At 67.2% G+C, this 54,714-nt stretch carries 54 protein-coding genes, 1 tRNA gene and 6 pseudogenes (2 of these 61 only partly in view); 29 read left to right on the top strand and 32 right to left on the bottom strand.

Annotated features, from left to right (window positions below; genetic code table 11):
• Positions 1-675 carry the 3' portion of an SGNH/GDSL hydrolase family protein gene (locus FZ025_RS20960; protein WP_046978746.1) on the top strand. The gene continues 126 nt to the left of window position 1, outside the view, so the window shows 675 of its 801 coding nt (coding positions 127-801); the start codon falls outside the window, past its left edge; its stop codon occupies positions 673-675.
• Between the two features lie 32 nt (positions 676-707).
• Here FZ025_RS20960 and FZ025_RS20955 read toward each other — a convergent pair whose 3' ends face one another.
• Entirely contained in the window at positions 708-1,418 is a 711-nt protein-coding gene (locus tag FZ025_RS20955; RefSeq protein WP_046978747.1) for an rRNA pseudouridine synthase, read from the bottom strand.
• Positions 1,419-1,497: 79 nt separating this feature from the next.
• On the bottom strand, positions 1,498-2,004 hold the full coding sequence (locus tag FZ025_RS20950) for a YgjP-like metallopeptidase domain-containing protein (protein WP_046978763.1): 507 nt from the start codon (positions 2,002-2,004) through the stop codon (positions 1,498-1,500).
• A 124-nt stretch (positions 2,005-2,128) separates the two neighbouring features.
• On the opposite strand from FZ025_RS20950, the gene FZ025_RS20945 reads away from it, so the two are divergent.
• The 11 genes from FZ025_RS20945 (at position 2,129) to FZ025_RS20895 (ending at position 9,587) form a co-directional block, all read left to right on the top strand.
• Complete coding sequence (locus tag FZ025_RS20945) at positions 2,129-2,665, top strand: DUF2058 domain-containing protein (protein ID WP_046978748.1); 537 nt, start codon at positions 2,129-2,131, stop codon at positions 2,663-2,665.
• Positions 2,666-2,961: 296 nt separating this feature from the next.
• Positions 2,962-3,642, top strand: coding sequence for a class I SAM-dependent methyltransferase (locus tag FZ025_RS20940; RefSeq protein ID WP_046978749.1), 681 nt, complete (start codon positions 2,962-2,964; stop codon positions 3,640-3,642).
• Positions 3,639-3,971, top strand: a complete 333-nt coding sequence (locus FZ025_RS20935; protein ID WP_046978750.1) for a YkgJ family cysteine cluster protein — start codon at positions 3,639-3,641, stop codon at positions 3,969-3,971. Before FZ025_RS20940 ends, FZ025_RS20935 begins: the two co-directional genes overlap by 4 nt.
• Before the next feature lie 16 nt (positions 3,972-3,987).
• Positions 3,988-4,185 carry a hypothetical protein gene (locus FZ025_RS20930; RefSeq protein ID WP_046978751.1) on the top strand — a complete coding sequence of 66 codons (198 nt, stop codon included), beginning with the start codon at positions 3,988-3,990 and terminating at the stop codon, positions 4,183-4,185.
• 94 nt (positions 4,186-4,279) lie between these two features.
• Positions 4,280-4,519, top strand: a complete 240-nt coding sequence (locus FZ025_RS20925) for a hypothetical protein (RefSeq protein ID WP_046978752.1) — start codon at positions 4,280-4,282, stop codon at positions 4,517-4,519.
• An 85-nt stretch (positions 4,520-4,604) separates the two neighbouring features.
• The gene (locus FZ025_RS20920; RefSeq protein ID WP_046978753.1) at positions 4,605-4,877 is read left to right on the top strand and encodes a DUF2789 domain-containing protein; all 273 of its coding nucleotides are present in this window, start codon (positions 4,605-4,607) and stop codon (positions 4,875-4,877) included.
• Between the two features lie 190 nt (positions 4,878-5,067).
• Positions 5,068-5,556 (top strand): low molecular weight protein-tyrosine-phosphatase, encoded by a 489-nt coding sequence (locus FZ025_RS20915; RefSeq protein WP_046978754.1) that lies wholly within the window; start codon positions 5,068-5,070, stop codon positions 5,554-5,556.
• Entirely contained in the window at positions 5,553-6,974 is a 1,422-nt protein-coding gene (locus FZ025_RS20910; RefSeq protein ID WP_046978755.1) for a nhl repeat protein, read from the top strand. Before FZ025_RS20915 ends, FZ025_RS20910 begins: the two co-directional genes overlap by 4 nt.
• Entirely contained in the window at positions 6,971-8,830 is a 1,860-nt protein-coding gene (uvrC, locus tag FZ025_RS20905) for an excinuclease ABC subunit UvrC (RefSeq protein WP_046978756.1), read from the top strand. The genes FZ025_RS20910 and uvrC overlap by 4 nt, the downstream gene beginning before the upstream one ends.
• 9 nt (positions 8,831-8,839) lie before the next feature.
• Positions 8,840-9,475 (top strand): CDP-diacylglycerol--glycerol-3-phosphate 3-phosphatidyltransferase, encoded by a 636-nt coding sequence (pgsA, locus tag FZ025_RS20900; protein ID WP_046978757.1) that lies wholly within the window; start codon positions 8,840-8,842, stop codon positions 9,473-9,475.
• Positions 9,476-9,511: 36 nt separating this feature from the next.
• A tRNA-Gly gene (locus FZ025_RS20895) sits at positions 9,512-9,587 on the top strand.
• Positions 9,588-9,749: 162 nt separating this feature from the next.
• On the opposite strand, the gene FZ025_RS20890 is transcribed toward FZ025_RS20895, so the two are convergent.
• From FZ025_RS20890 to FZ025_RS20855, 8 genes and pseudogenes are all read right to left on the bottom strand, one after another.
• Positions 9,750-10,805: a hypothetical protein gene (locus FZ025_RS20890; RefSeq protein ID WP_158185615.1), complete on the bottom strand. Its 1,056-nt coding sequence runs from the start codon at positions 10,803-10,805 to the stop codon at positions 9,750-9,752.
• 152 nt (positions 10,806-10,957) lie between these two features.
• Positions 10,958-11,966 (bottom strand): annotated as a pseudogene (locus tag FZ025_RS20885) (hypothetical protein).
• 62 nt (positions 11,967-12,028) lie between these two features.
• The gene (locus tag FZ025_RS20880) at positions 12,029-12,595 is read right to left on the bottom strand and encodes a hypothetical protein (RefSeq protein ID WP_341873197.1); all 567 of its coding nucleotides are present in this window, start codon (positions 12,593-12,595) and stop codon (positions 12,029-12,031) included.
• A gap of 8 nt (positions 12,596-12,603) precedes the next feature.
• Positions 12,604-13,134 carry a hypothetical protein gene (locus FZ025_RS20875; protein ID WP_046978758.1) on the bottom strand — a complete coding sequence of 177 codons (531 nt, stop codon included), beginning with the start codon at positions 13,132-13,134 and terminating at the stop codon, positions 12,604-12,606.
• Positions 13,135-13,162: 28 nt separating this feature from the next.
• Entirely contained in the window at positions 13,163-13,492 is a 330-nt protein-coding gene (locus tag FZ025_RS20870) for a hypothetical protein (RefSeq protein WP_146093514.1), read from the bottom strand.
• A 116-nt stretch (positions 13,493-13,608) separates the two neighbouring features.
• Positions 13,609-14,211: a DUF4189 domain-containing protein gene (locus FZ025_RS20865; protein WP_104558282.1), complete on the bottom strand. Its 603-nt coding sequence runs from the start codon at positions 14,209-14,211 to the stop codon at positions 13,609-13,611.
• Positions 14,180-15,313 (bottom strand): TrbL/VirB6 family protein, encoded by a 1,134-nt coding sequence (locus FZ025_RS20860; protein WP_046978759.1) that lies wholly within the window; start codon positions 15,311-15,313, stop codon positions 14,180-14,182. The genes FZ025_RS20865 and FZ025_RS20860 overlap by 32 nt, the downstream gene beginning before the upstream one ends.
• 48 nt (positions 15,314-15,361) lie before the next feature.
• Complete coding sequence (locus FZ025_RS20855) at positions 15,362-16,009, bottom strand: hypothetical protein (RefSeq protein ID WP_104558329.1); 648 nt, start codon at positions 16,007-16,009, stop codon at positions 15,362-15,364.
• A gap of 686 nt (positions 16,010-16,695) precedes the next feature.
• Between FZ025_RS20855 and FZ025_RS20850 the strand changes: the two are divergent.
• A pseudogene (locus FZ025_RS20850) lies at positions 16,696-17,653 on the top strand (IS1595 family transposase).
• A gap of 9 nt (positions 17,654-17,662) precedes the next feature.
• On the opposite strand, the gene FZ025_RS20845 reads toward FZ025_RS20850, so the two are convergent.
• A complete protein-coding gene (locus tag FZ025_RS20845) occupies positions 17,663-18,097 on the bottom strand; it encodes a conjugal transfer nickase/helicase domain-containing protein (protein WP_425509673.1) in 435 nt (144 codons plus the stop codon).
• Positions 18,098-18,129: 32 nt separating this feature from the next.
• Between FZ025_RS20845 and FZ025_RS20840 the strand changes: the two genes are divergently transcribed.
• Positions 18,130-19,146, top strand: a complete 1,017-nt coding sequence (locus tag FZ025_RS20840; RefSeq protein WP_158185520.1) for an IS30 family transposase — start codon at positions 18,130-18,132, stop codon at positions 19,144-19,146.
• 79 nt (positions 19,147-19,225) lie between these two features.
• Here FZ025_RS20840 and FZ025_RS20835 read toward each other — a convergent pair.
• Positions 19,226-20,243: pseudogene (locus FZ025_RS20835) on the bottom strand (TraI domain-containing protein); the annotation flags it as partial.
• A 317-nt stretch (positions 20,244-20,560) separates the two neighbouring features.
• Between FZ025_RS20835 and FZ025_RS20830 the strand changes: the two are divergent.
• Both FZ025_RS20830 and FZ025_RS20825 read left to right on the top strand, forming a co-directional pair.
• A complete protein-coding gene (locus tag FZ025_RS20830; protein ID WP_046980051.1) occupies positions 20,561-21,190 on the top strand; it encodes a hypothetical protein in 630 nt (209 codons plus the stop codon).
• 238 nt (positions 21,191-21,428) lie between these two features.
• Complete coding sequence (locus tag FZ025_RS20825; RefSeq protein WP_046980052.1) at positions 21,429-21,791, top strand: DUF3742 family protein; 363 nt, start codon at positions 21,429-21,431, stop codon at positions 21,789-21,791.
• A gap of 6 nt (positions 21,792-21,797) precedes the next feature.
• Here the strand turns inward: FZ025_RS20825 and FZ025_RS20820 are convergent.
• Positions 21,798-22,340, bottom strand: a pseudogene (locus FZ025_RS20820) (conjugal transfer protein TraG N-terminal domain-containing protein); the annotation flags it as partial.
• A 321-nt stretch (positions 22,341-22,661) separates the two neighbouring features.
• On the opposite strand from FZ025_RS20820, the gene FZ025_RS20815 reads away from it, so the two are divergent.
• The gene (locus FZ025_RS20815) at positions 22,662-23,660 is read left to right on the top strand and encodes a LysR family transcriptional regulator (RefSeq protein WP_053057292.1); all 999 of its coding nucleotides are present in this window, start codon (positions 22,662-22,664) and stop codon (positions 23,658-23,660) included.
• On the opposite strand, the gene FZ025_RS20810 is transcribed toward FZ025_RS20815, so the two are convergent.
• From FZ025_RS20810 to FZ025_RS20795, 4 genes and pseudogenes are all read right to left on the bottom strand, one after another.
• On the bottom strand, positions 23,618-24,364 hold the full coding sequence (locus tag FZ025_RS20810) for an SDR family oxidoreductase (RefSeq protein ID WP_046980053.1): 747 nt from the start codon (positions 24,362-24,364) through the stop codon (positions 23,618-23,620). The genes FZ025_RS20815 and FZ025_RS20810 overlap by 43 nt on opposite strands.
• Positions 24,365-24,589: 225 nt before the next feature.
• A pseudogene (locus FZ025_RS20805) lies at positions 24,590-24,748 on the bottom strand (TraI domain-containing protein); the annotation flags it as partial.
• 52 nt (positions 24,749-24,800) lie between these two features.
• On the bottom strand, positions 24,801-25,307 hold the full coding sequence (locus FZ025_RS20800) for a methylated-DNA--[protein]-cysteine S-methyltransferase (protein WP_046980055.1): 507 nt from the start codon (positions 25,305-25,307) through the stop codon (positions 24,801-24,803).
• Entirely contained in the window at positions 25,300-26,775 is a 1,476-nt protein-coding gene (locus tag FZ025_RS20795; RefSeq protein ID WP_046980056.1) for an AlkA N-terminal domain-containing protein, read from the bottom strand. The genes FZ025_RS20800 and FZ025_RS20795 overlap by 8 nt, the downstream gene beginning before the upstream one ends.
• A 167-nt stretch (positions 26,776-26,942) precedes the next feature.
• Between FZ025_RS20795 and FZ025_RS20790 the strand changes: the two genes are divergently transcribed.
• Positions 26,943-28,049 (top strand): COG3904 family protein, encoded by a 1,107-nt coding sequence (locus FZ025_RS20790; protein WP_046980057.1) that lies wholly within the window; start codon positions 26,943-26,945, stop codon positions 28,047-28,049.
• A gap of 324 nt (positions 28,050-28,373) precedes the next feature.
• Here FZ025_RS20790 and FZ025_RS20785 read toward each other — a convergent pair whose 3' ends face one another.
• From FZ025_RS20785 to FZ025_RS20775, 3 genes are all read right to left on the bottom strand, one after another.
• The gene (locus tag FZ025_RS20785; RefSeq protein WP_046980058.1) at positions 28,374-28,640 is read right to left on the bottom strand and encodes a DksA/TraR family C4-type zinc finger protein; all 267 of its coding nucleotides are present in this window, start codon (positions 28,638-28,640) and stop codon (positions 28,374-28,376) included.
• Positions 28,641-29,003: 363 nt separating this feature from the next.
• A complete protein-coding gene (locus tag FZ025_RS20780) occupies positions 29,004-29,474 on the bottom strand; it encodes an FKBP-type peptidyl-prolyl cis-trans isomerase (RefSeq protein WP_046980059.1) in 471 nt (156 codons plus the stop codon).
• A 78-nt stretch (positions 29,475-29,552) separates the two neighbouring features.
• Positions 29,553-29,708 (bottom strand): hypothetical protein, encoded by a 156-nt coding sequence (locus FZ025_RS20775; RefSeq protein WP_158185614.1) that lies wholly within the window; start codon positions 29,706-29,708, stop codon positions 29,553-29,555.
• 30 nt (positions 29,709-29,738) lie between these two features.
• Between FZ025_RS20775 and FZ025_RS20770 the strand changes: the two genes are divergently transcribed.
• Positions 29,739-30,080 (top strand): zinc ribbon domain-containing protein YjdM, encoded by a 342-nt coding sequence (locus tag FZ025_RS20770; RefSeq protein ID WP_046980060.1) that lies wholly within the window; start codon positions 29,739-29,741, stop codon positions 30,078-30,080.
• Between the two features lie 98 nt (positions 30,081-30,178).
• On the opposite strand, the gene FZ025_RS20765 is transcribed toward FZ025_RS20770, so the two are convergent.
• Both FZ025_RS20765 and FZ025_RS20760 read right to left on the bottom strand, forming a co-directional pair.
• On the bottom strand, positions 30,179-31,336 hold the full coding sequence (locus FZ025_RS20765; protein ID WP_046980079.1) for an MFS transporter: 1,158 nt from the start codon (positions 31,334-31,336) through the stop codon (positions 30,179-30,181).
• Between the two features lie 77 nt (positions 31,337-31,413).
• On the bottom strand, positions 31,414-32,601 hold the full coding sequence (locus FZ025_RS20760) for a serine hydrolase domain-containing protein (protein WP_046980061.1): 1,188 nt from the start codon (positions 32,599-32,601) through the stop codon (positions 31,414-31,416).
• Between the two features lie 112 nt (positions 32,602-32,713).
• Between FZ025_RS20760 and FZ025_RS20755 the strand changes: the two genes are divergently transcribed.
• The 7 genes from FZ025_RS20755 to FZ025_RS20725 all read left to right on the top strand — a co-directional run bounded on the left by FZ025_RS20755 (position 32,714) and on the right by FZ025_RS20725 (position 39,285).
• On the top strand, positions 32,714-33,592 hold the full coding sequence (locus tag FZ025_RS20755; protein ID WP_046980062.1) for a LysR family transcriptional regulator: 879 nt from the start codon (positions 32,714-32,716) through the stop codon (positions 33,590-33,592).
• Between the two features lie 431 nt (positions 33,593-34,023).
• Positions 34,024-35,232, top strand: coding sequence for an MFS transporter (locus tag FZ025_RS20750; RefSeq protein WP_046980064.1), 1,209 nt, complete (start codon positions 34,024-34,026; stop codon positions 35,230-35,232).
• Positions 35,233-35,552: 320 nt separating this feature from the next.
• Positions 35,553-36,008, top strand: a complete 456-nt coding sequence (locus FZ025_RS20745; protein WP_046980065.1) for a PA2169 family four-helix-bundle protein — start codon at positions 35,553-35,555, stop codon at positions 36,006-36,008.
• A gap of 226 nt (positions 36,009-36,234) precedes the next feature.
• A complete protein-coding gene (locus FZ025_RS20740) occupies positions 36,235-36,876 on the top strand; it encodes a 2'-5' RNA ligase family protein (protein ID WP_046980066.1) in 642 nt (213 codons plus the stop codon).
• Positions 36,873-37,478 carry an HD domain-containing protein gene (locus FZ025_RS20735; RefSeq protein ID WP_046980067.1) on the top strand — a complete coding sequence of 202 codons (606 nt, stop codon included), beginning with the start codon at positions 36,873-36,875 and terminating at the stop codon, positions 37,476-37,478. The genes FZ025_RS20740 and FZ025_RS20735 overlap by 4 nt, the downstream gene beginning before the upstream one ends.
• Before the next feature lie 69 nt (positions 37,479-37,547).
• Positions 37,548-37,730 carry an oxidoreductase-like domain-containing protein gene (locus FZ025_RS20730; protein WP_046980068.1) on the top strand — a complete coding sequence of 61 codons (183 nt, stop codon included), beginning with the start codon at positions 37,548-37,550 and terminating at the stop codon, positions 37,728-37,730.
• A gap of 154 nt (positions 37,731-37,884) precedes the next feature.
• A complete protein-coding gene (locus FZ025_RS20725; RefSeq protein WP_053057293.1) occupies positions 37,885-39,285 on the top strand; it encodes a virulence factor family protein in 1,401 nt (466 codons plus the stop codon).
• Between the two features lie 128 nt (positions 39,286-39,413).
• Here FZ025_RS20725 and mprF read toward each other — a convergent pair whose 3' ends face one another.
• A complete protein-coding gene (mprF, locus tag FZ025_RS20720) occupies positions 39,414-41,978 on the bottom strand; it encodes a bifunctional lysylphosphatidylglycerol flippase/synthetase MprF (protein WP_046980069.1) in 2,565 nt (854 codons plus the stop codon).
• 72 nt (positions 41,979-42,050) lie between these two features.
• Between mprF and FZ025_RS22115 the strand changes: the two genes are divergently transcribed.
• On the top strand, positions 42,051-42,422 hold the full coding sequence (locus tag FZ025_RS22115; protein WP_208803711.1) for a hypothetical protein: 372 nt from the start codon (positions 42,051-42,053) through the stop codon (positions 42,420-42,422).
• Positions 42,419-42,763 carry a RidA family protein gene (locus FZ025_RS20710; protein WP_046980072.1) on the top strand — a complete coding sequence of 115 codons (345 nt, stop codon included), beginning with the start codon at positions 42,419-42,421 and terminating at the stop codon, positions 42,761-42,763. Before FZ025_RS22115 ends, FZ025_RS20710 begins: the two co-directional genes overlap by 4 nt.
• 171 nt (positions 42,764-42,934) lie before the next feature.
• Here FZ025_RS20710 and FZ025_RS20705 read toward each other — a convergent pair whose 3' ends face one another.
• Genes FZ025_RS20705 through FZ025_RS20675 form a run of 7 tightly spaced genes read right to left on the bottom strand, consistent with a single transcriptional unit; the run spans position 42,935 to position 49,819 of the window.
• Complete coding sequence (locus FZ025_RS20705) at positions 42,935-44,011, bottom strand: SAM-dependent methyltransferase (RefSeq protein WP_046980073.1); 1,077 nt, start codon at positions 44,009-44,011, stop codon at positions 42,935-42,937.
• 23 nt (positions 44,012-44,034) lie between these two features.
• Positions 44,035-44,817, bottom strand: coding sequence for a DUF1295 domain-containing protein (locus FZ025_RS20700; RefSeq protein WP_046980074.1), 783 nt, complete (start codon positions 44,815-44,817; stop codon positions 44,035-44,037).
• A complete protein-coding gene (locus FZ025_RS20695; RefSeq protein ID WP_046980075.1) occupies positions 44,814-45,365 on the bottom strand; it encodes a DUF2878 domain-containing protein in 552 nt (183 codons plus the stop codon). The genes FZ025_RS20700 and FZ025_RS20695 overlap by 4 nt, the downstream gene beginning before the upstream one ends.
• On the bottom strand, positions 45,362-46,708 hold the full coding sequence (locus FZ025_RS20690; protein ID WP_104558989.1) for an SAM-dependent methyltransferase: 1,347 nt from the start codon (positions 46,706-46,708) through the stop codon (positions 45,362-45,364). The genes FZ025_RS20695 and FZ025_RS20690 overlap by 4 nt, the downstream gene beginning before the upstream one ends.
• On the bottom strand, positions 46,705-47,571 hold the full coding sequence (locus tag FZ025_RS20685) for a DUF1365 domain-containing protein (RefSeq protein ID WP_046978819.1): 867 nt from the start codon (positions 47,569-47,571) through the stop codon (positions 46,705-46,707). The genes FZ025_RS20690 and FZ025_RS20685 overlap by 4 nt, the downstream gene beginning before the upstream one ends.
• Complete coding sequence (locus tag FZ025_RS20680; protein WP_046978820.1) at positions 47,568-48,830, bottom strand: NAD(P)/FAD-dependent oxidoreductase; 1,263 nt, start codon at positions 48,828-48,830, stop codon at positions 47,568-47,570. The genes FZ025_RS20685 and FZ025_RS20680 overlap by 4 nt, the downstream gene beginning before the upstream one ends.
• A complete protein-coding gene (locus FZ025_RS20675) occupies positions 48,827-49,819 on the bottom strand; it encodes an acyl-CoA desaturase (RefSeq protein WP_104558990.1) in 993 nt (330 codons plus the stop codon). The genes FZ025_RS20680 and FZ025_RS20675 overlap by 4 nt, the downstream gene beginning before the upstream one ends.
• A 756-nt stretch (positions 49,820-50,575) precedes the next feature.
• Here FZ025_RS20675 and avrBs3 point away from each other — a divergent pair.
• The gene (gene avrBs3, locus FZ025_RS20670) at positions 50,576-54,097 is read left to right on the top strand and encodes a type III secretion system effector avirulence protein AvrBs3 (protein ID WP_425509671.1); all 3,522 of its coding nucleotides are present in this window, start codon (positions 50,576-50,578) and stop codon (positions 54,095-54,097) included.
• A gap of 77 nt (positions 54,098-54,174) precedes the next feature.
• On the opposite strand, the pseudogene FZ025_RS20665 reads toward avrBs3, so the two are convergent.
• Both FZ025_RS20665 and FZ025_RS20660 read right to left on the bottom strand, forming a co-directional pair.
• Positions 54,175-54,476, bottom strand: a pseudogene (locus FZ025_RS20665) (transposase); the annotation flags it as partial.
• Between the two features lie 214 nt (positions 54,477-54,690).
• Positions 54,691-54,714, bottom strand: partial view of an anti-sigma factor gene (locus tag FZ025_RS20660; RefSeq protein WP_046978262.1) — the 3' end only. Its footprint extends 759 nt past the window's final position; only the last 24 of its 783 coding nucleotides appear in the window; its start codon lies beyond the right edge, outside the window — the gene reads right to left on this strand; its stop codon occupies positions 54,691-54,693.

Genomic DNA, 54,714 nt, shown 5'->3' with positions numbered 1-54,714 from the left:
GCGCCGGACGTGCAGGCCAAGGAGCTGGCCGAACTGCGGCAGCGCCTGCTGGACTGGGCGAAGCTGGGACGCTACCGCGCCGACAACGCCGCGTTGGCGCCGCCGGCCGCAGGCGAACAGCGCGTGGTGTTCTACGGCGATTCGATCACCGACGCGTGGGGACGCATGCGGGGCACGACGTTCTTCCCCGGCAAGCCCTACGTCAATCGCGGCATCTCCGGGCAGACCACCGCGCAGATGCTGGTGCGCTTCCGCCAGGACGTCATCGACCTGAAGCCGGCGGCGGTGGTGATCCTGGCCGGTACCAACGATCTGGCCGGCAACACCGGCCTGGCCACGCAGCGCATGATCGAGGACAACCTGCGCTCGATGGCGGAACTGGCGCAGGCCAACCACATCAAGCTGGTGCTGGCCTCGGTGCTGCCGGTCAGCGACTACCCCTGGCGGCCCGGCCTGCAGCCGGCGGAAAAGATCCGCGCGCTCAATGCCTGGATCGAGCAGTACGCGCAAAGCCACGGCGCGGTGTACCTGGACTACTACAGCAAGCTGCGCAACCGGCAGGGTGGCATGGACAAGGCCCTGTCCTACGACGGCGTGCATCCCACCGTCGCCGGCTACGCGCTGATGGCGCCGTTGGCGCAGCGGGCGCTGGAGCGCGCGTTGGCGCAGCCCTAGGGCGTGTCGTGACCGGGCGACACCGCGGCCACTCAGAAACGCTCGCCGCCCGGCAGATAGCGCCATTCGCCCGGTGCCAGCTTGCCCAGCGGGATCCGCCCCACGCGCAGGCGGCGCAGGCTGATCGCTTGCAACCCGACCTCGGCGCACATGTGCTGCAGCTGCCCGGGCTGCACGTGCTTGATCGCGAAGCGCAGGCGGTCTTCGTTCTGCCAGCTGACCTTGCACGGCGGCAGGCTGCGCTGCCGGTAGACCAGGCCGTGCGCGAGCCGCAGCATGCCGTAGGGGCGCAGTTCGCCGCGCACCTCGGCCACGAATTCCTGTTCGATCGAGGTCGCGTCCTCGGTCAGGCGGCGCAGCACGCGGCCATCCTGGCTCAGCACCAGCAGGCCGCTGGCCGCATCTTCCAGCGGCAGCGGCGCGTTCAGGCGCAGGAAGTGGCGCTTCAGCACGCGCACCTCGGCGCTGTCCAGCGCGCTGCGCGTGCCTGGAACAGCCAGGGCCAGGGCGGCGTCCAGATCCAGTCCGGCCGGCTTGTGCAGCAGCAAGGTGGCCGGTTCCACCGCGCCCAGTTGCGCGTCGGCGGCCAGGGTCACCTGCTGCGTGGTCACCGCGGCCTGCGGTTCCTCGACCACCACGCCGTCCACGTTGACCCAGCCGCCCTCGATGTACTGCTGCGCTTCGCTGCGCGAGCACGGCAGCATGGCGGCCACGTATTTGTCGAGGCGGGTAGGGGCGGACATCGACACGCTCGGCGATCAGGGCAGGGCAGTGTACGTGCAGCCGTCGCCGCACGGCCATGCGCGGCACGCGCCGCGCCGCTCAGGCATCGGCGGCGCCGGCGAGGTCGAGCTGGGTCAGATACAGGCGCAGGTCGAATTCCAGCTGGTGGTAGTCCGGCGCCATATGCATGCACAGCTGGTAGAACGGCTTGTCGTGCGCGCTTTCCTTCATGTGCGCCAGTTCGTGCGCCACGATCATCTGCAGGAACGCTGCCGGCGCATCGCGGAACACGCCGGCGATGCGGATCTCGCGGCTGGCCTTGAGCCGGCTGCCCTGCACGCGCGAGACGCTGGTGTGGGTGCCGAGCGCGTGCTTCACCGCCTGCAGCCGGTTGTCGTAGATCACCTTGTGCAGCGGCTCGCAACTGCGCATGTGGCGGTCCTTCAGCGCCAGCGTGTAGTCGTACAGCTGGCGGTCGTTGCGCACCGGATTGGGTGCGCCGTAGCGCTTGCGTAGCCATTCGCCCAGGCGATCGCGCGCGATCAGCTCGCGCACCTGGTCCTGCACATGCGGCGGGTAGCCGACGAGGTATTTCAGCGCTTGCATGGCGCCACGATAGCGCGCCGTGGCCGTCGACACGCGCCGTGGCCGCCGCCGCACGGCTGCGGCCATGGGCTGGCCGCAGCGGGTATGATGCCGGCCAACGTCTTGGATCGACTGGATTTTCCCGATGCGCAATCCCCTGCAGGAACAGCTGCTCAAGGCCGGCCTGGTGAAGAAGAACCAGGTGGCGCAGGTCGCGCGCGAGCAGGCCAGGGCGCGCCACGGCAAGGCGCCGCCGCCGCCCAGCGCCGAGCAGCTGGAGAGCGAGCGCTTGCGGCTGGAGCGGGTGGAGCGCGACCGCGCGCTGGCCGCCGAGCGCAACGCGCAGGCGCGTGCGCAGGAGCAGCGCGCGCAGGCGCGGCAACTCATCGACAGCCACAAGCTCAAGGCCGATGGCGAGATCGACTACCACTTCACCGACGCCGGCAAGATCCAGCGGCTGCGGGTGGATGCGGCGCTGCGCGCGCAACTGATCAGCGGCGCCGTGGCGATCGCGCGCCTGGACGCCGGCTATGCGCCGATCCCGCGCGCAGTGGTGGAGAAAGTGGCCAGCCGCGATCCCGCCGCGATCGTGCTCGACACCACCCAGGCCGCGCCGGCCGCCAGCGGCGAAGACGATGCGTACTACAGCCGCTTCCAGGTGCCGGACGACCTGATCTGGTAGCGGCCTGCGCGCCGCTCGCCGCGGCGAGCGCAGTCGTTGCCGGCCGCCGATCTAGCTGGCCTACGCCGGCCTGTGGCCGCCGCCGGTGCTGGCGCCGACGAGCTGCAGCCGAGCGCGCGCAGGCGCTAGCGCAGGTTCCGTTCATACGCAAGAGGTGCGACTGGCGTAATATGCGCGGTCACGCTTCAGCGTCACGTTCCTACACGCGTCTCGTCCGGCCGTTTCTGTCGCCCGACTCGCCCCTCTTTTCGCGCCAGCCTCCGTCCCGCTTTGGGCCGGACCCACCGGGAGCGCCTGTGTCCGGCTACGCCACCCAGATCAACACGCTCAACCTGGGCGGCCAGGACTATCGCATCCGTTCGCTGCTCGATACCCAACAGTTTTCCGATCCCGACGCGCAGGCCGAAGCGGCCGGCATCTCTTCGGCGCAATGGAGCCTGTTCGGCAACGTGTGGCCGGCCGGGCGGCTGCTCGCCGAAGCGATGGCGCTGTTCGACATCGCCGGCAAGCGCATCCTCGAAATCGGCTGCGGCCTCGGCCTGGCCAGCCTGGTGCTGCGCCGCCGCGGCGCCGACATCCTCGCCAGCGACCGCCACCCGCTGACCGAAGTGTTCCTGGCCTACAACGCCGCGCTCAACGAACTGCCCGCCGTGCCGTACCGCCGCCTCGACTGGGACCAGCCCAACCTCGAGCTGGGCCGTTTCGAGGTGATCATCGGCAGCGACGTGCTGTACGAACACCAGCATCCGGGCATGCTCGCCGCGCTGCTGGCGCGGCACGCGACGGCCAGCGCAGAAGTGCTGATCGCCGATCCGGGCCGCGGCAACAGCGCCGCGCTGACCCGCGCGCTGGCCACGCAGGGCTATGCGCTCAGCGAACAGCGCGAGCTGCAGCTCAGCCCCGGCGACCTGCCGCCCTACCGCGGCCGCGTGCTGCGCTTTCGGCGCGCCGCCGCGCCCATCGGTGCCGCCGCTTGAGCGCGCAACCGACGACCCGCGCCGCGGCCGAAAAATCCGTCGCCTGCGATCGCTGCGACGCGATCTGCTGTCGCCTGACCGTGCTGCTGATGCCCGACGACAAGGTGCCCGACCACCTCACCGAGCACACCGCGCAAGGCCTGCACGTGATGGCGCGCGACGAGGACGGCTGGTGCGTGGCGGTGGACAGCAAGCGCATGTGCTGCTCGATCTACGAACAGCGCCCGGCGATCTGCCGCAAGTTCACGATGGCCGGCCCGTATTGCCGCGACATCCGCCGCATCCACAACGATCAGTTGGCGCGCGGCATTCCCCTGACGATGTACTGACTCCAGGAGATCCACCATGGCACGTCCCACCAGCAAGACCCCGCCCCCGACCGCCAAGACCGCACGCAGCGGCGGCGGCGACAAGGCGCAGAAAGGCCTCAGCCGCGAGCGCATCGAGGCCGACATGGCCGCGTTCCGCAAGGCCGGCGGCCGCGTCGAAGTGCTCGGCACCACCCGCGTGCTGAAGAAGGTCGACGAAGCCGAAGCCGGCTGAGTCCGCGCGTCGCGGCAGCGCCGCCCGCGATGTCGGCGCCGTCTTCACGGCGCCGGCCGATAATCCAGGCCTCTTTCTGCGCTAGCCGCACGGCATGCTCCTGCGATCCCTGTCCGCCGAACTGGGCCAGCCGGCCTGGGGCAACTGCCGCGATGGCGAACCGCTCGAGTTCGGCATGCGCATGGCGTTCCAGCCGATCGTCGACGCGGACGCGCGCGCGGTCTACGCCTGCGAGGCGCTGGTCCGCGGCGAGGACGGCAGCGATGCGGCGGCGGTGCTGGCGCGGCCATCCGGTGCCGCTGGGACTCGGCTAGGACGCAAGCGCACGTCCTAACAAGACACTGATCGCGCGAACGGTATCGTGCCTGGTCTGCACGCCGCCGCCGCACGGCACGTGCCTCCCATCGACAAGGTGACCCATGGAACAATCCGTCCACCCGTTCGCCGAGCTGTTCGCGCAATTGGGCCTGCCCAATAGCGAAACCGAGATCCGCCAGTTCATCGCCCGCCATTCGCCGCTGCCGGACACGATGCGGCTGGAAGAGGCGCCGTTCTGGACCCCGGCGCAGGCGCAGCTACTGCGCGAGGAGCGCCGCGACGATGCCGACTGGGCGATGGTGGTCGATCAACTCAACATCGCCCTGCACTCGCGGCCGGTGCCGCCGGTCAGCAGCGCCGCCAACGACGACTGAGCGCCTAGGGCGTGTCATCGATTCCCGCAGGGCCGCTCTTGCGCGTGTACGCTGCCGTATTATCGCTCTGGCGTGGACACGGTGTTCCCTTCCTTCCTTTTGCCCCATGCACGCGCAAGCGTGGCGCGATCTGCTTGGGAATTGATGACACGGCCTAGGGCCTGCCCCAATCGCATTGCCAGGCCCTAGCATGAAGCTGCTGCTGGTATGTCTGGGCAACATCTGCCGTTCGCCGATGGCCGAAGGCGCATTGCGCCATCGCTTGGAGCGCTCGCCGCTGGCCGGCCAGGTGCAGGTGGATTCGGCTGGGACCGGCGACTGGCACAGCGGCGAGCCGCCGGACCAGCGCGCGATCGCCTGCGCCCGCGGCCATGGCGTGGACATCGCCGGGCTGCGTGCGCGGCAGTTGCAGGCAACCGACTTCGCCGCGTTCGACTGGATCCTGTGCGCCGACGCGGCCAACCTGCGCGACGTGCGCCAACGCGCACCGGCCACCGCGCTGCAGCGGGTGGCGCTATGGCTGCCCTGGGCCGGCCTGGACGGGCGTCGCGAGATCCCCGACCCGTACACCGGCGGCAGCGCCCAGTTCGAGGAGGTCTGGCGGCTGGTGGACGCCGCCGCCGCCGGCAGCGTGGCGCGACTGTCCGCCGACGGCGGCTCCGGCATAATCGGCCGATGAACGCGATCGCCGCCCTGGAACTGCCGCAGCCCGGCATCTGGCTCAACGCCGCGCCGACCACGCTGCGCGAGCAGCAGGGCCGCGCGCTGGTGCTGGCCTTCGTCAACGCCGCCTCGGTGTGGTGCGCGCAGCGCCTGGGCGAACTGGCGCAATGGCAGGCGCGCAATCCGGGGCGCCTGCAGCTGATCGTGGTGCAGGTGCCACGCTTCGACAGCGAGCGCGAACCGCAGCGGGCGCTGAAGCTGCTGCGCAGCCAGGGCGTGTCGGCGCCGATCCTGCTCGACGCCGACTGGGCCGCCTGGCAGCGCTTCGACGTGCAGGCCTGGCCGACGCTGGTGCTGCTCGATGCTGGCGGCTACGAGCGCGAGCGCTTGGTCGGGATCGGCGGCGCCGATCTGGAAAAGGCGCTCAACGCGCTGTGCGCCGGGCAGTCGCTGCCGCTGGACGAGGAATTGCGCGATGCGCGTGAGACCCAGCCCGAGCCGCGCCTGCCGCTGCGTTTTCCGGTCGGCCTGGCGGTCGCCGACGATCGCCTGTACATCGCCGACAGCGGCCACCACCGCATTCTCGAATGCACCACCGGCGGCCGCGTGCTGCGCCAGTTCGGGCTGGGCACCGCCGATTTCATCGACGGCGGGATCGGCGAGGCAGCGTTCCACCGGCCGCGCGGGCTGGCGCTGGAGCGCGGCGTGCTGTACGTCGCCGACACCGGCAACCATGCGCTGCGCCGGATCAACCTGCTCAGCGGCCAGGTCGACACCCTGTGCGGCAACGGCCGCGCCGGCGAACCGGTCGAAGGCCCGGTGCAGCACGCGCAGCAGGCGCCGCTGAATCATCCGCAGGACGTGGTGGTGGCCGACAACCAGGTGCACATCGCGATGGCCGGCGACAACCGTATCTGGAGCTACGAGCTCGGCAACCGCAGCCTGCGCTGGCGTGCCGGCGCCGGCGTGCTGGAACTGCGCGACGGCAGCGGCCACCTGGCCGCGTTCGCGCAGCCGTGCAGCCTGGCCGCGGTGCAGCAGGCGCTGTACGTATGCGATGCGCTGGGTTCGGCGGTGCGCTCGCTGCAGCTGCGCGGCGACCTGGTGCAGACCCTGCTCGGCGGCCAGGGCCCGTGGGATTTCGGCAACGAGGACGGCCCGCGCAGCCGCGCGCGCCTGCAGTTCCCGCAGGCGATCGCGCTGAGTCCGGAATCGCCGCTGCTGTGGATCGCCGACAGCGGCAACGGCAGCCTGCGCAGCCTGCGCCTGGGCGGCGGCGACCTGTCGACCACGGCCTTGCCGCGGCGCCTGCACGGCCCGGCCGGGCTGGCGGTGAGCGCCGGCACGGTGTGGATCGCCGAGACCGATGCGCATGCCGTGCTGCGCTACGACATCGCCAGCGGCGAACTGAGCGACGTGCCGATCAGCGAATGACCGCATCTGCGCTGCCCGCGTTCGACGGCAAGGCCTTCGCCGCCAACCTCAGTACCGCGCCCGGCGTCTACCGCATGTACGCGGCCGACGACACCTTGCTCTACGTCGGCAAGGCCGGTGCGTTGCGCAAGCGCGTGTCCAGCTATTTCAGCGCCTCGCCGAAGAACGCGCGGACCATGGCCATGCTGGCCCAGGTCGCGCGCATGGACGTGACCGTGACCCGCAGCGAAGGCGAAGCGCTGCTGCTGGAGAACCAGCTGATCAAGTCGCTGGCGCCGCGCTACAACGTGTCGCTGCGCGACGACAAGAGCTATCCCTACGTGCTGCTGACCCGCGAGGAGTGGCCGCGGATCGCGCTGCACCGCGGCCCGCGCGCGGTACTCGGGCGCTACTTCGGCCCGTATCCGGGCGTCACCGCGGTACGCGAGACGCTGAACCTGATGCACAAGCTGTTCAAGCTGCGCAGCTGCGAGGACAGCGTGTTCCGCAACCGCTCGCGGCCATGTCTGCAATACCAGATCGGCCGCTGCAGCGCGCCGTGCGTGGCGTTGGTGGCGGCCGACGAATACGCCGAGTCGGTGCGCCGCGCCACGCTGTTCCTGGAAGGACGCAGCGACCAGCTCGGCGATGAGCTGGTGCAGGCGATGCAGGCCGCCAGCGAGCAACTGGAGTTCGAACGCGCCGCACGCCTGCGCGACCTGCTCGGCTCGCTGCGCAGCATGCAGAGCCGGCAATACGTGGACGGCCGCGCCGCCGACCTGGACGTGCTCGCCTGCGCCACCCAGGGCGCCAACGCCTGCGTGCTGCTGCTGGCATTCCGCGACGGCCGCAATCTAGGCACCCGCGCGTTCTTCCCCAAGACCAACGGCGAGGACAGCGCCGCCGAGGTGCTCGGCGCGTTCGTGTCGCAGTACTACGCCGAACAGCCGCCGCCGCGCGAGGTGCTGCTGGACCGCGAGATCCCCGACGCGGAACTGATCGAAGCGGCGCTGGGCTCGGCCGCCGAGCGCAAGGTGCAGCTGCGCTGGAACGTGCGCGGCGAGCGCGCCGGCTACCTGGAGCTGGCCAGCCGCAACGCGCAGGCCACGCTGGCCACCGAACTGACCAGCCGCAACGCGCAGCACGCGCGCAGCGAGGCCTTGCGCGAGATGCTGGAACTGGCCGAGCCGGTCCGGCGTGCGGAGTGTTTCGACATCAGCCACACCATGGGCGAGGCCACCGTGGCCTCGTGCGTGGTGTTCGACGCCAGCGGCCCGGTGCGCAGCCAGTACCGGCGCTACAACATCAGCGGCATCGAGCCGGGCGACGACTACGCGGCGATGCGCCAGGCGATCGAGCGCCGCTTCCGCCGCGCCGCGGAGGGCGAGGGCAAGGCCGACGCGGTGCTGCCCGACGTGCTGCTGATCGACGGCGGCGCCGGCCAGCTGGCGCAGGCCAACGCCGCGCTCGCCGACCTGGGCGTGGACGGCATTCTGGTGATCGGCGTGGCCAAGGGCGCCGAGCGCCGCGCCGGCCACGAGACCCTGGTGATGCCGGACGGACGCGAATTGCGCCCTGGCGCGGCGTCGCCGGCGCTGCAGTTCATTCAGCAGGTGCGTGACGAGGCGCACCGTTTCGCGATCACCGGTCATCGCGGGCGGCGCCAGAAAGCGCGCATGACCAGCAAGCTGGAGGACATCCCCGGCATCGGCCCGCGCCGCCGCGCCAGCCTGCTCAAGCATTTCGGCGGACTGGCCGGACTCAAGGCCGCCGGCGAGGCCGAGATAGCGCGCGTGGAAGGCATCAACGACGCACTCGCTGCACGAATCTACGCTAACCTGCACGGGTTGCCGGTGCCCGATCCGGCAGGCGAGTAGAGCAGCGCGATGAAGTTGACCATCCCCACCTGGCTGACGCTGCTGCGCATCGTGATGATTCCGGTGCTGGTGCTGGTGTTCTATCTCCCCTACACGTGGACGAACTTCGCCTCGGCGGCGATCTTCGGCCTGGCCGCGTTCACCGACTGGCTGGACGGCTGGGTGGCGCGGCGCTACCACCAGTATTCCGCGTTCGGCGCGTTCCTGGATCCGGTGGCCGACAAGCTGATGGTCGCGGTGGCGCTGTTCCTGATCGTGCAGGGCCACCCGACGCCGTGGATGGCGTTCTGGGCGGCGGTGATCGTCGGCCGCGAGATCGCGGTGTCGGCGCTGCGCGAGTGGATGGCCGAGATCGGCCAGCGCGCCAAGGTGCGGGTGGCGATGATCGGCAAGGTCAAGACCACCGCGCAGATGGTCGCGTTGCTGTGCCTGCTGTATTCGGTGATGCCCGACGGCTCGCCGCCGCAGAGCGTGTGGATGGGCCTGTTCATCTTCCACATCGGCGACTGGACACTGGCGATCGCCGCGATCCTGACCCTGCTGTCCGGCATCCAGTATCTGCATGCGGCCTGGCCGAGCCTGCGCGCCGACGAGCGCGCCGCGGTGGCGGACAAGAATGCGAAAAAAATCGAAGGCAACGGTTGACAGCCTGCCGGTTCCCGGTAAAATTCGCGGCCTCAAGCGGGAATAGCTCAGTTGGTAGAGCGCAACCTTGCCAAGGTTGAGGTCGCGAGTTCGAGTCTCGTTTCCCGCTCCACATTATGATCGACAGACTTCCACTGACGTCTGTAAGTCGTTGAAAAGAGGAGCTTCGGCTCCTTTTTTCATTCCAGCAAACGCCACCGAAATCCACTGACAGCCGGCGTTTTTGAGGCCAGAATTGAGGCCAAAGAATGCGGGTGGTACCGGTTCAATCGCACTACTGGAGGCATCCAAAAATTCCTGCCCTTCCTTTGAAGAAGCTTTTGGGCGACAGCGTGACTTTTACGGTCTGCCCAGGAGCTTCGATTTCAACAAATTTCTCAAGCGCATCATCAAACCTGGATGTGAATTTCTCTTTTCTATAGTAGGTCGTGAGTGTAGGCCTTCCATTGACTCCCTCGAAACTGGTGCCTAGGTCCTTAGTGGTACTTCCTTGAATTTCCAGCCCCATTGTTGCGAGGAGATAGTACTTTCCAGGTTTGAGATTGGAGAATTGAAATTGACCTTTGTCATTGGTCATGCCATCAACACGAACCTGCATGGCGACAGGAGACACTTCAAGAGTGTCGTGCCCCTTCTTTGATGAAAGCTGAATTACTTCTTTGAGGTAAGGCGTGGCCGGAAATAGGGAAACAGATTGGTTGCGTGCTAGATAAGTTCCTCCGCCATTTTCCACATGGTGCACCACGCAAGCTGTACCCTGAATCGTGGAGGTGCCCGGTTCCAACGCAGCTTGAGCAGCGCCAAGGTCGAATATTGATTTTGGCTGCAGTACATTGATTTTGCTAGACGTTGATGCCGTGGGCTCTCCGGAAGAATCGTTCCTGGCGCCCACTTCGCCAAGCCTTACTTTCGCCAACATTCCGCACATGGCGTTGCGCATGTCTTCCGGCTTCGCTTCCATTCCTGGAGGCAATGCTGCGATAAGCGTCAACGTATTTAGATTCTCGTCTGCAGTGGCAATTATCTGAAAGCTACGGGATTTGCTCGTCGCTTTTTGAAAAAAAACGAGTTCTATTCTACCAGTTTCTTTTTTTTGTTCGCCGATGGCGAATCCTTCTTTTTCGGCGATCTTATGAACTTGCGCTATGGCATCGTTTTCATTTAGGTTCTGTGACGCTCTCCATGTACTGAACATCAAGACACCCGGCGAAGAATTCATATTAAAATTAGCTTCGCAAGAGGCTGCTTCAGCTATCGGTAAATAGCTCGCCAGCGAAATATTAAATAGCAAGAAATAAATTATTTTTGAAACTCGCATTGTTCTCTCCATGCCTGATTAGCTCTGAGCCTTAGCGGATTGTCGCGGCATTTAGGTCGCTCAGCACACACCAGGTGATCATCAACAACCAGAAGGGCTTGATCTCGTTGCCGAGGCAAGTTGCTGTTGTTTCAACAGTCTGCCTAATCCCGGGCGGGTCGGCGCTAGAGACTGCGCCCACCGCGCGCAGTATGCTGCTGTTCCTGCACCTGCTGCCGCTGCGACTCCATCGCTTGCTGCACCGCTTGCTGCTCCTGCCGGTTCACCGTTTCGATCGCTTCGGCCCGCAGTGCGCGGCCAGGCTCGGCATTGGCCAGTTCCTGCGTCATCTGCCGAAACGGGGCCCCGGTCGCCGCTCTGCGAGGCGGCCAGCATGCGGTTGAGGAACGCGGCAGGATCGTCGTGCAACGTGGGGGTGGCCTCGCCATTCGCCACCTTTATCACATCCTCGTGCCCAAGCACCCGCAGTGGGGGCTGCCAGTCCTGTGGCGCGTGGCTGCGCTCTTCGCGCAGCTGCTGCATGTGCTCCGGCCACGTCGGTACGCCAACGGCGTTGCGCCCGGCACCCGGCGCAAGCAGCCCGCGCAGTTCGTCGATGGCATCGACGGCCAGCCCCTGCCAGCCCCGCGCCCCGAGCGTCGCCATGACCCGCAGCGACGCCACGTCGTCGCGATACTTGTCGATCATCGGCGTGTAGTGCCGCGCAAGCTGCTGCGCGGCGGGGTCTTCCAACACCGAGCGGTCCGATTTGCCATTGCCATCCACGGGCAGAAAATTGTGCATTCGGTGCGACTCCACCACCAAGCTGCCGATGGGACGCACCTGGTTGCGTGCATCCAGCGCGCTACGGTCGTTGGCGTAGCCAGCACGTTCCAGCGAGGCGATCTCCTGCGGTGTGGCATACACCCGCACCTGGCCGTAGTGATGGCCGGCGGCCAAACCGTCGCGTAGTGCCTGGCGATCGAACTCGGTACCACGGTGCACGACGATGAGTTCGCCGGTATCCATCCGCTGGTAAAGCATGACTTGATAGCCGGAAGGCCGATCCACGTATTCTGGGCGTTTGTAGAAAGTGCCACCGATGTCTGCCGCTTTGCTATTCCTTTCTGTCTCTTGCGGCTTGTCATAGACATCGCGCGCAAGTGCAGCGTACTGCTGACTGGCCATGTTCATGGAGCCACCTTTCCCGTGGTTAGCGTAACTTTTAAAATATTATGGCGCGCACTCTCATTGAACTATTCAATTTTTATTCTACCGCTATCAGGAAAGTTATCCATATCCTCCATGGGGTAACGGCCCTTCCAAAAATAGGTGATCTTTGGCGTGAGACCATAAATTTCGCCCTTAAGCAGTGCGGGCTGGAACCGCGTCTCTTCATGCTTTCCTGTCGCACTCAGCGTAATCCACACCCCGCTCAGTTCAAACCGGTGAATACCCTTGTCATAGTAGTTCGTATCCATCACGCCATCGGCATGGATGGTGGCTACATAGGTTGTTCCGTTGGTCTTCTGGAAATGGATGGGAATGCTGTCTTCCTTTGGTTTGGTTGACATGCAAAATATTGGGTCAATCGTCGCGCTGTCATCACGATTGGTCATGTCATAGAACGCTGCGCCCGACACATACCCAAACGGCCCCGGAGCATCCTCGATGGTCACGGTGATCCGATACGCTTGCGTGGGATGCGGATTTTTTCGGTAGACCGGATCGCCATCGGCGTCTGTCTTGCCAGAAACAGCATTCATCGGGTTACACCCCGCCAACAAAAGAAAGAGAAGAACACCGGGAACATGGATTTTCATAGGCCGCGTCACACGACAAGCATATGTTGCGCTACTTGCTGGGCAGCCGTGATGAGCTCGGCCAGCCGACGGCATATGCGCTTTACATTGACGCTATGCAAGACCAATGCGCCCACCAGTAATAGAAAAAACGAGCCTGACTCGGGTACCCGCATCACGACATTAAGTGAAATCGGAACCGCTGCCGCTGCGATGGTCAATAGTCCCATCAGTACCGTCATGCCTGTCGCACGGAGAATCGCTGCGCGCAATTGCTTCAATTGCGCAGTGCGCTTGCCGCCTGATTGCAGGTGCTTCCAGATACGTGATGCTCGTGCAACCAGTTTTGCCAGTACGACGACCACACTGAAGTGCAATAGCGCACCGATGCTTGCCATCCATTGCGCCAACACGAGCGCGATACCGCCTGACAGACGATAGGCCACGACCGCCATGCAGGCAGTGAGCGAGAGCGTCAAGATAACGATGGTCAGCAGGGTGGACACACGCTCGACCGACCGCTGCCAACCGATATGCCGAGGTATGGACATCTGATCCATCTCACTGCTCCTTGCAAATGGACCGGATTCAATTAGCGGGCAAGGCTGTGGGCGAGCGGAACGAACTGGGCTGGGTGCCGGTTGCTCCTTGCTGAACGCCATTGGGGAATGCCTTCGGGCAGATCCGGGCATACATCAAGGCGGAATAGGCGTTGTAGCAGTACGGGTTGGTGACGGTGAATGTACCCGTTGCCGGATTGATGGGCGCCCAACAGTCACTGGGAACGCCGAGCGTACAGAAGAGAAAGGGATTGTTGTTGTAGTAGGGAATGGGCTCGTAGTAGCCACCGGACTGAGCCGATGACTGCATGGCTATGGCATACAACAAGAACGCCGCGAAAAGTCCACGTTTGTTCATGACTCTCCCTCTGTTGGAGTGGGGGTTAGTGCCTTGGTCTGTTTAACAGCTCTTCTGGACTTCCTCGCTCTTTGCTGAAATGCGGCTTCATGTCTAGTACCCAGCAAGACCAGTAATCAGTACTTCTGGAAGATCGGCTCCGAGCAAGTCTGATAAATTATTTTGCATGCCGCGCCGGCAGTAGATTTGTTGTCAGCCTTACATCGTTCCAAAGCAACGGTGCTCGCCTCAGAAGTTGTCCCGGCACCTACAAAATCAGAAAATCCATTTGCAAATGGTTTTCCATCTATTTGCGGCTCAGCTATAACTGCGCACTGATTCCTATAAGCGAGCCCGATTTTGCAATTTGTTTCCCCATGGGATGCGCAACGCTTTAATGCGTCTTCCTCTGCCTCTGTTTTCGAGTGTTTTCCCGTGATAACGCCGTAGCTTGTGATGGAGTCAATGGATCCAATAGCGATTGCACCCCAAGTCTTTTTCCATTCTCCACTCGGGCGAGGTGCGACCGGTTCTTGCTGCGTGTAGTAGCCAGGAGGAATAGGTCCGCACGAAGCCATGCTGCCGGTGGATTGAGCAGGGATTTGTCCAGGGGGGCAGCCCTGCTCTGCCTGCGCGCTACCAGCAATGCATGCAATCAGGACAATTAGCGCCCGGTCAAGCTTCATATATTCACCTTTCTCATTCATTTTAGGTGATGCGACTATCACCTTGATTTGCATTACCTCTGGAGCCGGTGCCCTCGGCAGAAGCTGCAGCCTGCGGCAAAGAAGAGGCTCTTTGCTCTGTCGGGCGTACAGCCGCGTGCGGCGTAACGGGCGTATCTCGAGCTATCTGCTGCGGCACATACGACCCCGCTGGCTGCCCCTGCGGTCCCGGGCTCGATGCAGCGCTGCCGCCGAAAGCAGAGAAGTGCATGAAGTTGCCCATATTGCCCTGCCAGACCGCAGCCGCCAAGCCGGGCACCGTGATAATCACGGCGGTCATGAGCAATCCGATCCCACCTTGCTGCAATGCCTGCGAAGACAAGCCTTCTGCATTGCCCAGGGTAATGATCTGCGCGGCCCAGTAGGCCGCCGCCGCCTTCGCGGTAAATTTTAATGCCATGCCCGTGACTACCGACAGCATCGACATCGAAAACAGCGTGCCGAGCACATAGAACAGCCACTTTTTGAACAGGTCCTTGGTTTGATCGAACATCAGGAACAGGATGAAAATCGGCCCGATGCCGATCAGGAAAGCCATGGTGAACTTGAACAGTAGCAGCATTGCGCCGGCCGCCATCGGCGGGCTGGCAGTGCCGAAGCCCGCCATGAAGATAGCCCGCCCTTTTTTCTCCAACGTCTCCGGATCGGTGGGAACCACGCGCACCGCATCGAGTGCGGTCAAGGCCACCTGCGTATAGGCCAGGTTCTGGTCGATCGCATCGGCAGAGGTGCTGTCTTTCTCGCCAGTGAACAACTCGTGTATCTCCTTGTCCAGGTTCTCGGTCATGGTCTGGTGCAGCATCGCGCCGTTGGCGCCCATGACCGAGGCGATGCTGAGGATTAACACCACCTTGGTTGCCTTGATCATCGTAGCCATCGCGTTTTCTCGCGACTGTCCGGTCGCAATGCGATAGCCCAGCAGCAGCACCCACAGGGTAGTCGCCGTCAGGGAAATCACGCTGACCCACTTCATGGCCCGGCTCATCAATTCCAAGCCGAATTGGTTGATTTCGTTGCTGAAATAGTCATTGACCAGCTTGAAAAAAACGAAATCGCCGATGTTGATATCCACCATGGGCTGCAGCCAGCCCATCGCGCCGTGAAAAATCCCATCCATTGCTGTTTGCCTGTTTGTGGTGGCGGGGCTTTACTGCCAGCGAATCGATTAGTTCGACAGCGCAGCTCTCAGCGTTGCGGCTTGCACGATCTGTCCCAAGGGCGCCAGCCAGCCCGTCTTGTCGCCATCCAGCGCCTTTCGGGACAAACGCGATTGATCGTCCTTGAGCGCGACGATGTAGCTGTCGTACGCTTTCATCTGGGCCTGCCAGTAGTCCAGGTCCATGGCGTTTTGTGCAACGAAGCGCTGGACCTCGTTGTCGTTGGCCGCCAGTGCGCCCTGGCTGGTACCGCCGCTGTCGCGCTGCGCCTGCACCTGCTTGAACTGCTCGTTGCGCTGGATCAGGCGCTTGAGCATGCGCACCGATCCGTTGTACTGCGCGTTCTGGGCCAGCACCATGCGTGCACACACCTTGAGTTGTTCCTGCACCATGTCGCCGCTCATGTTCGGGGCCAGTGCCTCGAACGTCTTCAGCAGGGCGGTGACGCCGCTGCTTCCGGCACCCGGGCAGGTATCCTCCAAGCCATAGTCCTGCGGGCGCTCGGCAAAGTTATCGGCCATGGCGGATTCACCAAAATTCAAGCGCTGCAACTGGATGAGCTGCTGCTTGTAGTGCTCCAACTGCTGCTGATACTGCTTGAGCGTATCGGTCCAGCGCTTGGCCTGCTCGGCGTATTCCTGCAGCGCTTTTGCCATCGACATGGGGTCATTGACGATCCACTGCGCATTCGCCTGGCCTGCGCAGAGACCGCCGGCAAGCAGCAGGCCGACAACGAGACGTGAAAACGGAAGGCGTGGGCGGCGTGAATGTTCAGTCATGACGGGCCTCGTCGGTCTTGTTCGGTACAGATGGACGGTGGGAACAACAATGCGGAACCAGGCGGCGCTGGCTGGTGGACGTGGACGATGAGCCTGCCAGATGGAGAAGGCATGTGCGCGATACGAGGACGGCGTGAATCGGGACAGCGCGCGGCGGTCTCGTTCAGACACGGATGCCCGAGCGGGCGATTGAACCGCAAGCCATCGATCAGGTTGGAGCCTGCTGCTGCCATCGTCCTTATGTGCAGTTGAGGCGGATTGGGCAACACTGGCATAGACGAAACCAGATTTCCATTGTCAACCCACCGTCGGACAGTACGCTCATCGCCTGCCGCTTGACAGTCCAAGGAATATGGCGGGGCGGGTAGGAAAAATCTGACACCCCGCCGTGGCAATTTCTGGCCCGCCGCAAGGCGCTCATTGCGCGGGCCCGTTCAGACGCCTTCCTTACCCGCTCACGTCTAAAGATCAACCTGATTAGCCCTGACCTTCAGCCAGCAGTCGCAGGATCTGCGCTGGCGTGAGTTGATGCTGTCGTCACCTGAAGCCTACGAGGTGGCGTGATGAGCATCAATGCCGTGCAGTTCCAAGCTGGATTGTCGATGCCGGATTTTTTGGTGTCCTACGGCACTGAGGCCAAGTGCTACCGCGCGTTGTACAAGTGGCGGTGGCCGCAGGGATTTCGCTGTCACTCCTGTGCCGGGCGGGCGCGGTCGCGTTTCAAGCGCAGTGCCGCGATCTATGACCAATGCAGCGCATGCCGGCATCAGACCAGTCTGATTGCAGGCACGATGTTTGCCGGCACAAAACTGCCGCTGCGCAGCTGGATGCTGGCCTTGCACCTGTTGACCTCGACCAAAACCAAGATGGCCGCGCTGGAGCTGATGCGTCATCTGGGGGTCAACTACAAGACGGCTTGGCGGATGAAGCACAAGATCATGCAGGTCATGGCCGAGCGCGAAGCGACGCGGCAACTGTCTGGTTGTGTGCAGATCGACGATGCCTAGCGGCGAGCGCAACGGCGGCAAGGCCGGACGCGGGTCGGAAAACAAGCAGCCGTTCCTGATTGCGGTGCAAACCGATGCCACCTTCACCTCGCCGAGGTTTGTGGTGATCGAACCGGTGCGCAGCTTTGACAATGCCTCGCTCAAGGACTGGACGGTGCGTCGCCTGGCGCCCGAATGCGAGGTCCATACCGACGGACTGGCCTGCTTCCGTCGCCTGGAGGACGCCGGCCACGCCCACACCACGCGGGACACCGGTGGCGGGCGTGCCGCCACCGAAGCGGCCGGCGCCCGCTGGGTCAATGTGGTGCTTGGCAACCTCAAACGCGCCATCAGCGGCGTGTATCACGCCATCGCGCAAGGCAAATATGCAAGACGTTATCTGGCCGAGGCGGCCTACCGTTTCAATCGCCGATTCTGCCTGCGCGAGATGTTGCCACGACTCGCCACGGCGATGATGCGACGCAAACCCTGTCCAGAGCCGGTTCTGCGTGCGGCGAGCAATTTCCACAGCTGAGAGTCAGGGCTAATCAGGATGTGACTTCGCTGCTTGTTTACCTTGGGGTATGCGCAGATATGGGTTGTTCGGGGGCCCCTCATCAAACAGTTGTTTGGGGTCCTGCAACAGATGGCCGTGCAGCTGCCGTGATTTGCGTGGCCCGATGACCTCGCAGGTCCAGATGTTCAATCCACTGTCTTGTTTGCGGTGTAGCAGCAGCTTCTCGAAGTGCTTCTGTACCCATTGCCATTCCTGCACTTTCTCCTGTTTAGCCAGAGCCGTGATCTGCGGGTACTCCTGGGCGTAGCGCTGGAAGACGCCGGGACTGACCAGGTAAACGGTATCGGCGACCGTATGCACCAGCGCCTTGGCGTCGTTGATGATCAGCTTGCGTGATTCGATGCCCTGTTTCAGCCAGGCTATGAAGTGTTTGGCGGAGGGCAGGGCAGACTCAACTTCCAAGTGCAACACCTCACAGAGCGTAGGGTGTTGCGATGGGAAGACAGTACAGTCATCTGAGTAGTGAGGAACGCGCGGTGCTTCAGGTCGAACGCGATCGGGGAACGAGTCTTCGTGGGATCGGTCGCCGCCTGGGGCGTAGCGCATCGACGCTGAGCCGCGAGATCCGGCGTCTGGACAGCGGCGTGTACTCGGCGCATGCGGCAGCCCTGGTGTATCGATCGCGGCGATCGCGCAGCGTACGAGCACGCAGGCTGATCGCGGGCGCGGTGCTGTTCGAGTTCGTCCACGACCGTCTTGTGTTCGATCGCTGGTCGCCGCAGCAGATCGCGGCCACACTGCGGGACATGCATCCAGACGACGCCAGCCAGCGGGTCAGTCACGAGACGATCTACGCGGCCATCTACGCGCATCCGCGCGGCGGCCTGAAGCAGGCCCTGGTCGATGCATTGCGCCAGAGCAAGCCCACGCGAGGCCGCAGGCGCACCACAGCAGCGGCGCGCACCTGGGTACCGGAGGAGCTGCGCATCGTGCATCGGCCCGAAGCGGTGGAACAGCGCCTGCTGCCGGGGCATTGGGAGGGCGACCTGATCAAGGGCGCGTTCAACCGGTCCTGCGTGGGCACGCTGGTCGAGCGCAAGACACGCTTCGTGGTGCTGTGCAGGATGGATGGCTGCACCGCGGACGCCGCGCTGGAAGGCTTCACTCGCCAGATGAAGAAGCTGCCGGCCTTCCTGCGCGAGAGCCTGACCTACGACCGCGGAACGGAACTGACCTGTTACGAGGAGCTGATGCGAGGGTTGAACATCGACGTGTGGTTCGCCGATCCGTATGCGCCGTGGCAGCGGGGCAGCAACGAGAACACCAATGGCCTGCTGCGCCAGTTCCTGCCCAAGGGCGTGGACTTGTCGCAAGCGAGCCAGGAGTACCTCAATCACGTCGCCAAGCTGATGAATGGGCGTCCTCGCCAGACATTAGGCTGGGCCACGCCGGCAGCGGCCATGGAGAAGGAAATCCTCGCCTTCAAATCACGTGTTGCACTTGATTCTTGAGACCGCCCAGTGTCTTCGACGGCTGGCCTTCCGCTGGATCGGGTGTTTGCCTCGGCGTGGTGGTGGTGGTGGGGTCCGTCTCGCCTGGCGGCAGGCTGGCAGATGTATCTTCGACAGGAGGCGTTGCCGGAGGAGACGGATCGCTGATCAACGACAGCAAGTCTTCCATCGCATCGACTTGAACCGGCGTGGGGGCGGCGACTGTCACTGCAGCTGCGTCCACAAACGAAGGCGGGGCGACAGAATCGGGCGACGCGGCGGGGGAGCCGCCGTTGTCCTCGACTGGCTCGCTGCCCGATGCTTCTACGACCATGGTGCCTCTGAAGGGCTGTGGGCGTTCCGCGGCTTCCCAGATCAGTGCCGGGGCCAAACGCAGCAGCGTGAAGCTGTGCGACCAGCCAGTCTCGCTGGTGACCGTGGCTTTCCAGATGGCTTTGCCTTCTGGCGTTGCCTGGAGGATGCCGTGATCTTGCAGCACATTGAATACGGCGGCGTTGTTTGAAGGAATGCCATCGATGTCCTGTGTCAGCAAGTGTGCGCGCAGCTTGTCGGAGACGGTCTTGCTGACGAGCCACATAGCGGAATCGGTAGGGTTGCTTCAGCGGACCATGCCAGGGGTGCCAGACACTACCGTCTACATGCTCGACATGCAGGTCGACAGCGATCTTGCCGATGTCGTGAAGCAGCGCGGCGTAGGCGGTGGCGGCGGTCCAGGCTTCTGCTTGAGCGGCCTGGTCTTCGGGTGTTGTGCCAGCGGGCAGCAGATAGGACTGCCGCAGCTTGAGCGCGTAGGCAACGATCTCAAGCCCATGGTCGAGCATGCCGCCGTGGTAGGCATGGTGGTGGCTCTCGGAGGCGGGTAATTGCTGCACAAGCACGGCGTAGCGCTGCAAGGGTGTGCGGTACAGCGTGTCGAACTGCCGGCGAGACAGCGACGTGCGCTGCCAGATGTGTTCCAACAACTTCTGTCGGCGCGGGGTGGCGAGCAGGGACGCGGCCGTCTCCGGCCGCGTCAGCCTTTTCGAGAGGTCGGTGGCGGGTGCTGGCGACGGAGCGGCAGCGACCAAGGTGTGTTTTCGCCGGAACAGGGAGAGCATGTGGGTGTCCTGGTGGCGGGCCGGCCGGGAGGCCTTTTGGCCTTTTCGAGGTAGGGCCTTTCCCCTTGCACCCCATTCCCTTGCCATTTCTGCCCTTTGGCCTTTAACCGTTTCGGTATAGCGGGACGTAGCTTGTGGTTCCAGCGTCAATGTGGAATCCGCTCATGTGGATTGGGCGGGGACCCTCTGTGCTCGCTCGGCCTATGCTGTGCGGAAGCCGTTTCCGCCAAGTGTGCGCCAGTCCAGGCGACAAAGTTGGCAAAGGCGACATGTGCGACTAGAGTGATTCCTGTCTCAAACCTGCCTGGGAGATAATCATGTCCAATTCCATTGAATTCATTGCCGACCATCTGCCGCGCGTCACGGTGGAGGATGTGCGCCGCTTCGCCGCCACCGTCGATATCCGAGATGCCTGGGCTTTCGCGGCCGAGTTGCAGGCGTTCGTCCACGAGCGTGTGGAGGCGGTGGAGCTTCCCGCCCGCCGCCAGGAAATGGAGACGATGGCGCGGACCTTGGAGCGTAAGGCGTCCGCGCTGCGCGCCGACACGCGCTGGGCACCGAATGAAACCGAAGTCCAACGTGGCCGCACGGTGTTGCTGGAAACCTTTAACCAGCCGCATAACCTGCCGATCCCCGAATTCGCCAAGTTGGCGGACAAGTCGCGTCAGCAGATCTACAAGGACATCCTCGCCCGTCGGTTGCTGGCACTGAACGTGGGGCCGCGCGGCCAGAAGCTGCCCGACTGGCAACTCGACCCGGTGAAACAGCAGTTGACCCAAGCCGTCCTCCAGGAGGTCGAGGGCATCGACAACTGGACGATCTACGGTGTGCTGTCCGAACCGCTCGAAGGCTTGGGCGGGCGTTCGCCGGTGGATGCAGTGACGCCAGACTCGATCGACCAGGTGAGCGAGGCCGTGTTCAACGTGTTGGGCCTTCAGGTGCATTGAGGTCGCCCTGTTCGAGCGTGCGGAGGCGAAGGTCCGCGTTATCGAGGACATCGACCTGGTTGACCATGTGGACTGGCCGAGTTTCGTGACCATCTATCGCATCGGCGTGGAGCCCTATTCCGGCCCGGTGGAACCGGATGACGAAGCGTCCTGAAGCAGCAAGAGAACACATTGAAGCCCTAACCAGAATGAATTGGACCGGAGTGGAATAGGCATTCCTCGTGAGCAGGAGACGACCATGAACACGACAACCCGCATCAGCACCGCAGAACGCCTCGGCCACAGCGTTGGTCGTGGATGGCGCGCCTATGCGCGCGGCGAGCGAAGGTTGTCGAGCTGGCTCGTCTCCAGGGGAGTGCCTATGGTGGGTGTCACCGCGCTGCTGTGGGTGGTCAAGCTGGTCGTGCTCGGTGTGCTGCTATACACGATGTCTTGGCTAGCGCCGCTGCTGGTGCTTGCGGTGATGGCCGCATGGGTGGCGCGCAATTCCGGGCTTGCCGACGACCCGCCCGAGCCGGAATGGCGCAACGGGCCTGCTGGATTCGGTCTGTACACCTACGATGGATTTCGCATCGATCCGCACGTCGAGGACGACGAGTAGTAGTTCTCACTTCTTTGACATGGCATTGATTGCAATGCCACCGCCCTTGCCTCCGGCAGCCTTGGCATCCCCCGTTGCGCCGGCGAGGCCTTGCAGGACGTTGCCAGCACGGATGCCTGCCCATGCCAAGCCCATGATCCAGAATGTTGACAACACGATGAACATCGTGCATGTGACGAAGTTCAGCAGCATGTCGCCGAACGCGTTGTTCAATCCGACCAGCGGATCGAAGTTGTTATGCGGCCGGTCCCAGCCCCAGCCCCACCCGTAGAGCGCGTCCAGGATCGTGCTGTCGATCCATCGGGCCAACTGGAACCAGAAGTCCACGAAGAACAACGCGAACTGCACGACGCTGACGGTGACGACTGTCTTGAGGTCGTAGGTACCCACGACCAATACCAGCGGGATGCAAATCACCAACGCCATCTTGAGCAGTGCGAGCACCATGGGCAGGGCCTGGCGCGCTACGTCCATGGCAGGGAATGCTGCGGGTCCCCCAACGGCCATTCCCACGTCGCCTGCCGCGCGCGTCACGATGTTCGGCAAGGTGAATCGCCCCGGGGGCGATTCACTGCTGCGTGGCTCCAGGACATAGAGTTCAAGAGGTGTGTTTGCATGAGCGACGGTCAGGAGGAAACCGGGCCTTCGAGGCCAAGCTGAACTATCGCGCAGACGTAACGCTTGCCGAGTGTCCGAATGACGTGGTCGCAGGGACGCAAGTTGCCTACCTTTACGCAAGCACTCCGATGTGGAATGTTGCGCGTGGACGTGATTGATAAATGGGTTGTCGTCGTGATGGTAATAATAAGGCGACATTTGTAATTGCAAAAATATGTGAATTAAGAGCCAATAAAAAAGGATGTTATTTGCATGTCAGAGCCTACCCTTCATTCCCTGAAAGCCGTGTTCACCCTGCCTGCCTCTGAACATCGGTTGGAACTTCGCCATTTACGATATTTCAAGGCGGTCGCAGAAGAATTGAGTTTTACCCGCGCCGCCGAAAAGCTGCATATGGCCCAGCCACCGTTGAGCCAGCAAATCAAACAACTCGAAGATGAGCTGAATGTGAAACTGCTTGAGCGCGACACTCGGCCCATCCGCCTGACCGAAGCGGGAGAGCAGTTTCTGCTCAGGGTCAATTCTATTCTGGCGGATATCCATAACAGAATTCGCGACGTCAAGGGCATTGCTGAAGGGCGCAATGGGCGTCTGGCGATAGGGTTCGCGGGCTCGGCCATGTATAACGGTTTACCCGAAGTGCTAGGCCTGTTTCAGCAATGCTGTCCGGGGGTGGAGTTGGCGTTCAAAGAAATGCTTGCCGCCGAGATCACCCCTGCGCTCTTGACGCGTAGCATCGACATCGGTTTCGCCCGCCCCCCTATTAACGAGAACCCGGCGATCCATCAAAAGCTACTGTTGAACGAACCTTTGGTTGCGGCCGTCCCGGCATGGCATCGACTGGCTGGGCGCGGGCGCATCAGCGTGACGGACCTGCACGGCGAAAAAGTCGTGCTCTACCCACGTTATCCTCTTCCCAGTCTGACCGATCTGATCCTGAACACGCTCGACGCGGCGTCGGTCAGGGTGCACATCGTGCAGCAGATCGAGAACCTGCAAGCGGCCCTGGGTCTTACGCGAGCCGGCGTGGGGCTGACATTCGTGCCTCAGAGTGTGGGCGCCGAGCAGCGCCAAGGCATTGTGTTTTTGCCCATTGAGGGTGATTTACTGCGCTCGCCAATGAGCGCCGCATGGCTAACCGAAAACTGCACGGCTGCGGTACACAATTTACTGCCGATGCTCGACCTGGCCGGCACATGGCTACAGGCTCAACGCCCCCCAGCGACGGGAACAATAGCGCCGGTTACGTAAGTTGCTGCAGCTGAGGCAAGCCAGGCAACGCAGTCCGCGACCTCTTCCGGTTGACCAGCCCTTTCCATGGGCACCGCCGTCGCCAGGGTGGCCGCCCGGTCGGGCTTGCCGGCGGCAGCATGCAAGTCTGTCTCAATGAGACCCGGCGCCACGGCATTGACTCGAATACCATCGCCGGCCACCTCTTTAGCCAGGCCATGGGTGAGGCTGTCGATTGCGCCCTTGGTGGCAGCGTAATGGATCCATTCGCCGCCGCCACCCAACTGTGCAGCCCGCGAAGAAACGTTGATGATTGATCCGCCATGCCCACCTCGGGAATAGCCCATACGCCGGACGGCTTCACGTGCACACAAGAATGCGCCAAACACATTCACCTGGAAAACCCGCTGCAACTGTTCGAGGGTCAGCGCCTCGAGCCGGCAAAAGCCTTCAGTGATGCCAGCGTTGTTGACCAGCAGCGTCAACGGCTCGTCCTGCTGATCCAGCGTATTGAACAGGGTAAGTACCTGTTGTTCGCAGGCGATGTCCAGTTGCATTGCCTGCGCCTTACCCCCTGCCGCAACAATGGTTTGGACGATCCGCTCGGCGGCGGCGGCCTCCCGGGTGTACGTCAGGACCACGTGGTAACCGAGCCCCCCAAACTTCAAGGCAATTGCAGCGCCGATACCGCGACTGCCACCGGTCACCAATGCAAGTTCCGCCATAAATGCCTCTTCTACCGTAGGGTAGTCAACTAACTTCCGAACATAGAGGCGATTTACTTTGACTGTCAATAGGTAGTTACAGTATATGCCGGCCATATAAAAATAGACTTCGTCAGTATTGGACGATCGCCTTGGCCATGCTTAGCCTTTGGGGCCAGTTTTCTGCGGGCGCTCCTGGGCGTAGCGCTGCAAGACGCCGGGACCGACCAGGGAAACGGCATCGGCGACCCCATGCTCGAGCATGCCGCCGTGGTCGGCATGGTGGCGGCTCTCGGAGGCGGGGAATTGCTGCACAAGCACGGCGTAGCGCTGCAAGGGTGTGCGGTACAGCGTGTCGAACTGCCGGCGAGACAGCGACGTGCGCTGCCAGATGTGTTCCAAAACCGCAAGCGCCGCCAATGTTCCGAGGATGCCGAGAACAGGAAACATTCGGGCGCTACAACGCAGTCTTGCCGACGGCCCCGCGCCGCTCCAGCGCCAGCAGCGCGGCCTTGGTCGGCAGGCCGCCGCCGAAGCCGGTCAGCGCGCCGTTGGCGCCGATCACCCGGTGGCAAGGCAGCACGATCGGCAGCGGATTGCGGCCGTTGGCGGCACCGACCGCGCGCACCGCACGCGGCTGCCCGATATGCCGTGCCAGCTGCGCGTAGCTCCAGGTCGCGCCGAACGGAATCTGCGCCAGTGCCTGCCACACGCGGCACTGGAACGCGGTGCCGCGCGGCGCCAGCGGCAGGTCGAAGCGGTCGCGCTCGCCGGCGAAATAGGCCAGCAACTGCTCGCGCGCCGCGCGCACCGGCGCCACGTCGCGGATCCAGTCGGCACGGCCGCGCGCGTCGTAGCGGTTCTCCGGGAACAGGATGTGGCGCACGCCGTCGGCGCCGACGGCCACGGTCAGTTCGCCGATCGGGGTGGCGAAGGCGTCGTAGTACAGGCGTTGCTCAGTCATGGGGAATCTCCTCGGGTGGATCGCCGGCCAGGTGCCACAGGTGCAGCACCGCATAGGCGCGCCATGGTCGCCAGGCCTGCGCGCGGGCGTCGGTGGCGCGTTCGCTCAGGCGCGCGCCGTCGACGCCGAGCATGCGTTGCAGGACCAGGTCGCCGGCCGGGAACGCGTCGGGCTGGCCGAGCGCGCGCAGGGCGATGTAGTGCGCGGTCCAGGCGCCGATGCCGGGCAGGGCGGTGGCGCATTCGACGAATTCGGACAAGCGCTGGCCGGCGCGGAAATGCAGGCGTCCGCCGACCACCGCCGCGGCCAGCGCGCGGATCGTGGCGGCGCGCGAACGCGGCAGGCCGATCGCTTCCAGCGGCGCGTCCAGCAGATCCTGCGGCGTCGGGAATGCGCGGTCCAGGCCGGGCGGCTGGCCGGGCCGCTGCCCGCCATGGCGTTCGACCAGGCGCGCGGCCAGGGTCGCCGCGCCGGCCACGCTGACCTGCTGGCCGAGCACCGCGCGCACCGCCACTTCGAAGCCGTCCCAGCCGCCGGGCACGCGCAGCCCCGGGCGCCGCGCGATCGCGCGCGCCAGCAGCGGCTCGGCGGCCAGCGTGGCGTGCACCGCGCGCAGGTCGGCGTCCAGGTCGAAGATGCGGCGCACCCGGCGCACGATGTCCGGGATCGCGCGCGGATCGGCCGCGGCGATGCGCAGGCGCAGTTCGTGACGCTGCGGATCGGCCTCGACCTGGATTTGGGTCGAGGCCGCGAGCGGGCCGAGCACGCGCGCGTAGCCGGCGTCGCCGATGCGCTCGATGCCGGGGATCGCGCGCTTGCGCAGGAACCCCAGCATGGCCGGGAAATCCAGCGGCGGGCGGTAGCCCAGGCGCAGCAGCAGGTCGCCGCCCGGCACCTCGGCGCGCTGTTTGCGGATCGCCGACGGCGGCATGCCGCAGCCCTCCAGGAACGCGGTGTTGAAGCGGCGCAGGCTGTTGAAGCCGGCCGCCAGCGCCACCTGGGTGATCGGCAGCGCGGTGTCGGTCAGCAACTGCTTGGCCAGCAGCAGGCGCCGCGTCGCATGCACCGCCGCCGGGGTGGCGCCGAGCTGGCCGACGAACACGCGCTGCAGCTGGCGCGCGCTGAGTCCGACGTCGGCGGCAAGCCGTTCGACGCTGGCCTCCTGCAGCGCGCCCTCGGCGATCAGCGCCAGCGCGCGGCGCACCGATTCCTCGCCCAGGTGCTGTTGCGCTTCCGGCGACAGCTCCGGCCGGCAGCGCAGGCACGGGCGGTAGCCGGCCGCCGCCGCCGCCGCCGCGCTGGGGTAGTAGTGCACGTTGCTGCGCTTGGGCGGCGGCGCCGGGCATACCGGCCGGCAATAGATGCCGGTGCTGCGCACGGCGGTGAAGAACACCCCGTCGAAGCGCGCGTCGCGGGCCAGGCGGGCGCGGTCGTAAAGGGCGTGGTCGTCGCGGGTGGGCTGGGGCATGGCGCCAGTCTAGTCCGCGCCGGTGCGGCGGACTCGCCGTTTTCGGACATGGATGCGGCAGCCCCGGCGCGGCCCGTGCACGTGCCGCGGCCGCGGCGCGCCTGCGGTTTAGGCGCAGTTGGGAAGCGAATGCGTATCGGCACTAGACTAGCGGCGCGCACGCTCGAATGCGCCGCCTCTCCGCTGCGGATTTCCCTGTCTTGTCTCTCCCGTGCAAAATCTGGTGGCTGGCGCTGTGCTGTGCGGGCTTGTTGTCGTGCCAGCAGGGCGCGCCGTCCGCCGGCAGGATCGTGGCCGACAGCCCGCCCGGCGACGGCGAGCACATGGTGTCGGTCGGGACACCGCCGCCGCCGCCCGCGCCGCGGCCTGCCGCCACGCCCAAACCCGACCCCGACGTCTGGGACGCCGCGGCGCTGGAGAACGGCGAGGCCTTCGTCAGCTGCGCCACCGACTACGCGGCCGAGGCCGGCGACGGCGAGGCGCTGGCCGGGCTGGACCGGCCCACGGTCGAGGCGGCGCTGGCGCCATGCCGCGAGCGCGGCCTGCTGCGGGTGCGCTACGAAGGCAAGATCAACGCCGGTTTCGCCGAGCTGGTGCGGCGCCTGGCCGAGGTCGCCGCGCACGACGGCATCGGCAAGCGCGTGCTGGACCTGGATTCCAGCGGCGGCCAGGTCGAGGCGGCGATCCGCGCCGGCGATGCGATCGGCGAGTCCGGCTGGACCATCTGGGTGCGCGAGGGCTCGATCTGCCACAGCGCCTGCGTGTTCGTGCTCGCTGCCGGCGACAACCGGCTGATCTCCGGCAAGGTCGGCATCCACCGCATGATGCGGATCAGTTCCACCGCGACCTCGCGCGCCGAACTCAACCGCGAACTGCAGGATGTCTACGGCAACGTCAAGGACTACCTGGAGCGCAACGGCGTGGCGGTGGCGGTGGCCGACCTGATGATGACCGTGCCCAATCGCAGCCTGCGCCTGCTCAGCAACGACGAACTCAAGCAGTACGGGCTGGACGGGACCAACGCGGTGCAGGACGACCTGGAGCGGATCAAGCAGCTGCGCAAGTGCGGTGACGACTTCGTGCGGCGCAAGGACGCGTTCCTGATCGCCTTCGACCACGAGTGCAAGGCCAAGGGCGTGGACCTGGAGACGCTGACCGCCTGCGGCCAGGCGCTGAAGCAGCGCTTCGGCTTCCCCGACCAGGCCTGCCCGGCGGAGAGCCCGCTGTCGGAAATCGACGTGGCCACGCTGCCGCTGGCCTCGCCCGGCGCGTGAACGCCGGTTGCGCGCTGCGCCCGGCGTTCACGCGCCAGGCACCGCGGCGGCGCTAGGGCGTGTCATCCATCCCCAAGCAGATCGCGCCGCGCTTGCGCGTGCACGCGGCAAGGAAGAGGGAGAACTGGAGGATGCCCACGCCCGGGCACGACGTCATGACGTAGCACCGGGGGCGCGCAAGAGCGGCCCTGCGGGTTGGGCCTGTCAGGCCGCCAGCCGGCACCGCGCGGTTTGACCTGACCGCCGGTCAGGCGCTGCGCCACGCCGCACCAGTTGCCGACCTGACAGACCCAACGCGACCTACTCGGGAATCGATGACATGCCCTAGCGCAGCTGGCTGTGCTTGCTGCCGCGGCGGTTGTAGCCGCTGTGCTCGTGCTGCGCGCGGTCCTGCGCGTCCTGGCAGGCCACGCACAGGCGCACGCCCGGCACCACCTTGCGCCGCGCCTCGGGGATCGGCGCATCGCAGGCCTCGCACCGCTCCAGGCTCGGCCCTTGCGGCAGCTGGCTGCGTGCACGCTTGATCGCATCTTCGACGGTGGCGTCGATCTGATCCTGTACCGCGCCGTCGTTTGCCCACCCTGTGGCCATGATCGTCTCCAAGGATTCGCTGCATGCCGATGATGCGGTTGCGGCCGGCGATTGCAATGCACCCCGGTTTCACATTCGTCAGCATGTTCATGACCGGGTGCAAGCGCTGCCGGCTATTCGCGCGACGCCGCCGGGATGCGATGCGGCCGTCGTAGCCGCTGTCGCGCAGGATCGGCTCGGGATCGCGCCGAAATCGATGCCGGGTCTCATCTCGCTGCGGGGCCGGGCAGGGGCCGCGCACTGTGCGGCAGGCCGCGCCGGCAGCGGCCCGACATCGCTGCCCCGCGTGGCGCCGGCATCATCCCCCAATGCCCGAGGCCCGCGATCGCGGGCCTCGGGCGGATCCAGCGGGTGCGCGCAACGCTACAGCGCCGCGCCGGCGTGCCCCTGGTTCTTTTCCTGCTCGGTAGCCTCGCGCACGCCGGCCACGTCCACCGCGAAATGCAACACCTGTCCGGCCAGCGGATGGTTGCCGTCGATGGTCACCAGCTCGGGGCCGACCTCGACCACCGTGACCAGCAGCGGACCCTGGTCGGTCTGCGCCTGGAACTGCATGCCGGGGGCGAGCCCGTCGGCGTCCGGGAACGAGCTGCGCGGCACCTGCTGCTGCAGTTGCTGGTGGCGCGGGCCGTAGCCTTCGGCCGGAATCACCTCGACCTGCACGCTTTCGCCAGGGCGCTTGCCGCGCAGCGCCTTTTCCAGCCCCGGCACGATGTTGCCGGCGCCGTGCAGGTAGCTCAGCGGATTGTCCGGCGAGGATTGATCGATCACCTCGCCCGCATCGTCGGTCAGGGTGTAGTGGATGGTGGCGACAAGCCCATTGGCGATCTCCATGGGAAACCTCATTCATTAGTTAGCAAGTGGGATGCGCCGGCACAGTCACGGCGCGATGGAAGGTGCTACCCGAATACCCTAACGAAAAGCGCCGGCCGATCGCAAGTCGGCGCGCCGCGCGGCGCGCTGCAGGCCATACAGCAGCAACAATTCGTTGACCTGCACGTCTTCGCCGAGCATCGCCGCGCTGCCGGACAGCGCGGCGGCGGCGGAGCGGGCGGTTACAATAGCCATCCGCTTGTCGCCGCCGTATCAAGGAACCCCATGTCCGCCGCACCCGCCTGTCCGCAATGCACCCTGCAGAACACCTACGTGGATGGCGCGATGCGGATCTGCGCCGATTGCGGCTACGAGTGGCCGGCGGCGGCGGACACCGCCTCCGCTGCGGAAACGGTGGTGCGCGACAGCAACGGCAACGTGCTGCAGGCCGGCGATACGGTGGTGGTGATCAAGGACCTGAAGGTCAAAGGGTCGTCGATCCCGCTGAAGCAGGGCACGGCGATCCGCGGCATCCGCCTGGTCGAGGACGATGCCGAGCACATCGAAGGCAACTCGGACAGGATCAAGGGTCTGGTGCTGAAGACCTGCTTCCTGCGCAAGGCCTGAGCCGCGCGCCGGTGCGGCTCGCGCGCCTGCAACTGCACTGTGGCGCGCGACAAGCAGGCATTCGCCACCAGGCCTGGCGAATGCGGTGGCGGCGCGGCTCAGCGGCCGCCGCCGTGCGCCCAGCCTTGCCGCCGCTGCGCGAACGCCCACGCCAGCGCCAGCAGCGCCAGCGCCGCCCAGGGCAGCGCGGCGGCGCCGTGGCGCTGCAGCAGCGCGCCGCCGAGCATGCCGCCAGCGGCGATCGCCAGGTGCCAGCCGCTGACCACCAGCGACTGCGCCAGATCGGCGGCGTCGCCGGCACGGCGCGCGATCGCGGTCTGGAACAGCGTGGCGCAGCCGCCGAACGCCAATCCCCAGATCGCCAGCGCCGCGGCCAGCAGCGCCGGCGAACGCGGCCACAGCGCCATCGCCAGCGCGGCGAGCGCGAACAGGCCGATGCTGGCCAGCAGCAGCGGCCGCATCCAGCGGTCGATCCACACGCCCACCGCGACGATGCCGAGCACCGCGGCGACGCCGAACAGCAGCAGGTAGCGGTCCACCGCGGCCACGGCCGCGGACAGCGCCAGCAGCGGCGCCACGTAGGTATAGAGCAGGTTGTGCGCGAGCACGAACAGCAGCATCACCGCCAGCACCTGGGCGATGCCGGGCAGGCCCAGCACACGCCGCAGCGGCAGCGCCGCGTGCGCGGCCTGGCCGGCGAAGTCGGGCAGTGCGGCGCGGACCCAGCCGAGCAGGCCAAGGCTCAGCAGCGACATCGCGCCGAAGGTCCAGCGCCATCCCCACTGCTGCCCGAGCAAGGTGCCGGCCGGCACGCCCAGCGCCAGTGCCAGCGGCGTGCCGACCATCGCCACCGCGATCGCGCGGCCCTGCTGCGCCGGCGCCACCATCCGGCTCGCATGGCCGGCCAGCAGCGCCCACAGCAGCCCGGCGCTGACCCCGGCGAGCAGGCGCGCGATCAGGATCGGTGCATAGCTGGCGGACACGGCGGTGACCGTATTGGCCACTGCGAAGCCGGCGATGGCGAGCAGCAGCAACGGACGCCGGCGGTAGCGCCGGGTGGCGGCGGTGAGCGGGACCGCGGCCAGCAGCGACCCCAGCGCATAGACGCTGACCAACTGGCCGATCCACGCCTCGCCGACGTTCAGTCCCGCCGCCATCGCCGGCAACAGGCCGGCAGGCAGGGCCTCGGTGAGGATGGTGACGAAGCCGGCGCAGGCCAGCGCGAGCAGGCCGACCCACGGCAGGCGCGCCGGCACCGGCGGGTTCGCTGCGCAGGCGCCTGCCGCGTCCGTCGTGGCCTGCGCGGCCGCGCCATGCGCCGCTGTCTCGCGGTTCACGCCGCGGCCCCGCGCACGGCGGCGTAGGCCGCATCGCGCAGCGCGGCCACGAACGTACCGGACATGCCTTCGTACAAGGTGTTGCTCAGCGCCACCACGCTCAGCTGCCGCGCCGGATCGACGAACCAGCTGTGCCCGTAGGCGCCGCCCCAGCGCCAGGTGCCGGGCGCTTCCGGGGTCGCGGTCGGTGCCGGGTCGTGCAGCACCGAGAACCCCAGGCCGTAGCCCCAGCCCGGCGCATCCGGCGGACCGAACGCGCCGACCTGCGCGCGGCCCATTTCCGCGACCAGCGCGGACGGCAGCAGCGGCGCGCCGCCGCGGCGCAGCGTTTCCAGCAGGCGCAGCAGGTCGCCGGCGCTGCCGACCATGCCGGCGCCGGCGGAGGCGAACGCGCCCGGATCCAGCGCACGCGAGGGATGGAACACGATGCCGGCGCCGTCCGCGAACGGTGCGACGACTTCGCCTTCGCCCAGCCGATGCGGCACCGGCCCGCCGTTGACGTAGGGCACCGCCAGCCGTGCCGCGTCCTCGGCGTGGAAGCCGGTGGCGTGCATGCCCAGCGGCGCGGTCACCAGCTCGCGTACCAGCGCCGGCAGCGGCTGGCCGCTGGCCGCCTGCAGCACCGCGCCGGCGACATCGATCGCCAGCGAATAGCCCCAACCGGTACCCGGCGCGTACTGCAGCGGTACCTGGGCCAGGCGGCGCAGGTTGTCTTCCAGGCTCAGGCCGCTGTTGTCCATGCCGTCGGACACGCCGGCGCGCGCATGCGCGCCGTCCGCAGGCTCGAGAAAGCGATAGCCGAGCCCGGCGCTGTGGCTGAGCAACTGGCGCAGGCTGATATCCGGCACGCGGCCGTCGGGCAGGGCGGGCCGGAACCACGGCAGCCAGCGCGCGATCGGCGCATCCAGCGCCAGGCGGCCCTGCGCGACCAGCGCCAGCGCTGCCGCCGCGACGATCGGCTTGCTGACCGAGGCCAGGCGGAACGTCGCATCCTCGCGCATCGGCCGCTGCGCCTCGCGGTCGGCCCAGCCGGCGGCGCGGCGGTAGAGGCAGGCGCCCCGGTAGGCGACCAGCACGACCGCACCGACCAGCCGCTGCTGGCGCAGGGCGGCGTCGAGTGCGGCATCGAGCGGGGCGGCGTGTTGCGGCGAAAGCGGCGGCGCAGGGGCGGCGGACGTGGACATTGGCGCAGCTCGTGGAGGAGGGAGGTGCAGCATGGGCGCATGCCGATTGCGGAAAAAGACGGGTAGAGTTCCTGGCTACGAGGACAGATATGTCCTGAATCGGAGCGATGCGATGGATAGTCTGGGCAGCCTGCGCGGCTTCGTGCAGGTGGTGGAGGGCGGCGGCTTCGCCGAGGCCGGGCGGGTACTCGGCCTGTCCGCCTCGGCGATGGCCAAGAGCGTGTCGCGGCTGGAGCAGTCGCTGGGCGTGCGCCTGTTCCATCGCAGCACCCGCAGCCTGACCCTGACCGCCGAAGGCCAGCTGTTCCTGCTGCGCTGCCGGCGCATCCTGGCCGAGGCCGAAGCGGCGCGCAGCGAGCTGAGCAGCCTGGCCGCGACGCCGAAAGGGCGGCTGCGGATCAGCCTGCCGATGAACAACAACGTGCTGCTGCCGGTGCTGGCCGAATTCATGCGCGCCTATCCGCAGATCCAGCTGGACCTGGATTTCGACGACCGCCTGGTGGACGTGATCGAGGACGGCTTCGATGCGGTGCTGCGCGTCGCCGAGCCGGACGATTCGCGGCTGGCCTCGCGGCGCCTGGGAAGCTTCCGGCGCTGCCTGGTCGCCGCGCCGGAGTACCTGCAGCGCTGCGGCACGCCGCGGCTGCCGGCGGACCTGCTCGCCCACCAATGCCTGCACTACCGCTTCCGCAGCAGCGGGCGCCTGGAAGCCTGGCCGATGGGCGCGGCCGCGGCCGGCCTGCAGGTGCCGGTGTCGATGGTCTGCAACAACATCGAGACGCGGCTGAGCTTCGCCCTGCGCGGCTGCGGCATCGCCTTCCTGCCGGAGCACTCGGTGCGCGCGGAACTGGCGGCCGGCGCGCTGCGCACGCTGCTCGACGACTATGTCGATTCCACCGGCACCTTCCACCTGCTGTGGCCGTCGGGCCGGCACATGCTGCCGAAGCTGCGCGTGTTCGTCGATTTCCTCGGCGAGCGGCTGGTGCTCTAGTCCGCGCCGCAGGTGGAGTGCGCTGACCCTGCGCAGTGGACGGCATGACCCAGCGCGGCGGCATGCATGCGCAGCGTGCCGGTGTGCGCGCGGCTCAGTCCAGGGTCGGGTAGTCGAGGAATGAGGGCATGGACGCCACAGCAGCGCAGGCCAGGACGTCTACGTTGAAGACATGGGGACGGCGTGCGTGGTTTCGCGCGGTCGCGATGGGAGGGTGCGTTGCTGGCGGCAGGCTCGCCAGCGACGGCGGCGCCGTGCTGGAGGCCAGGCGCGCGGCGGGCGGTGGATCGCGCGCCACGCTGAAGGCGTACAGCCGCCGCCAGCGCGACGCAGGCAGGCACCGTGCCGCAACGCGGCGTTGCACGCGCATGGGTGCATTTGCATGTCGCGATGCACAACAATGACCGACCCTCCTCGATCGGGTCCCGGGCATGTCCACCCTCGCCACTCCTTCGACGCCGTTGTCGCGCCGCGGCTACGTGCTGATCCTGTTCGCGCTGGCGATGGGCGGCTTCGCGATCGGCACCAGCGAGTTCTCCACGATGGGCCTGATGCCGTACATCGCACGCGGGCTGGCGATCGACGAGCCGCGGGTCGGGCACCTGATCAGCGCCTATGCGCTGGGCGTGGTGGTCGGCGCGCCGCTGCTGGCGATCATCGGCGCGCGCTGGCCGCGGCGGACCCTGCTGCTGGCGCTGATGGGCTTCTACGCGGTCGGCAACCTGGCCAGCGCGCTGGCCCCGGATTACCACAGCATGCTGCTGGTGCGCTTCATCGCCGGGCTGCCGCACGGCGCCTATTTCGGCGTGGCCACCCTGGTCGCCGCCTCGATCAGCCGCCCCGACCAGCGCGGTGCGGCGGTGAGCCGGGTGCTGCTCGGGCTGAACCTGGCGGTGCTGATCGGCAATCCACTGGCGACCTGGCTGGGCCAGGTGGCGCAATGGCGCTACGTCTATGCGCTGGTGGCGGCGATCGCGGTACTGACCGTGGTGCTGGTCATGCGCCTGTTGCCGGCCGATCCGCACGAGCCGCGGCAGCAGCCGCTGCGCGAGCTGCGCGCGTTCAACCGCACGCAGGTGTGGCTGGCGCTGGGCATCGGCTCGGTCGGCTTCGCCGGCATGTTCTGCGTGTTCAGTTATCTGGCGCCGACCCTGATCCAGGTCACCGGCGTCTCCGAACGCTGGATCCCGTTCGCGATGTGCGCGTTCGGCTTTGGCGGCCTGCTCGGCAATCTCGCCGGCGGCTGGCTGTTCGACCGGCTGCAGTTCCGTGCGGTGCCGCTGGTGCTGCTGTGGTCGATGGCGGTGCTGCTGGCGTGGCCGCTGGCCGCGCACTCGCCGTGGGCGGTGCTGCCGGCGGTGGTCGCAGTCGGCCGCATGGGCGCGCTGGCGCCGGTGCTGCAGACCCGGCTGATGGACGTGGCCAGCGAGGCGCAGACCCTGGCCGCGGCCTCCAACCACGCCGCGTTCAACCTGGCCAATGCGCTGGGGCCGTGGATGGGCGGGATCGCGATCAGCGCCGGGCTGGGCTGGACCTCGACCGGCTACGTCGGCGCGGCGGCGGCGCTGGGCGGGCTGCTGGTGTACCTGTGGGCGCGCCACGATGCGCGCCGTGCGCAGCGCCTGGCGACCGCCGGCTAGCATGGCGGCGATGGATGAGCGCCGGGCCGGCATGCGGGTCGCTCCGCTGCGGCGTGCGCTGCCGGCATGCGCAAACGACTGGCGAAAATAGCGCCAGGCCGTCGGCACGCGCGCCATGAATGCCCGTTCATCCCTGCCAGCGCGGCGTGAGGACGCACGCGTTTCGGCTCACGTGCATTTTATGCCTCGGCGTCCAGCATCCCTGCCACGACGCAACGCGGCAAGACTCTTCATCCCGCGGCCGAGCGACATCCGGGGAACACCACCGGACATGCCCGTTGCGCGTTGTTCGCCGGCCCATTGCAGAAGGAGTTCCATCCATGAGCATTCAGAGCAAGACCACCCACAGCCTCAACGACCTCATCGCCATCTCCCGCGACGGCAAGCAGTTCTACCAAGAAGCGGCGCAGAAGGTCGGCGACGCCGAGCTGTCGGCGTTGTTCCTGCGCATCGCCGGGGTCAAGTCGGACATCGTCGGCAGCCTGAGCGCGGTGGTGCAGGCGGTCGGCGGCAAGCCCGACGAGCACGGCACCCTGGTTGGCAGCATGCAGCAGATGTACGGCAAGGTGCGCGCCGCGCTGGGCGACACCAAGTACGGCTATGTGGCCGAGCTGGAGGAATCCGAGGATCGCCTGTTGAAGGCGTTCAACGAGACCATCGCCGACAGCGACACCCCGGTCGCCGCGCGCGATGTGGCCACCAAGTTGCTGCCGGAAGTGCGCGCCTGCCACGACGTGATGCGCAACCGCAAGCTGGCGATGAAGAACGCGGCCTGAGTCGCAGGCCGGACCTGGGTCCGGCCCGCATCGCCCACACCGCACGCTGCGGTCCTCGCGGACGCCAGCGTGCCGATGCTGCACAGACGCAAAGGCCGAGCGGATTCCGTCCGCTCGGCCGTTTGCGTTGCACCGCGGCAGGCGCTGCGCGCCGACTGCGCTGCGCTTGCTACCATGGCGGCCCACCCGCTGCCGAATCGCCCGCGGTTTCCGCCGCAGCCTGCCGATGGCCCACGATGTTTCCTCTGCAGACGCGCAGTTCTCGCTCGATTTCGCCGCGCCGGCGCCGCGCGAGCGCCTGTTCTTCGCCGTGCTGCCGGATGCGGCGACCGCGCAGCGCGTGTTCGCCGTGGGCGAGCGCCTGCGCGCCGCGCATGGCCTGCGCGGGCGTGCGTTGCCGGTCGAGCGTCTGCACCTGACCCTGCATTATCTCGGCGAGTATGCCGGCATCCCGCCGCGCCTGCTGCAGCAGGCGCATGCCGCCGGACAGGCGCTGGCGGCGGCGCCATTCGACCTGTGTTTCGATCGGGTTGCCAGCTTCGGCGGCCGCGCCTGCACGCGGCCGTTGGTGTTGCTTGGCGACGGCGAGCCGGCCGCGCTGCGCCGACTGCGCGCGGCGCTGCAGCAGCAACTTGGCCGCCAGGGCGTGGCCACGCGCGCCGATGCGGCCTATGTGCCGCACCTCACCCTGGCCTACGACGATCGAGCCGTGCCGCTGCAGGCGGTGCCGGAACTGCGCTGGACGGTCGCCACGCTGAGCCTGATCCGCAGCGTGCAGGGGCAGGGGCGTTATCTGCACGAGGCGACCTGGCTGCTGTCTGCGGAGACGGCCGAGCGTGCGCGCGCCGGCGATGCGGTGCGCCGATGAGCGAATCGATGCCGCCGCTGACCCTGCCCGACGCGCAATGGGCGCAGCTGCAGGCGGCCTACGCCACGCCGCCGCGCGCCTATCACCACTTCGGCCACGTGCAGGCGGTGCTGGGCCACTACGCCGAGGTCGCCGCCGCGCTGGGCTGGCGGCAGCCGCGCGAGGTCTATCTGGCGGTGCTCTATCACGACGCGGTGTACCAGGCCGGGCGCGACGACAACGAGGCGCAATCGGCGCGCCTGGCGCAGGCGGCGATCGCGCAGTGGCTGCCCGACGCCGGGCTGGACGCGGCGCGCGTGGCCGCGCTGATCGAACTGACCGCGCGCCACGGGCAACTGTCCGCCGCCGCGGTGGATGCCGAGGCGGCGCTGTTCCTGGACTGCGACATGGCCATCCTCGGCGCCGATCCGGCCGCGTTCGCCGCCTACGATCGCGCCATCGCCGAGGAGTATCGCGGCGTGGTGCCGGGCTGGCTGTACCGGCGCAAGCGCCGCGCGTTCCTGAAGACGGTGCTGGCGCAGCCGCGCATCTTTCTCAGCGACTGGTTCCATGCGCGCTACGACGCGGCGGCGCGCGCCAACCTGCGCCAGGTGATCGGCTGAGCCGGCGCCCGCGCGCTCTACAATGCGCAGCTGCGCACGCGCCTGGCGTGCCGCCCGCCTTGCACCGTGATGTCCGATCCCGCTCCCGCCGATCCGTGCCCGCAGCCGCCGCAGCCGCCCTTGCCCAGCGACTGCTGCGACAGCGGCTGTCCACTGTGCGTGCACGACCTGTACAACGAGGAACTGGAGCGCTATCGGCAGGCGCTGGCGGCCTGGCGGTTGCGTCATGCGGGGGTCGGTCCGGGCGCGTGAGCGCCTGGCGCACCTGGCGCAAGCCCGCGCTGCCACCGCTGCGGCGTACCTCGCGTGAACCGGCGCCCGCGCCGCGCTTCGCGCCGCCGCCGTTCGGGATTATCTTTACACGCCTTTTCAGGATTGCCGGATGATGCGAATGCGTGGCGGATGGATGTGGGGATGTGCGTTGGCCGGGCTGGCCGCAGCGGCTGCCGCCTCGGCGGCGCCTGCGGTGCCGGCGGTTGCACCGGTCGCGGTCCCGGAAAGGCTCAGCCATGGCCGCTTCGAGCAGATCCCGGTGCTGTTGCCGCAGGGCGATGCGCAGCGCGTGGTGCTGTGGTTCGCCGGCGGCAGGCATGGCGAGGCCGCGCGCGCGCGCCAGATCGAGGCGCTGCGCCACGACGGCGCGATGGTCGCGGTGATCGACAGCGCGCACTTGCAGGCGGTGTTGGCCAGGATCCCCGGCACCTGCGGTTTTTCCGCCGGCGACGTGGAGAACTTCTCGCGCTACGTGCAGGCCTACTACCACATGCCCACCTACCACCTGCCGCTGCTGGTCGGCGACGGCGACGGCGCCGCGCTGGCCTATGCGGTCGCGGCGCAGGCGCCCAGGCATCTGTTGGCCGGCCTGGTCACCGAGGATTTCTGCCCGGTGCAGGTGCTCGACGACCAGATCTGCGGCGCCGGCATCACCGCGCCGGCACGCGCGCTGCAGCCGGCATCGCTGCCGCTGCCGTGGCTGGTGGCGGCCGCCGCCCAGCCGGCGCCGCGCTGCAGCCAGCAGCGCGATGGGTTCGTGCAGAAGGTGACGCAGGCGCGGCAGTTCCGCCGCAGCGCCAGCGGCGATCCGCTGCCCGGGCTGCGCGCGGCGGTGCGCTCGCTCAGCGCGCAGCGCGGGGTCAGCCTGCCGCCGACGCCGGTCGACCTGGCCGGGCTGCCGGTGGTTGAGGTGCCTGCCGCCGCGGTGCCGGTCGCGGCCGGCGCCGCGGCGGCAGGCAACGACCACGGCCAGGTGTTCGCGATCTTCGTCTCCGGCGACGGCGGCTGGGCCGGACTCGACCAGCAGGTCGCCGGCGCGCTGGCCGAGGCCGGCATCCCGGTGGTCGGCGTGGACTCGCTGCGCTACTTCTGGAGCGAGCGCACCCCGCAAGGCTTCGCCACCGACCTGGACCGGATCTACCGCCACTACAGCCGCCTGTGGCAGCGCGGGCGGGTGCTGCTGATCGGCTTTTCGCAGGGCGCCGACGTATTGCCGGCGGCCTACAACCAGTTGCCGCCGCCGATGCGCGCGCAGGTGCAGGCCACCGCGCTGCTGTCGCTGGGCAAGACCGCCGACTACGAATTCCACGTCTCCAACTGGATCAGTTCCGGCGACGACGGCCTGCCGATCGCCCCGGAAGTGGCGAAGATGCCGGGCGCGCAGACCCTGTGCATCTATGGCGAGGACGACGACGACAGCGTCTGCCCGGACCTGCCGCATGGCGCTGCGCAACTGGTGAAGCTGCCCGGCGACCACCACTTCAAGGGCGACTACGCGGAACTGGCCAAGCAGATCCTGCAGCGGATCGATTGAGGGCCGGGATTCGGGATTCGGGATTCGCAAGTGCGCTCTTGTAGGAGGGGCTGAGACCCCTCCTATCAACAGGCATCGTGCCGGACAGTGTTCCGGGACATCATCCAATCCCCAATCCCCAATCCCGGCTACTCGGGCTTCCTGGGATCCAGCGAAATCAGCCGCGTCACGTCCAGCAGTGCCGCGGGCAGATGCATGCCGCCGGGGGCGGCCAGGTAGCGGGTGCGCCAGGCCGGCGCGAACTTGGACTTGAAGCGGCGCAGGCCGGTGAAGCCGTAGAAGCGCTCGCCGTGGCGCACGATCAGGTTGCCGAAGCGGTTCCAGCGTCCGGCCAGGCGGTGCTGGGCCAGGCCCGACAGCGGCGCCATGCCCAGCGAGAAGCGCTTGTAGCCCTGCGCGCGGCCCCACAGGAACAGTTCGATGAACAGGAAATCCATGGTGCCCTTCGGCGCATCGGCGATGTGCCGCATCAGGTCCACCGACAGCTCGTGCCCGGCCGGCGCCTGCCATAGATTGGCGAAGGCCACGACCTTGCCCTCGGCCTCGACCACCGCGACCGGGAAGCGGCGCAAATAGGCCGGGTCGAAGCTGCCCAGCGAGAAGCCTTTCTCCTCGCCGGCCTTTTCCTCCAGCCACTGCTGGGAGACGTCGGCCAGCACCGGCATCAGCGCGTCGATCTGCTCCAGCGGCACGATGCGGAAGCTCAGCCCGCTGCGCTTGCCGCGGTTCCAGGCCTGGCGCAGGTCGGCGCGGTCGCGGCCCTCCAGGTGGAAGTCTTCCAGCGACACTATCGCTTCCTCGCCGAGCTTGACCAGGGTCAGGCCCAGGTCCAGGTAGGTCTGCCAGTGCTGCTCGCCGACCTGGTAGAACACCGGGCGCAGGCCCATGCGGTCGGCTTCCTCGCGGAACCGCCAGATCAGCGCCCGCGCGACCTCCGGCGGCCCTACCGGATCGCCCATCGCCACCAGCGAGCCGCCGTAGCGCTGCATCATCAAGAAGCCCTGGCCGCTCTCGTCGGGCAGCAGCGCCTTGTCGCCGGTCAGCACCAGGCAGGCCTGGGTATCGGTAGCCGCGGCCAGCACCGGCGCCAGCGCGTCCAGCTGCGCCGCGGCGGCCGCCGGCAGCGGCGAGCGCGTGCTGTGCAGCAGCCGCGCCAGCCCGAACACCACCACCGCCACGCTGACCAGCAACACCGCGCGCAGCGCCCGCGGCGCATTGGCCGAGGTGGCGAACTGCCACCACAGCTCGTTCTGGTATTCGACGTGGCTGTAGACGAAGAACAGCAGCCACACCGTGGCGATCAACACCAGGCCCAGGTTGCGGATCCACGGCAGCGACCAGGCCTCGTCGAGCAGTGCGCCCTGCCGGTAGAACTCGCGGCGCGCGCCCCACAACCCGGCCGCCACCACCAGCGAGGACAGCGCCACCGAAGCGTGGCCGCCGCGCAGCCAGGCCGGCAGCGGCAGCAGCACGCAGATGCCGATCGCCAGCACCCACGCCGCATGGCTGCGCCGTTGCAGGCCCTGGCCGATCAGCAGCAGCACCACGCCGCCGAGGCTGGCCAGCAGGTGCGAGGTTTCCACGATCGACAGCGGCGCCATGCCCAGGCGCCGTTTCGGCGTCGGCAGGGTGCCGTCGATGACCAGCGCCGCGCCGACCGCGAACACCGCCATGGCGATGATCTGCGGCAGCCACGGGCGCAGCGTGCCCCAGGCCACGCGCACCCCGCCCGCGCTGGCCGCCAGCGGCCGGCGCAGGCCCGAGACCGCGGCCATCAGCACCGACAGCAGCAGCGGCACCACGTAGTAGGTGATGCGGTAGATCAGCGCCGCGGCCAGCACCGCGGCCGGGGCCACGCCGGGCAGCAGCGTGAGCAGGCTCCACTCGAACACGCCCAGCCCGGCCGGCACGGTCGACATCAACCCGGCCACCACCGCGACCAGGTACAGGCCGACGAAGCCGACGAACTCGATCCCCGATTCGTTCGGCAGCAGCACGTAGAACGCGGCGCTGGCCAGGCCCAGTTCGACCACGCTGAGCAAGGTCACGCCGAGCGCGGTGCGCCGGTCCGGCAGCCACAGTTCGTGATCGCGCCAGCGCAGGGTGCGGCCTTCGCGCCCGGCCAGCAGCAGCATCAGGCCGAAGCCGGCCAGCAGCGCGATGCCGAACACGCGCACCGCCGGCGCGCCGAGCGGCAGCGCCAGCGCTGCCGCCGCCGGTTCCAGCGCCAGCGCCAGCGCCAGCAGCAGCCAGGCGCCGAACACGAAGCCGAGCGTGCTCATCAGCACCACCTGGCCGATCTCGGCCAGGCTCAGCCCGACCCGGCCGTAGCCGCGCAGGCGCACCGCCCCGCCGGTGAGTGCGGCAAAGCCCAGGGTCTGGCCGACCGCGTGCGCCAGGAACGCGGTGACGCCGATCCGCAGCGGATGCAGCTTGCGCCCGCTGCGGTGCAGGCCGACCGCGTCGAAGCCGATCAGGCAGGCGTAGCTGCTCAGCCCCAGCAGCAGGGCCAGCGCGATCTGGCCGATGCCGAGCTGGTTGAAGGCATGACGGATCGCGGCATAGCCATGGGTGCTGAACTCGGTGGCCAGCGCGCGCAGCGCCAGCGCCAGGATCGCCAGGCTGAACAGCACCGGCAGCGCACGGCGCCAGCCAGCGGAGGAGGGGACAACGGGAGGTGCGGCGTCGGTCATTGCAGGGGAGCGTAAGCGAAGAAGAGCGGAGCCAGCGCGCCTACGCCGGCGGCGCCGCGCAGGCCTGCGGCAGTGGCGGTGCGGGCCGTCGCGTTGGCGCGCCGGCAAGCGGAAAGGGGCTGGTCCATCGCGATATCGGGTGGCCTGGGGGCTGCACCGGCGGCACCGGCGACGCGCATCATAGTGGAATCGCACGTCGGCACCGCGTCGGTGCGCGCGGAAGGTGCCGGCGCGGACGCGCCACGGCCACGCCGCGCCGCGCCGCAGTTGCCGTTCGCGGTGGCGATCGGCGAGCGCTACCTGCCGCAGCACGCCCCGCTGCTGGCGATCGTGCTGATCCTGGTCTGGCGGCGGCGGATCGCGTACCGGCTGTGGCGCCCTGCAGGCGTGGCGCAATCGCGCGACAATGGCCGGGTTTCCCCTTTTCAGGACAGCACATCATGATCCAGCGTTTCGATACCGGCCCGCGTATGTCGGAAATGACCGTGCACAACGGCGTGGCCTACCTGGCCGGGCAGATCGCCGACGACGCCAGCGCCGACATCGCCGGCCAGACCCACCAGGTCCTGGCGGCGATCGACGAACTGCTGGCGCGCGCCGCCAGCGACAAGAGCAAGGTGCTGCGTGCGGAGATCTACATGACCGACCTGGCCGAGTTCGCCGAGATGAACAAGGTCTGGGAAGAATGGGTGTGCCCGGGCAGCACCCCGGCGCGCGCCACCGTGCAGGCCAAGCTGGCCAATCCGCAGTGGAAGATCGAGATCGTGATTACCGCTGCCGTGTGAGTTGAAAGCCGGGATTGGGGAGTCGGGATTCGGGATTCGATCCTGCGATCCCCACTTCCGGCTGCCTGCACCATGCGATCGCTGCAAGGGCCGATCCGCATCACGTCGCGCTTCAGAGCACGCAGCCCCGCTTTTGCCAATCCCCAATCCCGAATCCCCAATCCCGGCACTTCAGCGCCTCACGAACCGATAATGCGCCACGCCCCACTGCTGGCCCTGCTCGTAGCCGAACAGCGCCGCGCAGGCCATCCAGAACATGCGCCAGCGCCGCCACCAGATCTTCGCGTCGCGGCCGTAGGTGGCCTGCAGCACCGGCATCAGTTCGGCGCGATGCCGGTCCTGGTTGCGCAGCCAGGCGTTGGCGGTCTTCTCGTAGTGCGCGCCGGACAGCAGCCAGCGCCGTTCCAATGCCAGGTCGTCCTGGAACTGCAGCAAGGTGTCGGCCGCCGGCATCAGCCCGCCGGTGAAGAAATGCCGGCCCATCCAGTTGTCCTCGCCCTGCACCTCGAACGGGTAGGCCAGGTCGCGGTGGCAGAAGATGTGCACGAACAGCCTGCCGCCCGGCACCAGCCAGTGGCCGATCCGCGCCAGCAGTTCGCGGTAGTTGCGCATGTGCTCGAACATCTCGATCGACACCACGCGGTCGAAGCTCGCATGCGGCAGGGTCAGGGTGTTGGCGTCGTGGGTGATGACCTCGACGTTGCGCAATCCGCGCGCGCGGCATTGCGCCTCGATGTGCTCGCGCTGCGGCCGCGCGTTGGACACCGCGGTGATGCGCGCGCCGGGATAGCGTTCGGCCATCCACAGGGTCAGCGAACCCCAGCCGCAGCCCAGTTCGAGGATGCGCTGGCGGTCGCGCAACTGTGCGCGCTCGGCGTACAGGTGCAGCATGCGTTCCTCGGCCGCGTCCAGGTCGGTGGTGTCGGCGTCCCAGTAGCAACTGCTGTACTTCAGGCGCTTGCCCAGGCACAGCGCGAAGAAGCGCGGCGGCAACTCGTAGTGCTGGCGGTTGGCGGCCTCGGTCTCGATCGCGATGGCGCTGCCGCGCAAGGCCTCGACGAAGGCGCGCTGGCGTTCCCACGCCGCGTCGGCACCGCCGCGGCGCTCCTCGCGCAGGCGTTGCGCGCACAGCTTGCGCATCGCTGCGCGCAGCAGCGCATCGGGCAGCAGGCCGGATTCGGCCACGCGGATGGCCAGCGGTTCGGCCGGCAGCGCGGGCGCAGGCGAAGGGGCGAGGGTGCTGGACATCGGGCAATCTCCTGGAAGCGGGGTCATTGCCGCGGCGGCAACGGAAAGAAGGCGCTGGTGCTGCGCTGGTAGTCGGCGTAGTCCTGGCCGCGCGAGCGCAGCGCCTGTTGTTCGGTGTAGGGAATGCCGGTGACGCGGTACAGGAACGCGAACATCAGCAGCGGCCCCAGCGCGGCCACGCCGACCCACAGCGCGCCGCTGCCGACGGCCAGGAACACGTAGACGAACCAATGCACGAACTCGAAGAAATAGTTCGGATGCCGCGAGTAGCGCCACAGGCCGCGGCGGCAGGTGCTGCCGCGATTGCCGGGATCGGCGCGGAACGCGGCCAGCTGGCGGTCGGCCAGGCTTTCCCCGCCCACCGCCAGCAGCCAGGTCGCCAGCGCCAGCGTGGTCCACACGCTCCACTGCGGCAGCGGATTGTGCGCGGCGACCGACAGCGGCAGCGCGAACAGCACCACCACCAGCGCCTGGCCGAGGAAGAACAGCAGGAAGCGGCGCTGGTCGTCGTGCCAGTGTTCGCGCAGCGCGCGGTAGCGGCCGTCCTCGTGCGCATCGCCGAACACGCGCACGCCCAGGTGCCAGGCCAGGCGCGCGCCCCACAGCCCGCCCAGTGCCGCGGTCAGCACGCGTGGCAGCGCGGCGCCGTCGGCACGCCAGGCGCAGTACAGCGCGGCCAGCGCCATGCACGCCGCCCACAGCACATCGACCACGCCGGCGTTGCGGCTGCGCCGCTGCCAGGCCCAGCCGGCGAGCATGACCAGCGCGGTGAACGCACCCACGTGCAACAGCGGCCAGGCGTTCATGGGGTGGCGCCTGCGATGCGCGGCGCGGGCTGCGCCGTCGCCGCCAGGCGCCGTGTCGCCAGGCTCAGCACGGCCAGCGCCGCGGCCCAGGCCAGCGCCAGCGCCAGCACGGCGTGCAGCAACGGCGCGCTCAGCGTCACCGCTTGCCAGCCGCGCGCGGCCAGCACGTAGCCGAGCGGACCGAACAGCGCGCCGAACAGCGCCGCGCGCCACGGGCGCTGCATGACCCAGGCCAGCGAATGGTTGAAGGTCAGCGCGAAGCCGGCCCACAGCGCCAGGATCCACAGCGGCGCCCACGGCGCCGGCGGCAGCGCCGCGGCGTAGCGCACCCAGCCGCCGGCGGCCAGCGCGGTATCGACGGCGGTGCCAAGCAGCAACGCCAGCGCCATCAGCACCGCATCGCCGCGCGCGCGCCGGCGCGGCTGCAACTGGTACAGCGCGAACAGCGCCAGCGCTGCCGGGCCGGCCCAGGCCAGCCCGTTGCCGGCGCCGGCCACCGCGGCCAGCCACAGCACCTGCAGCGCGACGTAGTTGGCCAGGTTGCTCATGCGCCGTGCGCCAATGGCGGCGCGAACTGCGCCGGGCGCGCACCGGGCTTGCTCAGCCACAGGTGCACGTCGCCGATCGAGCGCTCCAGGAAGCCGCCCTCGCAATAGGCCAGGTAGAACTCCCACATGCGGATGAAGCGTTCGTCGTAGCCCAGCGCACGCACCTGCGGCAATTTAGCCATGAAGCGCTGGCGCCAGGCGCGCAGGGTCAGCGCATAACTGGGACCGATGTCTTCCAGGTTGAACAGGCGCAGGTCGCTGGCGCGCGCGATCGCGCCGGTCATCGCCGCCACCGACGGAATGAAGCTGCCGGGGAAGATGTGGCGCTTGATGAAGTCCACCGATTTCAGCGCCTGCGCGTAGCGGTGGTCCTCGATGGTGATGGCCTGGATCAGCGCCTGGCCGTCGTCCTTGAGCAGCGCACCGACCTTGCCGAAATAGGTGTCCAGATACTGGTGGCCGATCGCCTCGATCATCTCGATCGAGACCAGCCGGTCGTAGCGGCCGTCCAGGTCGCGGTAGTCGCGCAACAGCACCTCGACGCGATCGGACAGGCCGGCCGCGTCCACGCGCTGGCGCGCCAGGTCGTACTGCTCGCGCGAGATCGTGGTGGTGGTGACGCGGCAACCGTGATGCCTGGCCGCGTGCAGCGCAAAACCGCCCCACCCGCTGCCGATCTCGACCAGATGGTGATGCGGCTGCAGGTCGAGCTTGGCGCAGATGCGCTGCAGCTTGCGCTCGGCGGCGCGTTCCAGCGCGGCGTCGCCCAGCGCGGCGTCTGCGTCGCGGAAGAGCGCCGAGGAGTACATCAGGTTGCGGTCCAGGAACAGCTCGAACAGCGGATTGCCCAGGTCGTAGTGCGCTGCGACGTTGCGGCGGCTGCCGGCGCGGGTATTGCGCGCCAGCGCGTGCAGGCTGCGCATGACCACGCCGCCGAGGCGGGCCAGGCCGGTCTCCATCGCGTCCAGGCGCTCGCGGTTGCGCAGCAGCAGGCGCACCAGCGCGACCAGGTCGTCGCACTCCCACAGTCCGTCCATGTACGCCTCGCCGACGCCGACGCTGCCGTTCAATGCGGCCTGCCGATAGAAGCGCGGATCGTGGATACGCAGGTGCGCGTGCAGCGCGCTCTCCGCGTGCGTGGCGCTGCCCAAGGTGGCGCTCCCCAACGTGGCGCTTCCCAACGTGGTGATCGCGCCTGCTTCCTCGATGCGCAGCTGGCCATCGCGCAAGCCGTCGAGCGTGGCGAACAGGCGCCGCCGCAGCAGGCGGTCGAGGCCGCGCAGCGGCGGCGCGGCCGGGGCCAGCGTGACGGAAGCGGAGGAGGGCGCGTGCGGAGCGTTCATCGGCGTTCTCGCGGAAGGGAATGGTCGGGGTGGTCGTGCACCGGATTGCCGCGCAGCCACAGGCGCAATGCCTGCCAGTGGATCTTGGCCACGACCTGCAGGGTCATCGCCGGATAGCGCAGCAGCGCACGTGCCAGGCTGGCGCCGCAGATTTCGCGCCGCTGCAGCACCAGCGTGGCGTCGAAGCGCCTGGCCGCCGGCTGCGCATCGAGCACGTCCATGTGCACGCGCAGCTGCGCGCCCGGTTCGCTGCAGCGCCATGCGTATGCGTGCGCCATCGCCATGAACGGGGAGACGTGGAAGCGCTTGTCGAAGCGCCAGGCGTGCACGCTGCCGTGGCTGTGCGCGGCGGCCACCGGCAGCACGTAGGCATGGCGCTGCTTCCACGGCGTGTTGGTGATCTCGGCGACGATGCTGTGCAGGCGCTGCTGCGCGTCGTGGCAGTAGTAGAACGTGACCGGGTTGAAGCAATGGCCGAAGTAGCGCAGGTGGGTCAGCATGCGCACCGCGCCGAGCGGGCGCTCGCCGCAGTCCTGCTGCACGCGGTCGCGCACCGCTTCGTCCAACGCTTGCGCCGGATCGCCCAGGTAGTCGCTGCGGCGAAATTCCACCAGGTTGCGGCGGCCGACCGACCACAGCCAGCGCCGCGCGAACACCTGCTCGAGTTCGGCCAGATCCAGATACATCAAAAACAGCGGATAGCGGAACGCCAGCGCCTTGGGCGCATGGCGCCGGTGCCGGACCCAGCCGCTGTAGAGCGCGCTGTGCAACCCGTGCATGGTCGTGCCCGCCGCCGCCGCCGGCGTTGTCGAGACGGCGCCAGCCGGCGGGGCGGACACGGTCGCGCTGCGCAGCAGATTCATGGCCAGGGTACCCCTAGCCCGGCGGCGACGTCGACCGCGCTGCGCAGGCCGTCCTCGTGGAAGCCGAAACCCCAGCCGGCGCCGGCGAACCAGGTGCCGCGCTGGCCCTGGATCTCGCCCTTGCGCGCCTGCGCGGCCACCGACGCATGCGTCTGCAGCGGATGCCGGTAGCGCATGCGCCGCAGCACCTTGGCCGGGTCGATGGCGTCGCCGCGGTTGAGGCTGACGATGAACGGCTGCGGCGAGGCGATCGATTGCAGCGCGTTCATCCAGTAGCTGACCGTGCACGGCGCGTGCGGATCGGCCGGCACGTGCGCGTTCCATGCGGCCCAGGCGCGGCGATTGCGCGGCAGCACGCGCGCATCGGTGTGCAGCACGGTGTCGTTGTCCTGGTAGGCGATCGCGCCGAGGATCTCGCGTTCGGCGGCGCTGGCGTCGTTGAGCAGGCGCAAGGCGTCGTCGGCGTGGCAGGCCAGCACCACATGGTCGTAGCGCTCGGCGTCGGCATCGCCGTCGGCATCGGTCAGCACCGACACGCCCTGCGACAGCCGCTGCACCGAGCGCACCGGCGTGCCGATGCGTTCGTGCACCCGCCAGCGGCTGCGCAGCGCGCGCACGTAACTGTTGGAGCCGCCCGCGACCACCTGCCATTGCGGCCGGCCGCTGAGTTGCAGCATATGGTGGTTGGCCATGAAGCCGATCAGCTGGCGCATCGGGAACTGCAGGATCCGCTGCGACGGCGAGGACCACAGCGCCGAGGCCATCGGCACCAGGTGCGCGTCGCGGAACACCTTCGAATAGCGGTGCCGCTGCAGGAACTCGCCCAGCGTCAGCTGCGCCTGCGCATCATCGGCCAGTACCTGCGGCGCCTGCCGGTAGAAACGGCGCAGATCGCCCAGCATGCGCCAGAAGCGCGGGCTGGCCAGGTTGCCGGGCTGGCAGAACAGCCCGCCGAGGCTGCCGGCGTTGTATTCCAGCCCGCTGCGCGCCTCATGCACCGAAAAACTCATCGTGGTCGGCTGCGCGGCCACGCCGAGTTGCGCGAACAGTTTGCTCAGCAGCGGATAGTGCTGCGGGTTGAACACGATGAAGCCGCTGTCCACCGCGTACTCCACGCCGCCCAGCTCGAGCGCATGGGTATGGGTGTGGCCGCCTAGGTAATTGGCGGCCTCGTACAGGGTGACTTCGTGCCGTTGCGACAGCAGCCATGCCGAGCCCAGCCCGGCGATGCCCGAGCCGATCACTGCGATGCGGCTCATCGTGCCCGCGCCTGTGCGCGCACCAGCCCGGCCGGCACCGGCCTGAGCTGGCGGATCAGGCCGGTCCACGACAGCGCCTTCAGGCCATACCAGGTCAGGTCGATTTCCCACCAGCGGAAGCCTTGCCGCGCCGCGCCGGGAAAGAAATGGTGGTTGTTGTGCCAGCCCTCGCCGAAGGTGAGCAGCGCCAGCCAGGCGTTGTTGCGGCTGTCGTCGCGGGTGTCGAAACGGCGGCTGCCGAAGCGGTGCGCCAGCGAGTTGATGGTGAAGGTGGCATGGAACAGGGCCACCGTGGAGACGAAGAAGCCCCACACCAGCAACTGCGGCCCATCGGTGCTCAGCTGCGGATGGTGACGCTGCAGCCAGCCGCCGAGCAGGAACAGCGCCAGCGCCAGCAGCACCGGCAGCAGCAGGTCGAAACGGTCGAGGAAGCGCAGTTCCGGAACGCGGCGCAGATCCGGGATCGCCTCCCAGTCGGTGCGGAAGCCGCGCGGGGTCAGGAACCAGCCGCTATGGCTCCACCAGAAACCATGTTGCCGCGGCGAATGCGGATCGGCCGGGGTATCGGTGTGGCGATGGTGGTTGCGATGGTGCGCGGCCCACCACAGCGGCCCGCGCTGCACGCAGGTGGCGCCGAGCGCGGCGAACAGGAACTGCACCACGCGCGAGGTCTTGAATGCGCGATGCGCGAAGTAGCGGTGATAGAAACCGGTGAGCGCGAACATGCGCAGCGCGTACATCGCCAGCGCCATGCCCACCGCGAACCAGGACACGCCGACCCAGACCACGCCCAGGCAGGCCAGATGCAGGCCGAAATAGGGTGCGGCGCGCAGCCAGTCGATGCGATCGGCGCGGGCCTCGTCCAGTTCGATCTCCGCGCCGGTGTCGAACCAGCGGCGCAGCGTGCGCGCCACCCCGCTGCGGTGCGGCGTGGCGGCGGGCGCCGCGGTGGGCATGGCACGGGGGAGATCCGGAGCGGGACTCGGCACAAGCGCTTCTCATGGGGGACTCGGAGACAGATACGGCCGAAACCGGAAAACGGATGCGCCCGTTGCGTCCGGCTGCTGTGCGGCGATGCAGGCCGAGCGCAGCCATGGCAGCGCGGCACGCCATCGCGGGGCGGTCCGCAACGGCCGATTCGTCGAGGGGATCGGGCTTGCCTGCGCTTGCGCGAGGCTGGCGGCGATGCTGCCTGCGCGGCGGTGGTGGCGGAGTGAATGTGCAGCGCGCGCTGCCGCGTCGTGCGAGGCGGCGGCCGCGTTCGCGGGGAGAGGGGGGAGGTGCGACGGCGTCGACAGTCTGGCGCATCACCATCGTCCATTGCCTGGCCTATCCCGCGGGTCGGCAGGGATTCGTGAAAACCTGTTCTGCTATGCGAAGTCGGGAAAGGGCGTCGGGAACCGAAGAGTTTAGTCTTCCGGGCACAAGCACTCCTGAAAGAGGAACGACTAATGGAACCCATTCGTTCTCGCGCGCCAAATCCTTCCCGGGAGTCGCAGCCCGGATCGGATGAGGCTCAGCCCATTGCTGGTCGGCTCGCGTCCACGGCCGCCAGCAGCCCCCTTGATGGCTTGCCCGCTCGGCCGGCGGCGTCCCGGACCCGCCAGCCAGCCACGCCCGAACCCTCGCCTGCTTTTTCAGTGGGCAGCGTCAGCGAGCTGCTACGTCAGTTCGATCCATCGCTTTGTATATTTCCTTCCTTGAGCGCTTACGGTGCAGACGTTGTACCTGGAGAGAGTACTGAGGTGCAGTCGGTTCTGCGCGCATCGTATGAACCGCCGTCCCACTTTAGCGCGGCTGTCGCTGCCCCATCGCCAACTCCGCCGCGCGCCCTGGCGGCAGCGCGCACGCCCGAACCCTCGCCTGCTTTTTCAGTGGGCAGCGTCAGCGAGCTGCTACGTCAGTTCGATCCATCGCTTTGTATATTTCCTTCCTTGAGCGCTTACGGTGCAGACGCTGTACCTGGAGAGAGTACTGAGGTGCAGTCGGTTCTGCGCGCATCGTATGAACCGCCATCTCACTTTAGTGCGGCTGTCGCTGCCCCATCACCAACTCCGCCGCGCGCCCAGGCGGCAGCGCGGCGGCGGAGTTCTGCCCAGACCTCCGACGCTTCGCCTGCTGAGAGTGTGGATCTGAGCACCTTGGGTTACACCCAGAAGCAACGGGAGCAGATCAAGCCGGATGCCTGGTCAAAAGTGGCGCAGCATCACGCAGTATTGGCAGGCCATGGGTTTACGCACGTGCAGATCGTTGAGCTCAGCAGACATGCGGCATCGTTAGGGACCGTGGCTGACCGTTATCAGGCGATTATCGCGGTGCTGCCAAAGGCGACACACAAACAAATCGTAGAAGTAGGTAAACGGCAGTCAGGTGCGCGTGCCCTGCAGACATTGCTCAAGGTGGCGGAAGATTTGAGAGGTCCGCCGTTACAGTTGGAAACATGCCAACTGATCAAGATTGCAAAACGTGGCGGCGCTCTAGCGGTTGAGACAGTCCACGCATCGCGCAATGCGCTTACTGGCGAACCACTGCACCTGACGCCTACACAGGTCGTGGCCATCGCCGGCAACGATGGCGGCAGGCAGGCGCTGGAGACGCTGCAGAGGCTGTTGCCCGTGCTATGCCAGGCGCCCTATGCCCTGACCCCGCGGCAGGTCGTGGCCATCGCCGGCAACATCGGCGGCAAGCAGGCGCTGGAGACGGTGCAGAGGCTGCTGCCCGTGCTATGCCAGGCGCCCTATGCCCTGACCCCGCAGCAGGTCGTGGCCATCGCCAGCAACGGTGGCGGCAAGCAGGCGCTGGAGACGGTGCAGAGGCTGCTGCCCGTGCTATGCCAGGCGCCCCATGCCCTGACCCCGCAGCAGGTCGTGGCCATCGCCAGCAACGATGGCGGCAGGCAGGCGCTGGAGACGCTGCAGAGGCTGCTGCCCGTGCTATGCCAGGCGCCCCATGCCCTGACCCCGCAGCAGGTCGTGGCCATCGCCAGCAACCATGGCGGCAAGCAGGCGCTGGAGACGGTGCAGAGGTTGCTGCCCGTGCTATGCCAGGCCCCCTATGCCCTGACCCCGCAACAGGTCGTGGCCATCGCCGGCAACATCGGCGGCAAGCAGGCGCTGGAGACGCTGCAGAGGCTGCTGCCCGTGCTATGCCAGGCGCCCTATGCCCTGACCCCGCAGCAGGTCGTGGCCATCGCCGGCAACGGTGGCGGCAAGCAGGCGCTGGAGACGGTGCAGAGGCTGCTGCCCGTGCTATGCCAGGCGCCCCATGCCCTGACCCCGCAGCAGGTCGTGGCCATCGCCAGCAACGATGGCGGCAGGCAGGCGCTGGAGACGGTGCAGAGGTTGCTGCCCGTGCTATGCCAGGCGCCCCATGCCCTGACCCCGCAGCAGGTCGTGGCCATCGCCAGCAACGGTGGCGGCAGGCAGGCGCTGGAGACGCTGCAGAGGCTGCTGCCCGTGCTATGCCAGGCGCCCTATGCCCTGACCCCGCAGCAGGTCGTGGCCATCGCCGGCAACGATGGCGGCAGGCAGGCGCTGGAGACGGTGCAGAGGCTGCTGCCCGTGCTATGCCAGGCGCCCTATGCCCTGACCCCGCAGCAGGTCGTGGCCATCGCCGGCAACGGTGGCGGCAAGCAGGCGCTGGAGACGGTGCAGAGGCTGCTGCCCGTGCTATGCCAGGCGCCCCATGCCCTGACCCCGCAGCAGGTCGTGGCCATCGCCGGCAACATCGGCGGCAAGCAGGCGCTGGAGACGGTGCAGAGGCTGCTGCCCGTGCTATGCCAGGCGCCCTATGCCCTGACCCCGCAGCAGGTCGTGGCCATCGCCAGCAACGATGGCGGCAGGCAGGCGCTGGAGACGGTGCAGAGGCTGCTGCCCGTGCTATGCCAGGAGCCCCATGCCCTGACCCCGCAGCAGGTCGTGGCCATCGCCGGCAACATCGGCGGCAAGCAGGCGCTGGAGACGGTGCAGAGGCTGCTGCCCGTGCTATGCCAGGCGCCCCATGCCCTGACCCCGCAGCAGGTCGTGGCCATCGCCAGCAACGATGGCGGCAGGCAGGCGCTGGAGACGGTGCAGAGGCTGCTGCCCGTGCTATGCCAGGCGCCCCATGCCCTGACCCCGCAGCAGGTCGTGGCCATCGCCAGCAACATCGGCGGCAGGCAGGCGCTGGAGACGGTGCAGAGGCTGCTGCCCGTGCTATGCCAGGCGCCCCATGCCCTGACCCCGCAGCAGGTCGTGGCCATCGCCAGCAACGATGGCGGCAGGCAGGCGCTGGAGACGGTGCGGAGGCTGCTGCCCGTGCTATGCCAGGCGCCCCATGCCCTGACCCCGCAGCAGGTCGTGGCCATCGCCAGCAACATCGGCGGCAAGCAGGCGCTGGAAGGTGTTGTTGTCCAGTTATCCACCCCTCACCCGGCGTTGGCCGCGTTTACCAGCGACGGCCTCGTCGCCTTGGCCTGCCTCGGCGGACGTCCTGCATTGGAGGCGGTTAAGAACGGCTTGCCACAGGCGGTGGCATTGATCAGGAAAATGAACAACCGTGTTCCCGAACGCACGGCCCGCGACGTAGCTGAACTCGGGAAAACACTTCGAGTGCTGAGTTTCTTCCAGTGCCACTCCAATCCAACGCATGCATTTCATGAAGCGATGGCCGAGTTCGAGATGAGCAGGCAAGGGTTGTTACAGCTATTTCGCTGTATTGGCGTCACGGAACTCGAAGCCATCAGTGGAACTATCCCCACAACATCCCAGCGTTGGCAACGCATTGTCCATGCATTGGGGATGAAACCGCGCTCTGCTTATGTTCAAACTCCGATCCAGGAGTCCTTGCATGTATTCGCCGACTCCCTGGAGCGCGAATTGAACGCGCCCAGCCCGATGCAGGATGCATTCCCGGCTGGGTCAAGCAGCCGCAAACGGTCCCGATCCGATGATCCAGTGCACAGCTTCCTCGCACAGCAGATTGCCGATGCCCCCATTCCCGAACACCGCGATGCTCCACATCTCCCCCTCCTCAGCAGCTGGGGTGCAAAACGCCCGCGTTCCATCGCCCACGGCCTCCCGGATCCTGGAATGCCTACGGACGCCGAGCTGGCAGTTTCCAGCGCTGCTTTCCTAGAACAAGACGCGGATTTCTTCCCCTCCCCTGGCGCAGGGGAAGATTTCCAGATGTTCAGCGAGGAGGAAATAGCACGGTTGATGAATTTCTTTCCTGATTTCCCAGTAGCCGCATCCTCTGACACATGGATCGACGAAGCTGCAAGCCACTGATTCGTAAAAGTGTGGAGCAGCCATGGCCAGGAAGAATCTGATCCAGTTCCAAGCGAGCACCTGATTAGCCCTTAGCTTCAGCTATGAAAATTGCTCACCGTGCGCAGAACCGGTTCCGCACAAGGCTTGCAGCGCATCATGGCAGTGGGCCAGTCGCGGCAGCATCTCGCGCAAGCGGAATCGGCGATTGAAGCGGTAGGCGGCTTCGGCCAGGTAGCGCCTTGCGTAGTTGCCTTGTGCGATGGCGTGATGCACGCCGCTGATGGCGTTTGGGGTTGCCCGGCACGACGTTGACCCAGCGCGCGCCAGGCACTTCGGTCGCCGCACGCCCTCCACCGGTGTCCAGCGTCGTGTGCGCGTGCCCGGCGTCAGACACCCGCTACGCGAAACCCGACTGCGGGCCGAGGCAAGGATAGGAATCCCCTTGCAGAACTTGCTATCGCGTTTGCATTCCAATGGGTTGGCGGAGAAATGTCTGTTTTTCGCATGAATCCCTGCCGGCTCTCATCCTCATCCGCCGCTGCGGGCAGCTTCTTCCGCGGAGGCAAGGAATGCCCGGCGGGCGTGGTGCCGTCGCTGCGGCGCCATCGCGGCTACGGCGCCAGGCGCAGCGTCGT

It is taken from the genome of Xanthomonas hyacinthi (assembly GCF_009769165.1).
Classification (GTDB): domain Bacteria; phylum Pseudomonadota; class Gammaproteobacteria; order Xanthomonadales; family Xanthomonadaceae; genus Xanthomonas_A; species Xanthomonas_A hyacinthi.
Note: the sequence above shows the minus strand (reverse complement) of the source record. Positions and strands in the feature narration are given on the sequence as shown.

Coding starts and splice junctions, on each gene's coding strand:
- FZ025_RS20955 (WP_046978747.1), bottom strand. CDS start 1,418: ATGTCCGCCCCTACCCGCCTCGACAAATACGTGGCCGCCATGCTGCCG.
- FZ025_RS20950 (WP_046978763.1), bottom strand. CDS start 2,004: ATGCAAGCGCTGAAATACCTCGTCGGCTACCCGCCGCATGTGCAGGAC.
- FZ025_RS20945 (WP_046978748.1), top strand. CDS start 2,129: ATGCGCAATCCCCTGCAGGAACAGCTGCTCAAGGCCGGCCTGGTGAAG.
- FZ025_RS20930 (WP_046978751.1), top strand. CDS start 3,988: ATGGCACGTCCCACCAGCAAGACCCCGCCCCCGACCGCCAAGACCGCA.
- FZ025_RS20925 (WP_046978752.1), top strand. CDS start 4,280: ATGCTCCTGCGATCCCTGTCCGCCGAACTGGGCCAGCCGGCCTGGGGC.
- FZ025_RS20920 (WP_046978753.1), top strand. CDS start 4,605: ATGGAACAATCCGTCCACCCGTTCGCCGAGCTGTTCGCGCAATTGGGC.
- FZ025_RS20915 (WP_046978754.1), top strand. CDS start 5,068: ATGAAGCTGCTGCTGGTATGTCTGGGCAACATCTGCCGTTCGCCGATG.
- FZ025_RS20910 (WP_046978755.1), top strand. CDS start 5,553: ATGAACGCGATCGCCGCCCTGGAACTGCCGCAGCCCGGCATCTGGCTC.
- uvrC (WP_046978756.1), top strand. CDS start 6,971: ATGACCGCATCTGCGCTGCCCGCGTTCGACGGCAAGGCCTTCGCCGCC.
- pgsA (WP_046978757.1), top strand. CDS start 8,840: ATGAAGTTGACCATCCCCACCTGGCTGACGCTGCTGCGCATCGTGATG.
- FZ025_RS20890 (WP_158185615.1), bottom strand. CDS start 10,805: ATGGAGAGAACAATGCGAGTTTCAAAAATAATTTATTTCTTGCTATTT.
- FZ025_RS20880 (WP_341873197.1), bottom strand. CDS start 12,595: ATGAAAATCCATGTTCCCGGTGTTCTTCTCTTTCTTTTGTTGGCGGGG.
- FZ025_RS20875 (WP_046978758.1), bottom strand. CDS start 13,134: ATGGATCAGATGTCCATACCTCGGCATATCGGTTGGCAGCGGTCGGTC.
- FZ025_RS20870 (WP_146093514.1), bottom strand. CDS start 13,492: ATGAACAAACGTGGACTTTTCGCGGCGTTCTTGTTGTATGCCATAGCC.
- FZ025_RS20865 (WP_104558282.1), bottom strand. CDS start 14,211: ATGCAAATCAAGGTGATAGTCGCATCACCTAAAATGAATGAGAAAGGT.
- FZ025_RS20860 (WP_046978759.1), bottom strand. CDS start 15,313: ATGGATGGGATTTTTCACGGCGCGATGGGCTGGCTGCAGCCCATGGTG.
- FZ025_RS20855 (WP_104558329.1), bottom strand. CDS start 16,009: ATGGCAAAAGCGCTGCAGGAATACGCCGAGCAGGCCAAGCGCTGGACC.
- FZ025_RS20840 (WP_158185520.1), top strand. CDS start 18,130: ATGGGAAGACAGTACAGTCATCTGAGTAGTGAGGAACGCGCGGTGCTT.
- FZ025_RS20830 (WP_046980051.1), top strand. CDS start 20,561: ATGTCCAATTCCATTGAATTCATTGCCGACCATCTGCCGCGCGTCACG.
- FZ025_RS20825 (WP_046980052.1), top strand. CDS start 21,429: ATGAACACGACAACCCGCATCAGCACCGCAGAACGCCTCGGCCACAGC.
- FZ025_RS20815 (WP_053057292.1), top strand. CDS start 22,662: ATGTCAGAGCCTACCCTTCATTCCCTGAAAGCCGTGTTCACCCTGCCT.
- FZ025_RS20810 (WP_046980053.1), bottom strand. CDS start 24,364: ATGGCGGAACTTGCATTGGTGACCGGTGGCAGTCGCGGTATCGGCGCT.
- FZ025_RS20800 (WP_046980055.1), bottom strand. CDS start 25,307: ATGACTGAGCAACGCCTGTACTACGACGCCTTCGCCACCCCGATCGGC.
- FZ025_RS20795 (WP_046980056.1), bottom strand. CDS start 26,775: ATGCCCCAGCCCACCCGCGACGACCACGCCCTTTACGACCGCGCCCGC.
- FZ025_RS20790 (WP_046980057.1), top strand. CDS start 26,943: ATGCGCCGCCTCTCCGCTGCGGATTTCCCTGTCTTGTCTCTCCCGTGC.
- FZ025_RS20785 (WP_046980058.1), bottom strand. CDS start 28,640: ATGGCCACAGGGTGGGCAAACGACGGCGCGGTACAGGATCAGATCGAC.
- FZ025_RS20780 (WP_046980059.1), bottom strand. CDS start 29,474: ATGGAGATCGCCAATGGGCTTGTCGCCACCATCCACTACACCCTGACC.
- FZ025_RS20775 (WP_158185614.1), bottom strand. CDS start 29,708: ATGGCTATTGTAACCGCCCGCTCCGCCGCCGCCGCGCTGTCCGGCAGC.
- FZ025_RS20770 (WP_046980060.1), top strand. CDS start 29,739: ATGTCCGCCGCACCCGCCTGTCCGCAATGCACCCTGCAGAACACCTAC.
- FZ025_RS20760 (WP_046980061.1), bottom strand. CDS start 32,601: ATGTCCACGTCCGCCGCCCCTGCGCCGCCGCTTTCGCCGCAACACGCC.
- FZ025_RS20755 (WP_046980062.1), top strand. CDS start 32,714: ATGGATAGTCTGGGCAGCCTGCGCGGCTTCGTGCAGGTGGTGGAGGGC.
- FZ025_RS20750 (WP_046980064.1), top strand. CDS start 34,024: ATGTCCACCCTCGCCACTCCTTCGACGCCGTTGTCGCGCCGCGGCTAC.
- FZ025_RS20745 (WP_046980065.1), top strand. CDS start 35,553: ATGAGCATTCAGAGCAAGACCACCCACAGCCTCAACGACCTCATCGCC.
- FZ025_RS20740 (WP_046980066.1), top strand. CDS start 36,235: ATGGCCCACGATGTTTCCTCTGCAGACGCGCAGTTCTCGCTCGATTTC.
- FZ025_RS20735 (WP_046980067.1), top strand. CDS start 36,873: ATGAGCGAATCGATGCCGCCGCTGACCCTGCCCGACGCGCAATGGGCG.
- FZ025_RS20730 (WP_046980068.1), top strand. CDS start 37,548: ATGTCCGATCCCGCTCCCGCCGATCCGTGCCCGCAGCCGCCGCAGCCG.
- FZ025_RS20725 (WP_053057293.1), top strand. CDS start 37,885: ATGTGGGGATGTGCGTTGGCCGGGCTGGCCGCAGCGGCTGCCGCCTCG.
- mprF (WP_046980069.1), bottom strand. CDS start 41,978: ATGACCGACGCCGCACCTCCCGTTGTCCCCTCCTCCGCTGGCTGGCGC.
- FZ025_RS20710 (WP_046980072.1), top strand. CDS start 42,419: ATGATCCAGCGTTTCGATACCGGCCCGCGTATGTCGGAAATGACCGTG.
- FZ025_RS20705 (WP_046980073.1), bottom strand. CDS start 44,011: ATGTCCAGCACCCTCGCCCCTTCGCCTGCGCCCGCGCTGCCGGCCGAA.
- FZ025_RS20700 (WP_046980074.1), bottom strand. CDS start 44,817: ATGAACGCCTGGCCGCTGTTGCACGTGGGTGCGTTCACCGCGCTGGTC.
- FZ025_RS20695 (WP_046980075.1), bottom strand. CDS start 45,365: ATGAGCAACCTGGCCAACTACGTCGCGCTGCAGGTGCTGTGGCTGGCC.
- FZ025_RS20690 (WP_104558989.1), bottom strand. CDS start 46,708: ATGAACGCTCCGCACGCGCCCTCCTCCGCTTCCGTCACGCTGGCCCCG.
- FZ025_RS20685 (WP_046978819.1), bottom strand. CDS start 47,571: ATGAATCTGCTGCGCAGCGCGACCGTGTCCGCCCCGCCGGCTGGCGCC.
- FZ025_RS20680 (WP_046978820.1), bottom strand. CDS start 48,830: ATGAGCCGCATCGCAGTGATCGGCTCGGGCATCGCCGGGCTGGGCTCG.